Origin of the sequence: Nocardia sp. NPDC050710, assembly GCF_040654375.1 — a bacterium.
Taxonomy (GTDB): domain Bacteria; phylum Actinomycetota; class Actinomycetes; order Mycobacteriales; family Mycobacteriaceae; genus Nocardia.
Genome location: NZ_JBFAHV010000012.1, coordinates 1 through 56,898 on the forward strand (window position 1 = coordinate 1; position 56,898 = coordinate 56,898).

The window sequence follows — 56,898 nt, forward strand, 5'->3', positions numbered from 1 at the left end:
CCCGACATCACCTGAGCACCCACACATCCAGATGATGCAATAGCCAAACCCCGACCGATCGGTTCCACGTACCCCGCACAACCCTCACATCGGCAATCTGGTGCGTTTGGCCGACTCAGAGGAGTAGGGCCAGTTGATCTTCCATAGCCTAGTGCTGGCCGCTTCGGACCGCGCGGAATCGCCCAGCGGCTGACGCGAGTTCGGGGATTCGTGGCCGAAACCGCTGGCCTGCAACGAGCACGCCAGCGTGGCAGCTGGCGGGCTCGGTGAGGGGCAACGGGCCGTCTCCGTCGTGGACGCGGCGAACAATGTCGTCCACCGACCGGCTCGGCGGGATCCGGCGCGCCGCGACCACGCCACCTGCGTGAGAACTTCCCGCTCGGCCCACCTGCCACCGCTCACCGGCTCAGGCGAGCGTTTAAGGAGTGCGTAACCAATATGTCACCCCGGCCAGATGCGCGCACTACGTACTCCATGTCGCCTGAGCAGCGCGAAGAACAGCTCAGAATTCCTCTCTCAGTTCCACCACCAACCGGGTCGGCCGATTCAGTCAGCGCCCAGGAGGCATTTCGAGTGCCAGACAGGCTGTCCGAACGCGCGATAGGCGGTATGAGGGGACGGTTGGACGAGCCCGATTCGATCTAGAGTTGCGGTTCGTCAGCGGACGACGGAGATCTCTGGGTCGGCCGGTTGCTGGTCGATCGGAGTGCCGGGGCGGTTGCGCAGGAACTTGTCGAACATGGCCGCCACGTATTTACGTACCAGAGTCGTAGCGCGGTCGGCGGCGATGGGACCGATGTACCTCTTGGCGGCCGGTCGCGCGATGGTGGGTACCAGCGAGGGGAAGTCGGTGTAGTCGTAGTGCGCCGAATCCTTCATGGTCAGGTGACGTTTCCAACCGGTGCCGTGCTGCCAGAACGCGTCCAGCGACGGGTTGGCGTCACCGACCTCCTCGATCTGCTGGCTGGTCATCACCAGGACCGGGCGATTCACACCTTCGGTTGCCACTCGCCCGAACTCCTCGTCGACACCGATCTGGCCGTCGAGATCGACCGCCGCATCGATGCGGCGGTCGTCGTGCAGCGACTCGACCGCGGCGTACCCGCCGGACGAATGACCCACCATGCCAACGTGTTCGAGGTCAAGAGCACGGTCGAGCCCGGCCGGCAAGGACCGATGATCGGCGTCCGGGTTCACGCCATGCCCCAGTTGAGTAATCGCATCGAGGACGAATCGCGTGTCGGCCAACCGTGCGGAGACGTACTTCTTGCGGATCTCCGTGTCGAATCCATTGGGAGCCGGTGCGGGGGGAACGACCCTGCCACCGGGGAACTCCACGATGGACTCATAAGTGGGATCGACGGTGACCACCACGTAACCGCGGCTGGCCAGATCTTCGGCCAGACCGGTCCCGTACACGCGGGTGTCTCCCGCTGCGGGCGAGTAGAGGATCACCGGATAGGCCGTCCCGGCGAGTGCGGGTGCGTCGGTGTACGAATTCGTCAACAGGCCCGGTAGCGCGATGCCGAAACGCTTCTCCAGATCCGGGATCAGCGCGGTGGAGATGTAATGGGCTCGCGGGTGCTTGTCGACGTCGGTGGCCGGATAGAACACCGAAACCATCAGCTCCCGCTGCCGGTCGGTGTGGAACGGATCCTGTCTCGCCGTATCAACCAGATGCAGGACGGTTTCGCCCACCAGGTACTTCCCACCGGGCGGTGGAAGAACGGTCGCCCCGACAGGCGACGCATCGGCCACCACCGCGCTCCCCGCTACCAGCGCGAAAGCCGACAGACACACAACTGTCATCCGATTGATCAACGTCCCCCCAGGGCAACTCGGTCTCCAAGTGCAGACCAGCAGACGGTACCAAGCAAAAACTACTGCTGCACAAGCAATCTCAGGTCAGCCCGTCGCCCCTATCCCTCAGTTCTGCCGATAGCCCGGCAACGCTGCCATCGGCTACTCAAGACTGGTGTCAGATAACGGCCCTTGACAATTCGATTGGCCCCGCCCGTAGCCGATCCCGTAGCCCCGCCCCCGCTAACAACCGGACACTGCACAAAAAGCGACCTCATCGGCAATATGGTGCGTTTGGCCGACCCAGAGGAGTAGGGCCAGTTGATCTTCCATAGCCCAGCGCTGGCCGCTTTGGACCGCGCGGAACGCGGCATTGCGGTGCGTTCGTGACGTCGCTCTGCGGCCGCTCACAACGCCTTGTCTCATCGAGACCACTCAGGTTGCTGCGGGGGCTGCTGCACGGATAGATGACATCGTCGTCTCCCTCCCGCAAGCGGGCATTTGAGGAGTGTGTAACCGACATGTCACCCCGGCGAGTTCGGCGACTTCCTCCCTGCGCAGCCCGGGAGTGCGCCGCCGCCCCGGCTTCAGATCGGGCGGCAGCCCCACATCCCCCGGCCGCAGCCGCGCACGCTGAGCGCGCAGGAAAGCCGCCAGTTCGGCGCGACGGTTATCGCTCATCGAGTCCCCTCGTGGGTAGCGGTATCGGACCGCCACCCATCTCTAACGTCATATGCACCAGGTGATCCACGAGATTCACCCACCAGAGGGAGCATGACATGACGAACAACAATGGACCGGTCCTGATCATCGGCGCGACCGGCCAACAGGGCCGGGCAACGACGCGGCAGCTGCTCGAACACGGCTGGCGGGTCAACGCATTCGTACGCGATCCGCAGAACCCGGCCGCGGTCGCGCTCCGGGAAGCCGGGGCGAATCTGGTCGTCGGCGATCTCGATGACCCCGCGTCGGTGCGGGCGGCGATGGACGGCTCATACGGGGTCTTCCTGATGCTGCCCATGATGTCCGGGGTGCACATCACCGCGGAAGGCATTGCGGCCGAACAGCGCCGGGGCAAGGCGGTGGCGGATATCGCGAAGGAATCCGGCATCGAGCATCTGGTGTACAGCTCGCTGCGGGGCGCGGGCGAGAACTCCGGCGTCGACTATTACTCGGCCAAGGAGAACATCGAATCCCACATCGCGGCCCTCGAACTGCCCGCGACGATTCTGCGGCCGGTCTTCTTCATGGACAATTTCAACGCCTTCAACCGGCCGGTCATGGACGAGAACGGCACGCTGGTGGTGAATCTCGCGGTCCGCGCGGATATTCCGCTTTCGCTGATCTCGGTGCACGATATCGGCGTGTTCGCCGCCATCGCCTTCGACCGGCCCGACGACTACCGCGGACGCACCGTCCCCCTCTCGGGTGATCGCCTGACCCCACCCCAGATTGCCGAGACCTTCGGGAAGCTCGCCGATCTGCCCGCCCGCAGCTTCCAGGTCCCGATCGAACAGGTCAAGGCCTTCGACGAGCAGGTGGGAAAGATGTTCGCCTACTTCAACGAAGGCCCCGACGAGCCCATCGACACCGCACCGCTGCGGGCGCACCACCCGGAGCTGATGGACCTCGCCGCCTGGCTGCGGGTCACCAACTGGAAGCCGTGACCGATCGTTCGGACCTCAGCGCAGCAGCTCCAACAGCCGACCTGCGCTCGCCAGCGCGCCGTCGATGGAATCCGTGACGTACATCAGATCGATGAAGTAGTCGTCGAAACCGGTCTGCTCGGCGGTGCGCCGCACCGCGTCCGCGATCTGCTCGAGGGGCGTGCCCGCCTGCACATTGACGCGGACGATGGTCTCGATAGCGGAGGGATCCCGCCCGGCCCGCTCGGCGGCCTGATCGATGACCTCGCGCGACGCCACCAGCCGAGTGCCCCACGCCGGTGGTCCCGGTACCGGGACCACCGGCAGCCAGCCGTCCGCACGACGGCCGATGCGTTCCAGCATGGTCTGGGCGAAGCCACCGAGGTGGATCGGCGGCCGCGGCCGCTGGGCCGGTTTCAATTCGGTGCGGTGGCGCGGCACCGACACCAGGCTGCCGACGTATTCGGCCGGATCGGTGGTCCAGATCGCTTCCAGCGCATCGAGAGTCTGGTCCAGCCGCGCGCCACGCCGCGTGAAAGGCACCCCCACTGCCGCGTATTCCTCCGGCGACCAACCGATTCCGAAGCCGGGCACGAGTCTGCCGCGGCTCGCCACATCGAGTGTGGTGAGCGCGCGAGCCAGCACCACGGGCGGATACAGCGGCGCGATCAGCACATTGGTACCGAGGCGCACCCGCTCGGTCGCCGCCGCGGCCAGTCCCAAGGTCAGGAACGGATCGAGGATCGAATTGAACTCCGGTGGGATCGTATCGGTTCCGGCGTAGCCGACCTGGGGGTCGGTGGCGGCGATCAGCCGGTCGCCGACCCAGAGACTGTCCGCGCCGGCGTGTTCCAGCTCAGCGGCGAACTCCGGCACCCGTGCGCCCTCGCGCGCTTGCGGGCCTATCTGCGGTATCGAGAAGCCGACCTTCATCGTTCCGTCGTACCATCCGCGAACGGCCGGATATCACCCAGGGCGTCATCCGGCCGTCGGTCTCGACTCACCGACCGATCGGTCGACCCGCAGCGCCGCGGCCGTCGCCGCGGGAACCGCCGTCACCGGCGTATCGGCATCGGGAACCTCGGTGCCGCGCAAGGAGGTTCCCGCCGTCTCGCGCAGGAGGCACCGGGCGATCAGGCCGACCGGGGAGGCGATCGCCGAGTGGTCCCCGGACCATGCCGCCGAGCGGCCGCAGGACGAACGAGACCGCGAAACCGAGCATGGTGCCGAGGATGCCGAGTTCGCCGGGGAAGAAGGTGGTCACATCGACTCAGGAATTACGCCCACCCGGTAGGCACCTGGCCGTCGACACCGCGAACAGCGCCACCGAAATCCAGGCGAACCAGTCGCCGAACCGCGCGTAGATCGTGCGACCCGCCGACCCCGGAATGGCGGCGATGACCGCACGAGTCACCGTGACGTCGGTGCGCGCCGCGGCCAGCACCCGGCCACGGTCATCACTGGCCACCAGCTCCCCCAACTGGGGAGCCCGGGCAACCCCGACCCCCGATTCGACGCCGCGCAGCACCGCCATCCGGCTGTGCAGCCACGCGTCGTCGGTGAAATCCAGGGCGGGGACGAGCAGCAATTCCGCACCGCGCGCGACGTTCGCGCGGACCAGACCGGGGCGGTCGAGGTCGAAACAGACCGCCAGCGCCCACGGTTCGCCGGGCACCTGCCGCCATTCGGTACCGGGACGCAGCTCGTCCTCCAGTCCGGGGACCGGATAGTGCTTGGCGTACTCCACGCCGGACGGGTATTCGATCGCCGCGTTCACGCTGTCGCCGTCGCGGGTCAGAACCATACCCGCGACGACATGAATGCCGCGCCGCGCCGCCACCTCCGAGAGCGGACCGGACAGCAGCGGCAGCATCGATTCGTCAGCACGCCAAGCCTTTTCGGGTAGGACCACGACCTCGGCGCCTCGGTCGGCCAGCTGCTCGATCTCGACGACCGCCCGGCGGACCATATCGAGACCCTCCGGCGAGGAGACCGGGACGTAATCCGCGGGTTGCGCGACCGCGATCAGACCGACTCGCGTGGCCGTCCGATCCTGTGGAACGGCCAAACGCCAGAAGCCGAATGCGGCGACCGCGACGAACAGCGCCGCGACCCCGCCCCCGATGCGCAGCCGCTGCTCCCTGGTCACAGCGGGCGCCGCAAGCACCCCGATTGTCGTGGGCGCCAACAGAATGAGGAAGGTGATCGCCCACGGACCCGCCAGCGCCGCCGTCTGGATCAGCGGCAGCACCTCGACCTGGGTGTAGGCGATACTCCACCACGCGCCGAAGGGGCCGAACACCGCGAGCAGATATTCGAAGCCGACCCATCCCGCCGGAAGTACCATCAGCGCCGACACCATTCGCCCGCGGATCAGCAGCGACCGGACCAGTACCACCGCCCCGCCGAACGCGACCGCGGTACCACCGAGCAGCAGCACGGTCACCGGCACCGGCTGCTCGAGCGTACCGACGAAGTACGGCCACAGCTGCCCCGCACCGATCAGCCTCGACACCGTCCCGGCGAGGAACGCGCTACCCGCCGACACGCGCGGCGCGAGCACCAGCACCGGGATGGGCGCCAGCATCGCCAGCCCCGCCAATGGGCGCAGACCCGTGCCGAAATGCCACAGCACCGCGGCCGATATCGTTGCCGCCGCGACGGCCGCCCAACGCTTCACGAGTAGATCCCTCCGAGTCATCGATGTGAACTGGAACCGATGCTCGTCCCGCGATCGGCCGGGCACATCGCCGTCGAGAGTGGATTCGGCCTCACTCCTCCGGCGTGGGCCGCGGACGGCAGGCCGAAGCCCGCGGGTCCGCCGTGCTGTGCGTGGTCGCCTCGCGAGCCGATCCACCGGGGACGACCAGCCCCGCCTCGTAGGCGAATACCACCGCCTGCACCCGATCACGCAAACCCAGCTTCGAAAGCACCGAACTCACATGGGTTTTCACCGTGTGCTCGGTGACGACCAGGGCGGCCGCGAGTTCGGCATTGGACAGGCCGCGAGCGAGGTGGCGCAGGATGTCGCGCTCGCGTTCGGTCAGTTCCACCAGCTGCCGGGCCAGTTCGGGGCGTGGATGACCGCGCCGGGCCAAATCCGCGATCAGGCGGCGGGTCACCGTCGGCGCGAGCAACGCCTCACCGGCGGCCACGATGCGCACCGCGTCGACAAGTTCGTCGCGCCGCAGATCCTTGAGCAGGAATCCACTCGCACCCGCGCGCAGCGCCGCATAGACATACTCGTCGAGGTCGAACATGGTCATCACCAGGACCTTCGCCCGCGTCTGCGCGCAGATCCGGGCGGTGGCGGCGACCCCGTCCAGCCGTGGCATCCGTACATCCATCACCACCACATCCGGTGCCAGCTCGACGGCGAGATCGATGGCTTCGACGCCGTCGGCTGCCTCGCCCACCACGGTGATATCGGGCTGGGTCTCGAGAATGAGCCGGAATCCGGCACGGAACAGATCCTGGTCGTCGACCACCACTACGCGCATCGTCGAATATCCACTCGCAGCGGCAGTTCGACAGCGACGGCGAATCCGTCGCCCTCGGAGCCGTGCCGCAACGTGCCACCGCAGCCGAGTACCCGTTCCCGCATGCCGATGAGCCCATACCCGCCGCGACCGTGCCGATCCCCTCCGCCGATACCGTCATCGACCACCTGTATTGCGAGCAGCTCGTCACTCCACCGCAGCGACACCCGGACACTGGTAGCCCGCGCATGCTTCCTGGTGTTCGTCAACGCCTCCTGCACAACGCGATACGCGGTGACCGCGATATCACCGGGCACCGCGCGACGGGGTCCGCTCTCCTCGAAGGACGCGGCGAGCCCACCGCGCCGGGACAGTTCGACCAGATCCGGTATCGCCGCGAGACCGGGTTGATGCGGCGGATCGGCGGTGTCGCCGCGCAGCGCGGCGAGACTGTGGCGCAGCTGGTCGATCGCGACCCGTCCGGACTCCGCGATGCCGTCGAAGATCGCATCCGCGCGCACCGGGTCGGTGCGGGTGAACAATGAGCCGGTCTCGGCCTGCACGATCATCACGCCGACCGAGTGCGTGACGATATCGTGCATATCGCGGGCGATGCGCAACCGTTCCCGGTCGACGGCTGCGACCCGTTCCTCCTCCAGCCGCCGGGTCCGTTCCTCCAGCATCGCGATCCGCGCCCGTCGCGCCCGTACCCCGGTGCCGAGCGCCCACGCGGTGACGAAGGACATCGCGGCATACCCGTACGAATCCGGACTCTCCTTCGGCAGCACCAACGACACCAGCACGCCGACCACCACGGCAGCGAGCGCACCGCCCCGAAGTCGCGGCGGACTGTAGGCGGCGATCGCGTAGACGCAGACAATGGTCCCGTACGGCAGCGCGGGCATGGCGTGCGCGCAGGCCAGCGCCGTCATCGCCGGTCCGATCACACACAGCGCGAGAACCGGGGCACGACGTCGCCACCACACCGGCACCGAGGCCAGCGCCGAGAGCAGCACGATCCACCACGGCGCGCCCGCGACCAGCGCGGGCCCCACGCTCGCCACGGTCACCGCGATCGTCGTCACGACATCGACAGCCCCCGGCGGCCGACACCGCACCCACCCCATTGCCTCATCGAACCCGCGCGCCGCCGCCGCACCCGCCTCGCGTAAATCCACGGACACAGTCTCCCGCGGTGACTGCCCCGGCACCTCCCTCTCGAGGACGAGAGTCCGCTCCCCCGGTGGCCCGAGATCCGGAAATCACACTGTTCGCCGAGATCCCCGATCACGGTCGGTGGCGGCGTCGTCGCCGGACCGGTCGCTACCGGTGGTGCGGGATGGCTCGGGTCGCCAGGTCGGCGCCGCATTCGGGGCAGGACCGCAATTTGTGGAAGGCCGACTCCGGTGGTAGGCAGCGGTCGCAGAATCCCTTGCGGCACTTGGTGCAGACCAGGAAGTCGACCGCGAAATGCTCCGGGTCGGCCCGGGCGACCGGATTGCCGCCCGGGATCACCGAAACCGACAGCATTCGCTGGCAACCCGGACCCGCACAGTACAAAACCGCCATGATTGTTCCCCTCCCATGTGGTTGTAAATACCTCACAGGGGAGATCGCTTGTGCTACAGCGGAGTTACATACGCACCGGAGATGCCGCCGTCCACCAGGAATTGGGAGGCGGTGATGAACGAGGAGTCGTCGCTGGCGAGGAAGGCCACCGCGGCGGCGATCTCCTCGGGTTCGGCGAAGCGGCCGATCGGAATGTGCACCAGGCGTCGCGCCGCCCGCTCCGGATCCTTGGCGAACAGTTCCTGGAGCAGCGGGGTGTTCACCGGGCCGGGGCACAGTGCGTTGACCCGAATGCCTTGGCGGGCGAACTGGACACCCAATTCCCGGCTCATCGCGAGCACGCCGCCCTTGGAGGCGGTGTAGGAAATCTGCGAGGTCGCCGCACCCATTACCGCGACGAAGGAGGCGGTGTTGATGACCGAGCCCTTACCGCGCTCCAGCATGTGCTCTATGGCGTACTTGCTGCACAGATATACCGAGGTCAGGTTCACCTCCTGCACCCGCCGCCACGCGTCCAGGCCGGTGGTAAGGATCGAATCGTCCTCCGGCGGTGAGATTCCCGCGTTGTTGAAGGCGATATCCAATCCGCCGTAGGTGTCCACGGCCGCCTGGAACATGGCCCGCACCTGGGTCTCATCGGTGACGTCCACCTTGACGAAGGTGCCGTCCACCTCGGTGGCGGCGGCCGCGCCGGCGGTGACATCGATATCGGCGACGACGACCTTCGCGCCCTCGGCCGCGAACCGGCGCACGGTGGCGAGCCCGATGCCGCTACCGCCACCGGTGACGACGGCTACTCGATCCTGTAAGCGCTGCAACGCATCTCCTTCTCGAAGACTATTGGGTGGCGATGAAGACGTTCTTGGTTTCGGTGAAGGCGAGCGCGGCGTCGGGGCCGAGCTCGCGGCCGAGGCCGGACTGCTTGAATCCGCCGAACGGCGTCCAATACCGCACCGACGAATGCGAATTCACCGAGAGGTTCCCGGCCTCGACCCCGCGCGCGACGCGCAGTGCCCGGCCCACATCATTGGTCCAGATGGACCCGGACAGGCCGTATTCGGTGTCGTTGGCGATCCGGATCGCATCGGCCTCGTCGTCGAAGGGCAGCACCGCGACCACCGGACCGAACACCTCCTCGGTCAGCACCCGATCGGTCGGCCCGCCGGGCAGCACCACTGTCGGCGGATACCAGAACCCTGGACCGTCCGGTCGCGCACCGGTGAACGCGACCTCGGTCGACGGCTCGATGAAGGCCGCCACCCGTTCGCGGTGCGCGGCCGAGATCAACGGCCCCATCTCGGTGTCCTCGTCGCCCGGATCCCCCACCTTGACACCCTGTACGGCCGGTTCCAGCAGTTCCAGGAACCGATCGAAGACGCTGCGCTGCACAAGGATCCGCGAGCGCGCGCAGCAGTCCTGGCCCGCGTTGTCGAAGACGCCGTAGGGCGCGGTGGCGGCGGCGCGTTCGAGATCGGCGTCGGCGAACACGATATTGGCGCTCTTACCGCCGAGTTCCAGCGTCACCCGCTTCACCTGCGCGGCACATCCGGCCATGATCTGGGTGCCCACCTCGGTGGAGCCGGTGAAGACCACCTTGCGCACGGCGGGATGGGTGACGAACCGTTGACCCACCACCGAACCCTTACCCGGCACCACCTGGAAGACGCCCTCGGGCAATCCCGCCGCGAGGGCGAGTTCACCGAGCCGGATCGCGGTCAACGGGGTCAGCTCGGCGGGTTTGAGCACCACCGTATTGCCCGCCGCCAGGGCGGGACCGAACCCCCACGCCGCGATGGGCATCGGAAAGTTCCACGGCACGATCACCCCGACCACGCCGAGCGGTTCGTGGAAGGTGATGTCCACGCCACCCGCCACCGGAATCTGGTTGCCCAGCAGTCGTTCCGGGATGCCCGCGGCGTAGTGCAGCACATCCCGGACATTGCCCGCCTCCCACCGCGCATTGCCGATGGTGTGGCCCGCGTTGGTCACCTCCAACCGCGCGAGATGCTCGAGGTCCGTGTCCACGGCCTCCGCGAAGCGGCGCAGCAGCCGCGCCCGGTCACCGGGCGCGACGTCACGCCAGCCGGGCGCGGCCGCCTGCGCCCGCGCGATCGCGGCGTCGGTCGCCGCTACGTCGGCAAGCCCGATCCTGGCCACCACCTGTTCGGTCGCCGGATTGATCACCTGGGCCGTTGTCACGGAACTCGCTCCTCTCGCCGTGCGGCCGCGGCCGCGACCATGGCTCGTATCAGCCGGTCGTCGGCGGCGTTCGCCTCCGGATGCCATTGCACACCGACCAGGAACGGACCGGTGTCCGTCTCCGCTGCCTCGATGGTGCCGTCCGCCGCGTGCGCGGTTGCGATCAGATCGGGGGCGAGTCGATCGATGGCCTGATGATGGTGGCAGTGCGCCCGCACCCGCGGCCCCGCGATGGCGGCCACCCGGCTGCCGGGCGTGGTCACCACCGTGGTCACGGTGAAAGAGCCGGGCCCGCCCGAATGATCCTCGTGTCCGACCCGGTCGGGCAGATGCTGGATCAGCGTGCCGCCCAGCGCGACATTCACCAGTTGCAGTCCACGGCAGACCGCCAGCACCGGCAGCTCCGCCGCGCGGGCCAGCCGGAACAGCTCGAACTCGGAGTCGTCGCGATCCGCCCTGGTGTACCCGGGGGTCTGTTGCGGCGGTGCGCCGTAGCGGGCCGGATCCACATCGGCGCCGCCCGTCAACACCAGCCCGTCGAGCCGCGCGACCAGTTCGGGGCGCGCGGTTCCGGCGGGCGGCAACAGCACCGGGATGCCGCCCGCACGCTCCACCATGGCGACGTAGTTGTGCGGCAGCACCGCGCTGACGGTGTCCCAGGTGCCGAATACCGTGCGCTCGACGTAGGTCGGTAGCCCGATGACCGGACGTGCGACATCAGAGTCGTTCGAAGCCACGGGTTCGCTCCCAATCGGTGACGGCGGCATCGAATGCGTCCAGTTCGACGTGCGCTGCGTTTCGGTAGTGATCCACCACATCATCACCGAATGCGTGCCGCGCGACCGGGGAGTCACCGAAGAGTTGCGCGGCTTCCCGCAATGTCCGTGGCACCCTGGGCCGCTGCGAGCGGTAGGCATTGCCGTGGAACTCCGGTTCCAGTGGCAGCGCGTGCTCGATGCCGTGCAGTCCGGCCGCGATCGAGGCCGCGACCGCCAGGTACGGGTTCACATCACCGCCGGGAATCCGGTTCTCCATCCGCAGCGACGGCCCGCTGCCGACCACCCGCAGCGCGCAGGTCCGATTGTCCACACCCCAAGCCAGGGCGGTGGGCGCGAAACTGCCGGGCACGAATCGCTTGTAGGAGTTGATATTCGGCGCCAGCAGGTAGGTGAACTCGCGCAGGCAGTCCAGCTGTCCGGCCAGGAAGTGCCGCATCAGCGCCGAGGTGCCCGCCGGCCCGTCGCCCGCGAATACCGGTTCGTCGTCGAGGCTGCGGAGGCTGAGATGGATGTGGCACGAATTTCCTTCACGCTCATTGTATTTGGCCATGAAGGTGAGGCTGCGACCCGCCTGCGCCGCGATCTCCTTGGCGCCGGTCTTGTAGATGCTGTGGTTGTCGCAGGTGATCATCGCCTCGTCGTAGCGGAAGGCGATCTCGTGCTGACCCGGATTGCACTCCCCCTTCGCGGACTCGACATACATACCAGCGCCGGACATTTCGTTACGGATGCGCCGCAGCAGCGGCTCGATGCGCGCGGTGCCGAGCATCGAGTAGTCGACGTTGTATTGGTTGGCGGGGGTCAGCCCGCGATATCCGCTGTTCCACGCGGACTCGTAGCTGTCGTCGAAGACCAGGAACTCGAGTTCGGTGCCGACGTAGGCGCGTAACCCGTGCTCGGCCAGCCGATCCAGCTGCGCCCGCAGGATTTGCCGCGGCGAGACGGTGACCGGTGTCCCCGCGGGCCGCACCTGCTCGAGATCGCAGAGCACCAGCGCGGTGCCCGGCCACCACGGCACCAGCCGCAGCGTGCTCAGGTCGGGCCGCAGCACGAAATCGCCGTATCCGGTGTCCCAGGACGACATGCGATAGCCGTCGACGGTATTCATCTCCACGTCCACCGCGAGCAGATAGTCGCACGCCTCGGTGGCGTGGCCGAGCACCTCGTCCAGGAAAAACCGTGCCGCACAGCGCTTCCCCTGCAATCGCCCCTGCATATCGGTCATGGCGACCAGGACGGTGTCGAGTTCGCCCGACTCGATCCGTTCCCGCAACTCCGCCAGCCCCAGCATCCCCGATCGCATCCACGGCCCCTCTCGGCGTCACAACCGTGCTCACGCTAGAGGAAAAACAGACCGTACGGGCACCGGACGCGCAAACCCGTCCGCATCCGGAACAGCCCGCGATACCTGGCCGGTCTCCATCGCGGACGTCGAACAGCACGCCGACACCATCGGGTCCGCCTCGTCGGCACCGCGCCGGTCCGGCGACCTCGCCCCCGCGCCGAGCGCCGACGCCCGGCGTCGCGTTATGGGCTCGTTGTCCAGCCACCCGGGCGCATACCTACCGGCTCGAAGGGAGTCCGGAGCGCCCGCCGGAACCCGCTGCGCGGGCGAACACCAATTACCCGGAAATAGCTCGGCACCTATCGCGCCATTGCGATAGGTGCCGAGTTCGACGGCCGTAGCCGGGTACTACTTACAGGTAGGCCCCGCAGACCGGCCAGGCGCCCGCACCCTGGGTGGCGAGCACGTTCTCGGCGACGCGGATCTGCTCGTCCTTGCTGGCGTTGGAGGCCGAGCCCGAACCGCCGTTGGCGGCCCAGGTGCTATCCGTGAACTGCAGACCGCCGGAGAAGCCGTTGCCGGTGTCGATTCCCCAGTTGCCGCCGCTCTCGCACTGGGCGACGGCGTCCCAGTTGTGGCCCGATGCGGAGGCGGTGGCGGCGGAGATGCCGAGCGGCACGGCCACGAGGGCGCCCACAATCGAGACGAGGCCGATGGTACGGGTGCTGATCTTGCGGATATGCGACATTCGAAGTTTCCTGCCTGCGCCCTTCCGACCCGGCGCTACCTCAGCCGGGACCCTGCCCCCAGGAAAAGTCGGGGTTTCTCGAACCGTGGGACAGGATTACGGTGTTCGGCGGTTCGAGCTCGAGCCCATCTCGGTGATCCGGGCTGAGAACGACCGTAGCCAAGAGTTCGCGAAAGATCACGTCGCAATAACGTCCGAATTGGCTGAACCATTCAGTGAGACATTGCTTATTCACGCAGTTCGATACCGGAAAATTCCGAATTACATAACTGTTGTTATTTGCCCGTTATGTGTTGTAGATCACTGCGATATAGTGATCCGGATCGCGTAACGACCTCGGCTCGGTGCACGAACCCGCCCGAGCGGTACTCGCCCTTGCGCCCCGGGCCGCATCCTGGTGCCATTGCGCCAACTCTGCTTCGCACCCCCGGAGGCCCCGTGCTGTCGCTACAAGAGATCTCGGACCGGCTGGAGATCCAGGACCTGATGGTCCGCTACTCCCACGCGGTCGATACCAAGCAGTGGGACCTGCTCGACGACATCTTCACCGCCGACGCCCACATCGACTACTCGGCGATGGGCGGTGCGGCGGGCGACCTCGCCTCGACCAAGAAGTTCCTCGCCGACGTCATGCCGAACTTCCCCGCCTACCAACACCTGGTCAGCAACTCTTCGATCATCGTCGACGGCGACACCGCCACCGCCCGCACCATCTGCCACAACCCGATGCTGGTCCCGGGCGCGAACGGACAACAGACCCTGATGCTGTGCGGCCTCTGGTACCTCGACACCTTTGCCCAGGTCGACGGTTCCTGGCGGATCGCACAGCGTGTCGAGGAGAAGAGTTACATGTATGTGGCCAACGGTACGTCCGCCTGAGCGGCGCGACCGCACTCGGCGAGCGAGGGCGAAGTGCCTGCGGCCATATCGTCAGCGACGCGGCCGCAGGGTGATCGGGACGCCGTCCTTCGGGAAGGGGAGCGCGCTCATCTGCCACGGCATCTCGTACTCCGTGGGGAAGTCCCACTCGTAGGTGCGCAGCATCGCGTGCAGCATGGCCTTGACCTCCTGTATGGCGAAGTACATGCCGATGCATTTGTGTACACCCGCGCCGAATGGCATCCACGCGTAGCGATGCGACTTGTCCTCGCGCCGATCGGGGCCGAAGCGGTCGGGGTCGAATTTCCACGGATCGGTCCAGTATTCGGGCAGGAAGTGGTTGGCGATCGCACCCAGCAGCACATTCGCCCCCGCGGGCACGAAGTAGCCGTCGACCTCGGTGTCCTTCACCGCCTTGCGCATGATGAACGGCACCGGCGCGATGATCCGCATCGATTCCTTGATCACCAGATCGAGCGCGGTGAGCGAATCCAATGCGGCCGTATCCAGCGGACCGTCACCGAGCGCGAGCGACTCCGCGCGCGCCCTGCGCTGCCATTCCGGATGCTTGCCGAGGAAGTACGCCGACACCGTGGCGGTGATCGTCGAGGTGTCGTGTGCGGCCAGCAGCAGGAAGATCATGTGGTCGATGACCTTCCGATCACTGAAGCGCCTGCCGTCCTCGGTCTCGATATGACAGAAGACCGAGAAGAAATCGGTGCCGGTGCTGGCCCGCTTGTCGGGCAGCATATTCGCGAAGTATCGCTCGAGCTCATTGCGTCCCCGCAGCCCCGCCCGCCAGCGGCTGCCGGGCACCGGGAATCGGATGGGCGATTCGCTCGCCAGCAGCATGGCTTCGAAGGCGGCGGTCAAGCGGTCGGCTTCGGGGCCGAGCCGAACACCCATGAAGACGTCGGCGGCGATATCCATCGAGAGATTCTTGACGGCCGGATACAGCTTGACCGGCCGGCCCGTCGGCCACTGCCCGATCCGATCGTCGACGAGTTCGGCCACCCGGGTGAAGTAGGCACGCAGCCGGTCGGGCATGAATGCCTGCTGCATGATTCGCCGATCCAGCCGATGCTCCTCGAAGTCGAGCAGCAGCAGACCGCCATGGAAGAACGGGTCGATCAGATCCTTCTGGCCGGTCACGAACGCCCGGTCCCGATTGCTCAGCACCGAGTCGATGGCCTCCCCGCCCGCCGCGAAGACCATGTCGCGACCGAAACCCCTGGTCCACACCATCTTTCCGAAGCGGTCGACGAGGTCGAGCGCGTAGGCGGAGCCGTAGTGCAGGGCCTGCAACGTATCACCGAGGAACGGCAGCCCCGCCCGGCCCGGTATCGGCGCGAGCCCACTGCCGGGCGGCGGCTCCGCGAGCACGCCGCGGCGCTCGGGTATCAACCGAACGGCCCGGTCCACCAACCCGTTCGGCATCTGGACGAACTGCCCGTTCTCCGGGACGGGCGCCTGGCGGGAATGGATGGCCACCATGGCAGTCCTCCTCTATCGGTAGATCGGCGCGCTCCTCGTCGAGCATGCCGACATAATGCGAAAGTCGTTGCGGCGCAGTCATGTTCATTATTCGGCGCCTTCCCGGTGCACATCGGCCGCATGATCGAGCAGCAGTGGCACCAGATGGCGGCACGCGAAGGCGCGCGCCTCGGCCGGGTCGGCGAGTGCGATGCTGCGCGACGGAGTCAAAAGAAACGACAGCATGATTCGGACCGCGAGCTCGGCCACGACCTGCAATTCCGAACCCGGCCGGTCCTCGTGCGCGTCGCGCGACAACTGCACCGCGAGGAAGGCAGCGGCGGTATCGACCAGACTGCCGCCTTCGGTGGTGAGATACGGCAACAGCGAATCCGGTTCGATCTGCAGCAGTCTGCTCAGTAGTACGTTCTCGCGCAGGTAGGCCAGCGCGAAGACGAATCCCTCGGTGAGTTTGTCCTGGATGGTCTCGAATCCGGCCATCTCGGCCTCCATCGTGGTAAGGAACCGGCCCATCTCACGCAGGATGACGGCCTCCACGATGTCGTCCTTGCCGGGAAAATGGCGGTACACCGTGACCCGCGCCAGCCGCGCGCGCCGCGTGATGTCCTCCACGGTGGTGCGCCGGATGCCGACGATCTCGAACTGCTCGAGCGCCGCGTCGAGAATGCGTTCGGCGGTGCCGACCGGAGCGTCGAGACCGACCGAGGTCACCGCCTTGGCGAGCATGCCGCGCCTCATCGCATCCCACCCTTCGGCTCTCGAGATCCAACCAGCGGCTTCTATCCAGCGGCGTCTTCCACAAACAAGGGCTTCTACCAGGGGAATGAAACAAACATACGGCAGATGTACCTTCATTCTCAATAGCCGATCGCAGATTTCTGTGACATGCGGCACGGCGATTTGCATTGTGCACAATTTAATTGCTGGCTACCGTATTGGGTAACCAGATCGTTGCAGACAAGGAGTCGACAATGAAGATCCTGTACACCGCCGAAGCCCTAGCGACCGGCGACGGACGCAACGGCCTCGCCCGCACCACCGACGGCAAGGTCGATGTGAACCTGGCGACGCCGAAGGAGCTCGGCGGCAGCGGCGAGGGCACCAACCCCGAGCAGCTGTTCGCGGCGGGCTACGCGGCCTGCTTCCACTCGGCGCTGCGCCTGGTCGGCAAGGCCGCCAAGGCGAATATCGACGACTCCGCGGTCGGCGCGAAGGTGAGCATCGGCCCGAACGACGCGGGCGGCTTCCAGCTCGCCGTCACCCTGGAGATCTCGCTGCCGCACCTGCCCCGGGACGAGGCGCAGGCGCTGGCCGACAAGGCGCATGCGGTGTGCCCGTACTCCAACGCGACCCGTGGCAATATCGATGTCGACATCATCGTTACGGAGGACTGAGCATGCGCGCTGTAGTCATCGAAGGTTTCGGTGAGCCCAAGGACGTCCTCACCGTGGCCGAACGGCCGACACCCGAGCCCGCCGCGGGCGAAGTGTTGATCGAGCTGATCCTCGCACCCATCCACAACCACGACCTGGCCATCATCCGCGGGGTATACGGCTACCGGCCGCCGCTGCCCGCGATCCCGGGCACCGAGGCCGTGGGCCGCATCGTCGCACTGGGACCGGAGGTGACCGGTTTGGCCGTCGGGCAGCGCGTCAACGTCTCCGGGATCGCCGCCGCCTGGGCTGAGTTTTTCGTGGTCAGGGCCGCGCAGGTGGTGCCGCTGCCGGATTCGATTTCCGACGAGACCGCGGCACAATTGCTCGCAATGCCGCTCAGCGCCCTGATGCTGCTCGAAGACCTCCAGCTGCAGTCCGGCGATTGGATCGCCGTCAACGCCGCCAATGGCGCCGTGGGCAGGCAGCTGAATGTGCTCGCACGGCACCGCGGTGTGCGGGTGCTCAATCTCGTGCGCGGCCCCGCCTCGGTGCAGGCGCTCACGGCACTGGGCTTCGAGCCCGTCTTCGACACCGAATCGGATGGCTGGCTCGACCGCGCGACGGCGGCCACCGAAGGCGCCCCGATCGTCCGGGCCGTGGATCAGGTGGGCGGTCGCGCGGCCAACGACCTGCTGTCGCTGCTCGCGCCGAAGGGCGAGCTGATTTCCTTCGGCGCGCTCTCCGGGCAGCCGCTATCGATCGATCCGGGTCCGATGATCTTCAAAGAGGCTGTCGTCAAGGGCTTCTGGGTTTCCAAGCGCACCGCGGAGACCGGCAGAGACGAGATGCGCCGCCTGATCGGCGAACTGGTCGATCTGGCGGCCCGCGGCATCCTCACCCTGGATGTCGAGGCCACCTATCCGCTGACCTCCGTGGTCGACGCCGCGGCCGCCAGCGAAAGCCGCGGCCGCAGCGCCAAGATCGTCTTGTCACCCCGCTAGCCCTCTCGGCGTACCGGTGACGCTTCCCGGAGCGTCACCGGTACCCCGGCAACCGGTGCTCATACGCGTCGAAGTCGACGGTCTTGGTGGCACGCGCGTAGGCCAGGTGCGAACCCGGCCAGACGGCGGTCACCTTGCCTTCGGCGGTGTTGTACCAGCCGGGGCAGCCGGTGGTGAAAACGGTCGCATCGAGGCGGTCCCTGAGTTCCCTGGTGAATCGGTCCTGCTCCTCGGGCCGGATATCGAGCCAGCCGCCGAATTCGGCGATGCGCTCGATCGCGCGCCGGGCGTACCGCGCCTACTTCTCCAGCAGGTAGACGATCCCTCCGACTCACCGCCGAGGGCACCACCTTTCGGGAGCTGATCGACGAGGTCCGGGGAACCGTCGCCGATCAACTGCTCACCATCGACGGCCTCACCCTCGGGCGATATCGCGGGCCGCCTCGGCTATCACGACGCGCCCGCCTTCAGTCGCGCCTACCGCCGGTGGACCGGCAGCACACCGGGCCGTTCCCGCACCCCGACGTCGCGCTCGGATATCGCGAACTGGTAGGGGTCAGTCCACCGTCAGCACGACTTTGCCGGGGCCACGGCCGCTCTCCAGCTCCCGCTGCGCCGCCCCGGCCGCCTCGAGCGGGAAGATACGCGCTGCGCCCGGCAGCCGGAACTCGCCGCGGTGGATCCGCTCGGCGACCTGCTCCGCGAGCTGAATCGGGCGCGGCCCCGCGCCGGTGCTGGAGAAGGTGACGCCGAGGTCGGCGGCGGCGGGATCCGCGATGGTGACGATGCGGTCGGTGCCGCCGCGCAATGCGATCGCCTCGGGCAGCATGCCGTGGCCCGCCGCGTCGAAGACCGCGTCGACCGCGGCCGGCCCCAGCTCGCGGACCCGATCGGCCAGACCGGGTCCGTGCGTGGTGGGGATCGCGCCGAGGCCGCGCACCAGCTCCTGATTGGCCGCCGACGCGGTGCCGATCACCGTCAGCCCCTCCGCAACGGCCAGTTGCACCGCCATCGACCCCACCGCACCGGAGGCGCCGTTGACCAGCAAGGTCTCCCCCGACCGCACCTTCAGCTGATCCAGTACCGCCGCGGCGGTACTCACCGCGACGGGCAGCGCGACGGCGTCCACCCACGCCAGCCCGGCGGGCTTGTGGGCCAGCGCGCTGCTCAACGCGTACTCGGCGTAGCCGCCACGCCGCGCCCAGCCGAATACCTCGTCACCGACCGTCACCCCCGTGGCCTCCGGACCGACCGCGTCGACCACGCCCGCGATCTCACCACCGGGAAACTGGGGGAACTGCGGCTCGCCGAAAACCAGTGCACCGGAACGGATCTTCCAGTCCGCCGGGTTGACCCCGGCCGCTCGCACGGCGACCCGGACCTCCGCGCCGCTCGGTTCGGGCAGCGGCGCATCCTCGACCCGCAGCACCTCGGGTCCACCGAATTCATAGAACGCGATCGCGCGCATCCCGCCCGCCTTTCCGTAGTTTCGCCGGATCGATAGCTGACACGATAGGCCGAGCCGGCGGGCCGCGGCCGCGCCGACACGGGAATCCGCGGTCGTGCGATCTGCGTAGTATCCAATCACGTTGAGGCAGTGACCTTTACGTGCCGTGCGCAGGTAGTTCTACTCGTGTCGGGTGGCCTTCGGCCGACCTAATCTCGACGTATGCAAACACCTCGGAGACGGACAGAAACCCAACGCTGAGGCCCGAGAAACCAGCGGAAGACTCCGGCCGGTGAACCACGACTTCGAAACCTCCCGCCGCCTCGATCGGCCCGCCAACCAGACCAAGCATTTGCTTGGTTACACTGGATGGGCTATCACTAGGGGCCGGATATCGTCGGTATACGCGCACGGTCGCGGACCCCCGACGACCGTTCCCACCCGCGGCGGAGGTAGAGATGAACGATTTCGGTCACCGATCCGGCGTCGCGCTGGTGCTCGGCGCCAGCGGCGGCCTCGGCCGAGCCACCGCGCGCCTGCTGCTGGAACGTGGCAGCAATGTCGCGCTGACGTATTTCCGGTCCCCGATCCCACTCGACCCGCTCCTGGATAAGGCGCAGGCACTCGGCCGTACCGCACGGAGGTGGCAACTCGATCTATCCGATGCGGCACAGGCCGCGGATGTCGTCGAACTGGTGGCCGCGGACCTCGGCGGCATCCACACCCTGGTGTACGCGGCGGGCCCGCATGTGCCGATGGTGCACCTGAGCCGCGTCGCACCCGCGGACCTGCGACAACAGTTGGTCGCCGACGCCGCGGGCTTCTTCAACGCGGCGCACGCCGCGCTCCCCCACCTGCGCGCCAGTCGCGGCAATATCGTCGCCATCACCAGCGCGGCCACCGCCCGATTCCCGGTCCGCGACGGACTGTCGACCACCCCGAAGGCCGCGGTCGAAGCGCTCATCCGCGGCATCGCGGCGGAGGAGGGCCGGTTCGGCGTCCGCGCCAACTGCGTCGGCCCCGGTATGACCACCGACGGCATGGCCGAGCGGCTGATCTCATCCGGCGAACTCGACGACCACGCGCTCGAGGCCGCCCGCGCCAATATCCCGCTACGCACCTTCGGCGATGCCGAGGATATCGCCGAGGCGGTGTGCTTCCTCGCCTCCGACCGCGCCGACTTCATCAGCGGCCAGAAACTGGACGTCGACGGTGGCTACGGGGCGTAACCGCTTGGCCACCACGGCGCGCCCCCTCGGCTGACGAGCGGTTACCGGCGATAGTTGGGTGCGATGCCCACCGACGCGCACGAGAAGCCCTTCGCACCGACCTGCGCCTCCTCGGTATCGGTATCGCGGCCGACCCGCATCGCGCGAATCTCCAAGGGCCACACCATCAGACGCGCTAGTTCGCGCGGAATCACGGGTAAGCCTGCGACAGTTATGCGACAGCAATGATCCGGCAACGAAAGGAGACCGAACTGTGGAGGTCGTCGAGTCCCTGCGCGGTGAGGTGGATCCGATTGTCCACATCCACTCGCTCGTCGGGCAGCGCTTCCGAGTCCACGATCGCTACGAGGTAGGGCGGGAGAAGATCCGGGAGTACGCACGCGCGGTACAAGACTTCCATCCGGTGCACTGGGACGAGGACACCGCGGCGGCCTACGGCTACCCGAGCCTGGTCGCCCCACCGACCTTCACCGGTCTGCTCGTGGGTTCGGTCCTGACGGCCATGAGCAAAATCCTCGTCAGCATCAATCTGACCACCACCGTGCAGACCGATCAGGTACTGGACTTCCACCAGCCGCTGCTGGTCGGCGACGAGATCACCAGCAACATCTCGCTGTATTCGTACCGCCAGGCCTTCGGCGGCGACATCATCGTCATCGAGAACGCGATCACCAACCAGCGCGAAGAACTGGTGGTCACCGCCTATGCCACGGTGATGGCACGGTCGGAGACGACGACGGACAGCGATACATTCGCGACCACGGTAGAGAAGATCGTCCGCCAGGACCTGGCCGAGCCCGCGGAGGTCACACCGTGGCCGGTACCGCTGCGCGAACCACAGCCACCGACGCCCAGCGCTCGCGTCCGCGGGTTCGATTCGGTATCGGTCGGTATGGAGTTGCCGGGCCGGACCGTCGGACTCAGCCTCGGCGATCTCATCAACTACACCGGCGTCTCGGGGGATCCGAATCCGATTCACTGGCATACGGAGGCGGCCGAACTCGTCGGCCTGGAACGCGGTGTAGTCGCGCACGGGATGCTGACCATGGCACTCGGCGCGGGCTACATCACCTCCTGGGTGGACGACCCCGGTGCGCTGCGGCAGTACTGTGTGCGCCTGACCAGCCCGGTCTACGTGGGCGCGGACGGCCGCAGTGAGATCGAGTACCACGGCAAGGTGAAGTCGGTCGACCCCGAAACCCGCACCGCGACAATCGCGCTCACCGCGACGCACGCGGGGAAGAAGATCTTCGGCCGCGCCACCGCGACGGTGCAACTGTCCTGAACCGAGCGGTTGTGGCGGGCACCGGTCAGCGCACTTCGGCCGGGCCCGCACCGACCGCCCGCACTCGGAGCCCGATGGCCTCAGGCCAGGTTCACGGCGGCGATCGGCTGGGTGGTCGGTTGCGGTGAACCCCCGGCGGGTTCGACTGTCACCGCCAATGTGTCGTCGGCGCGATAGCTGGTCAGCAATTCCGGACCCCGCGGTGTCAGGGTGTCCAGCACTCCGGCCGAGCGCGGTGTCCCCTCGGATGGACCCAGGTGAGGATGTTCTTCGGGATCGCCGAATCGGTCTTCAGCCCTGCTACGGCGGTCGGACAGGCCTCGTGAACGGCGCGCCCGGCCGGATGGGCCGCGATCCGAGTCAGGCCGCGCGGTGTTCGCAACCCATGCCGAGCACCTGCTCGCGCAGGCTCTGGAGAGTCTTGGTGAGGATGCGCGAGATCTGCATCTGGGAGACGCCGAGGCGCTCGGCGATCTGGGACTGGGTCTTGGATTCGAAGAACCGCATGACCAGGACGCGGCGCTCGCGTTCGGGGAGTGCCGCGAGCAGCGGGCGCACCGCCATCGCGTCCTCCAGCAGCCGATAGGAGGGCTCCTCGACGCCGAGGGTGTCCAGGATCGACGGCCCCGGCTGCTCGTCGCCCTGCGTGCCGACGGCATCGAGCGAATGGGTCCGGTAGGCGTTGGCGGCCATGATCGCCTGGGTGACATCGCCGAGCTCGAGGCCGAGTTCGACGGCGATCTCCCGCGCGGTCGGCATCCGGCCCAGCCGTTGCGACAGCACCTCGATGGCCGGGCGCACCAGTGCCTGCACCTCCTTGGCGCGCCGCGGCACCCGCAGCGCCCACGTGCCGTCGCGGAAATGCCTGCGCACCGATCCCATGATCGTCGGCACCGCGAACGAGAGGAACGTGGATCCGCGTACGACCTCGTAGCGGTCCACCGCCTGCACCAGCCCGAGCCGTGCGACCTGCAGCAGATCATCGAAGTCCTCGCCGCGACCGGCGAATTTGCGTGCGATGTGCTCGGCCAGCGGCAGGCACCGCTGCACGATTTCCTCGCGCAGAGCCGGCCGGCGCGGATCGTCGGCATCCAGCGCGACCAGTTCCTCGAACCATTGTTCGATGTCGTCGTAGCTGTCCTCGCCGAATGCCGGGTGTGATCCTTCAGTTCGAACTGTCGTTCTACTCATCCGAGATCCTCGTTCCATATTGAGTTCAACCTTCATCGAGTACCCGCCCCGGCCGTTACCGAAACGTGACAATATCAGCTCCGCCGGATCCGGGCCGCGGTGTGCAATGAGCAGCATGAACAGCTCCGTGGCCACGCTGGGGGTGCTCATCCTCGCCGCGGTGACAGCGGTTGTCGCGCCCTCGGCGAGCGCGGCGCCGGTCTGTCCGGGAGCCGGTCAGCCGACGGTGCCGGTGGCCTCGGTCCCGGGCGCGCTGGAGGGTTTGACCGTCGATGTCCGCGGTCGCGCCTTCACCACCGACCTGTTGACCGGCCGGATATTCCGGATCGACGCACCCGGCGCGGCGCCGGTGCCGATCGCGACCGTACCGAGCGGCGGCGGCGGAGCGCTGGCGTGGACTCCGGACGACGAACTGCTCGTCGGATACGGGGCCGACGCACGGACGCTGGTCGGCGATACGCTGCGGCACGCGGGCATTGTGCGGATCGACCCCGATACCGGGGCCATGTTCCCGGTGGCGGCGGGACTCAGCGCCGCCAACGGCATGGACGTCGGCCGGGATGGAAGCATCTACGCCACCAACGACTTCGGCAATTCGATCGGCCGCGTCCACCCCGACCGGGAGGTCCAGGCCGACTGGGCGAGCCTACCGAGCGCCAACGGCGCGGTACTCGGCCACGACGACGAATTCCTCTACGTGGGGCGCACATTCGTCGATCCCGGGGTGAGCCGCATCCCCATCGCGAATCCGGCCGCACCGCAGTCGCTGCTCGATCTCGGTGGCGGCGACATCTTCGGCGCACCCGACGGACTGACACTGGACTCCTTCGACCGACCGGTCGTCCCGCTCGATACGGCGGGTCAGGTCATCCGCATCGACGCTCCCCAGCAGTTCTGCGTCCTGAGCAGCGGCAACCCACTGACCAGCGTCGTCACCTACGGCCGCGGTACCACGGGCTTCGCGGCCGGGCGCCTTTTCGGCGCCACCTTCACCGGATCCGTCTACGAAATCCCGGGCGGGTTCGACCGCGATGCCCGCACCGCGACACCCTGATCGGTCAGGACGGTGGTGCGATCTTGGTGATGGCAATGGCGCCGTCCCGGGCGGTGACCGTGACGAACTGGCGGTAGGTCCGCACCGGGGCGTCGGGGCGCATTTCGCTGATGACCACGTCGAAGCGGCCGTCGGCCAGCGGGGTGATCAGCACGCAGTGCTGGGTGCCCGCGGGAATCGAGGCGATGCCGGCGTCGATCACCTCGGCCGTCGGAACCGCGGCGTCCTGGGTTGTGAGCGCGCGGGCCCGCGTGCCCGAGCGGGCCACGTAGTAGGCGTGCTGGAAGGCGAGGATCGTCTCCGGACCGTTGGCCGACGAGCCGATGCCGTTGCCGCGCACCAATTGTTCGGTGCGGGTCGGCTCGCAGCCGGGTCCGCCGCCGAGCACGGGGTCGGCGGCGGTCGCCGCTTGCCGGGGATTGGTCACCGCCGCGGTATAGACCAGCACCACGGCGACCGCCGCCAGCGAGCCACCGATGGCCACCGACCCCACCAACCAGGGGCGCCTGCGCGGACGACGCGGGGGCCGTCGTTTGCGCAACGGGGGAAGTGTGCGTGGCGGCGGAATCGCCCCGGAGGCCGGAATCATCCCGGGCCACAGGGGGACCGCCGCCGACCCACCGCGACCGCGGGCCGCACCGGTTCGGAGCGCGCCGACGCTCCGCGTGGGTTCGGACGTGTTCGACGACATCATGACTTCGCCGCACCCCCTTTACCGGCGCCTTCTGGGCGACCTCGGGTTACCTCTCAATGCTGTTGAGCTTTAACAACATTGCACACCTCACGGGATTATGGCGGGCGAATGGCCGATGAGCCACCCGATCAGCGCCCGAAGACCCGTTGACGGTACGGAAAAGGCCCGGGAATCGGTGCTCGCCGCCCCACGGTCAGCTCGTGATCGCGGGCGGCAGGGTCGCGCGCTCATCCGGGCGGGGGTCGGACACCAGCGCCGAATGGGGGTCATCGAACGTCATCACCAGCTCGTTGTCCGCGTAGCGAGGCCAGCCGGGATCGCCGGTCGTGGCGAACTCGACCCAGGCCGAGTGCATTTCGTCGGCGATCCGCTGGGGCGGTTGCGGGCCGGTGAGATTCGGGCCCGCGCCGAGCGTGTCGAAGACGAAGGGAACCTCGAGGGCATGGATCGCGCCCAGATCCGGTCGGCGCCAACCGAACTCGTAGAGAAAGGCCGGGGTATCCACGGCGGCTTGGGATTCGACGAGTTGCCGTGCGGGACCGCGGAATACGGCATCGGTGACGATCGCGGCGAGCAGGTCGCCACCGGACGCATCCGGCCGGTTGGCGGCGTACGGCGCGATCGCCGCGGCATCGATGCCGAACCGGGCGAGCGCGAAGGGCAAGGTCTCCATGGTGATCGCGGCGCCGAGCCCGGTCGGGACGGTGAACAGTCGGAACTCCTCGGCGGTATAGCCCGCGAGCAGCGGTATTCCGCGCGCCGAACCCGCCGCGATCGCATCGGCGGGCGCCTCGGTGAGAACCTCGCCGTCCAGCGTCGGGAAGAAGCTCATCACGCCGATACCGGCGGCCAGCACGGATCGTCCCCAGCGGGCCGGGTCGGGGTTGCGGCTGTAGTCGGCGTGCACCGCCTCCTGCGCGGCCAGCAGCGCCGACGGCGCCACCGTCGCAAAGGCTTCCGCCGTCGCGGGCACACCCAACGCCTTGCCCAGTTCACCGCCGAGCAGGCGGGCATCGTCCAGGGTCGCGGCCACGCGCCCGCTGCCGCTCTGCATGATCGCCCGGCCGAACAGACCCCGCGCCGCGGGCGAGCCCAGCAGCGATGCGACGCTCATGCCGCCCGCCGATTCGCCGAAGATGGTGACCTTGTCCGGATCACCGCCGAAGGCACGGATGTTCTCCCGCACCCAGGTCAGCGCGAACAACTGATCCAGCAGACCACGGTTGGGCGGCGCACCGTCGAGCACCGCGAAACCCGAAGCGCCGAGCCGATAGTTGATCGCCACCAGCACCACGCCGTCACGGGCGAAAGCGGCACCGTCGTAGATCGGTACGGCATTGGCGCCGTGCACGAAAGCGCCGCCGTGGATCCACACCATGACCGGCAGACCCGCGCCACCCGGATCCGGTGTCCACACATTCACATTCAGGTAGTCCGAACCCGGCACCGTGTAGGTCCCGAGGATCCGCTCGAGGGCGGGCGGATACGGTGCCTGAATGCAGGTCGGCCCGAGCGCCCCGGCATCCCGCACCCCGTCCCAGCCCACGACCGGTTTCGGCGCTTGGAAGCGGGCGGCGCCCACCGGGGCGGCGGCGTACGGCACGCCGAGAAAGGCGCTGACCCCGTCGACGGTTCTTCCCCGGATCTTTCCCCCGGCGACCTCTACGATTGGTTCCACGATCTACTCCTGTCCTACCGGCCCAGGATCAGCGTCCCCACTGTCGCCGCGCCGCGCAGGAGAATCACCACATCGAAGGCGTCCCGCGGTCGATGACGGGTCCGGCGGCTAGGTGCCGCGACGCGCGCGGGCACGGCGTTTGCCTTCGTGCATGGCCTGCACGCGGGCGACCGGGATGGTGTGACCCTCCGCGACCAGGTCCGCGGGCAACGTCTGGGGGGCAGGCATTTCCGCGGACCACGGGTCGCGGTCACCGAGTTGCTTCGCCGCGGTGCGCACGGTGAAATCTCCCGGCGCGATATCGTCCAGCTCTGCCCAGGACACCGGGAACGAGACGGGTGTGCCCGGGCGGACCCGCGGACTGTAGGCCGCGACGACGGTCGCCCCGCCGGAGCGGGTGGAATCGAGAAAGACCTTGCCGCCCCGGTCTTCTCGAATGAACGCGGTGGTGGCCAGGTCCGGGTCGAGCCGCTCGGCGCGGGCGGCGACAGCGCGGGTGGCCGCGGCGACATCCTCGATGACAAGGCCCGGCACGACCGGGACGAAGACGTGCACCCCCTTGGCCCCACTGGTCTTCACCGCTCCGGCCAGTCCATCGTCGGCCAGCGCCTGCCGGATCAGCCGGGCGGCCCGCACAGCCTGCCGGAAGTGTTCGCCGGGCGGCGGATCGAGATCGAGCACCAGGTGGGTCGGCCCCTGTACGGGGTCGGCGAGCAAGAGTGTGGTGTGGTATTCGACCGCCCGCTGGTTGCCGAACCACAGCAGCGTCCGTAGGTCGTCACACAGCGCGTAGGACACCTCTCGCTTGGAGCTGTCGGCCCACATCGTCACCCGCCGCACCCACTCCGGGGTGTATTTGGGCAGGTTCTTCTGCATGAAAGGTTCCTGGCCCGGCCGGATCCGCAGCACCGACAGCGGCCGATCCCGCAGGTTGCCGACCAGCCGGTCGCCGACGACCTCGAGATAGTCGATCAGGTCCCGTTTGGTCGCCTCCGCGCCGTCGAACAGCGGCTGGTCGAGATTGGTCAGTTCGACACCCGCCCGAACCTCTGCGCTCGTCATGGCCTCACCCTGCCCCGTGCGGCCCTACCCTGCAACCATGACAGGAGATCTCGCCGCGTTCGTCAGAGGATTGCCCAAGGCCGAGCTGCATCTGCACCTGGAGGGCACACTCGAGCCGGAGCTCAAGTTCATGTTGGCCCAGCGCAATGGGGTCGAGCTGGCCGAGAAGACCGTCGCAGAGGTGAAAGCGACCTACCGGTTCCACGACCTCACCTCCTTCCTGCGTGTCTACTACCCCGCGATGCGGGTATTGCAGCAGCCGAGGGACTTTCACGATCTGGCGTTCGACTACCTGACACGGGCGCACGCAGACGGCGTGCGCCACGTCGAGATGTTCTTCGATCCCCAGGCGCATACCGGTCGCGGCGTGCCCTTCCACACCGTGATCAGCGGCTACCGGTCGGCGATCGTGGCGGCCCGGCGCGAATTCGGGATTTCGGCCGAGCTGATCCTGTGTTTCCTGCGTGATCACTCCGCCGAGTACGCGATGGCGACATTGCTGGAAGCGCTGCCGTACAAGGACTGGATCATCGGCGTCGGCCTGGATTCCGATGAGCGCGGGAACCCGCCGAGCAAATTCGCGGACGTCTTCGCGCGGGCACGACAGGAGGGCTTCCTGTTGACCATGCACTGCGATATCGACCAGACCGACTCGATCGAACATATCCGTCAAGCCATCGAGGACATCGGTGTCGATCGAATCGACCACGGCACCAACATCATCGAAGACGACCGGCTCGTCGAGCTGGCCAAATCCTCAGGGCTGGCGCTCACCTGCTGCCCGGTGTCCAATTCGTTCGTCACCAACCGGATGAAGGCCGACGAGATCACCGCTCTACTCGATCGCGGGCTGGTGGTCACCGTGAACAGCGACGATCCGTCCTACTTCGACGCCTACGCCGCGGACAACTATCTGGCCCTGGCCCGGCAGGCCGATCTCGGCGTCGAACATCTGGTTCGGCTGGCCGAGAACTCCTTCCGCGCTTCCTGGATTCCGGCCGCGAAACTCGAGCGATACCTGCACGACATTCGCGAATACGTCGCGGCATACTCCTGATCCGCCACGGAGGCGTCGCTGCGCCTCACGGGGGAAATCCGATTGTCCGGCCGCGGCGCCGGCCGTAGGGTGGCGGGCCGGGAGGGGTTCCGCGGCGCGGGATCTGGTGCGCACAGGTATGGAGTTCGGTAATGGCGTTGCGGCTCGCGTGGGGGCTGGCGGAGCGGGATCGGCGGGGTTGGTCGGTCGCGACCGGCGCGGCCATCGATCCGCGCGCCCGTGATCTCGGCGATGGCGCTCCCATTGTGCTGGGGCCCGTGGACGCCGGACCCGATCGGGTCGCGGCCGCCCGCGCCGAACTGTCCGCGCTGATGGCCGTAGGCGGCGTGGTGATCGCCGGTGCGGGTGTGGATCTCGGGGACGGCTTCCGGTCCGCGCGGCTGGCCGGGGCCACCGGTGATCGCCGCGACGCGGTGTGCGCGGCGCTGCGGGTACTCGGGTTGGCGGGCGCGGGTCGGCTCGGGGACCGGGCAGCGACGCTGGTGGCGCTGTTCGGCGTCGCGGCGACGAAACCGGTGGGGGCCGCGGCCGAATCCGCGATCGCGCAGAGCCGCTGGGCCGCATTGGAACTGGCTTCCGCGGCGGCGGATGTGCTGGGACCCGAACAGCTGGAACAAATACTCGCCCTGCGGATTTCCGACGGCACCGAACCTCTGCCCGCCGGTGCGCCCTCGGCGCTGGCCGAGAACCTGCGCCGCGTCCTCGAACCCTATCCGCGACGGCGGCGGCTGACTTTGCTGACCGACCTATGGCAGCAGGTCGACGCCCGGCACCGAGCGGCGCGAGACCGGGCTCGGCTGCTCGCGAGCCAGGACCTCGACATCGTCGAGGAGCTGAGCGAGCGCTACCGACGCTTCGACGAAGAAGCGGTCATCCAGCTGGCGCAGGACGGGGCCGAACCGTTGACGGTCGCCGCCGCCGTTCGTTTCGTGCCGACCTGGGACCACTTCTGGAAGCACCTGGTGGTTCGGCTGTTCCAGGATGCCGTGGCCGCCACCGTTCTGTTGCGGGCAGCCATCGCCGTGCACGAACATGGTGTGCAGGCGGGTATGGAGCGGGTACGTGATCAGATCGCCGCTGCCTCCGAGTTGTTCCTGAAGTCCGATATCCAGGCGGCCCGGAAGCGGGTGGGCGATCAGTCCCCGTTGGCAGCCAGGCCCATCTGCGCCGTCCGCGAACTGGATATGTGGCTGCGACGCGGACAAACAGACCACCGATCCTTCGAACATCTCGTGCGCAAGCGGCTCGCCACGGCGCTCGCCTACGGCACTGTCGTCAACACCGCATGTCACGATCTGTTGTGCCGCTCCCCCTGGAACATCTGGCCGGACAGCTGGGATCTGCCGGATCTTCGTACTTGGCGAGCCGCGGTCGGCTACACCGAGACCCGGCCGCCCGCCGACTGGAGCCAAAGGCCCCTCGTGTCGGATCGCGACCTGCGGCCCCTCGGCGCCCGCTTGGACGCGGACCCCGAAGCGACCGAGCTGGCCGCGGATATGGTGTGGTACGCCGATCTCGCCGACGCGCTGGTTCAGATTCGCGCGCCCGAATCGGCACGTATCGAGTACGGGTACGTCTTTCACTTCGATGCCGATCCGGCGCCGCTGCCCCCGGAACCGTTGACACCGCGGCTGGACTCGATCCCGTTGGCGGTGGCCGGCGCCGCGCAACTGCTGGCGCTGGGCGCGACCGCACCCGCCCGGTGCAAGACCTGGGCGCAACTGTGCGAAGGGCTGATGGCCAGCGGTGCCGTAACTCAGGCGTTGATCAGCGAATTCGAGGTTCCGGACGCGCTTCTCGCCGCGGACGGGAGCACGCTGCCGGGAACCGATGTCCGGATTCAGGTCGCTCGCACTGCGGGCCGGCTCGCCGAATGGTCCGACTATATGGGCAATTGCATCGCGGGCCCGTGGTACCAGGACGAAGCGCGCGACGGGCGCAGTGTGCTGATCGCGCTGCGCGATCCCGAGGACACCGTGCTCGTCAACGCCGAACTGCGCGCCGCGGGCGCGGGCTGGCACGTCAACGAGATCCGCGGTCGCTTCAACGATGACCCGGATCCCGCGTTGGACAGGGAATTCCGCCGCTGGGTGCGTGAACTCCGGGCGGCCGACCCCGAGGTCGACACCGAACTCGTGGTCCTGCCGGCCTCGCCGGGCCGCAGGCGATCCGCACCCGATGGCGTGCGTGAACTCGGGCCACACCTACTCCGGGCGATTCGGCGGTCCACCGTGGACACCGATGCCTGCCTCACCGTGCTGGCCGCACTCGTCGGACGGGATGATCCCCATCCGAAAACCCTGACCACACTGCGGCGGGCGGGCACCGATCGACTCGCCCGGATCTGCGTCGCCGCATTGGACGCCCGCACCGTATCCCTGCCCGAGCTGTGGTCGGTGACCGATACCCGGCCGTTGGCCGCCGCCGTGACGGCGATGGATCCGCAGTCGGTCGCGCGTTATCCGCGGCTGCGCCGACTGTCCGACGACGCGCCGCTACCCTCGAAAGCGCTGCGCGCCCTGATCGAAGAGCCCGAGATCGCGATCGCCCGCTCGATGGATATCGTCGCGATCCGGCTGCGCAGGGTGCTCGGCGGACTCGCTGTGGACGACCATCCTGCCATGGCGCCCGCGGTCGTCCGCGACCCGCGCGCCGAGGTGCTCTGCCCGCTGGTCGTGGCGATCACCTGCGCGGGCGGTTCGGCGGGCACCGTCTCGATCACCGAACCGCGCGCGGACACCGTCCCCGGATTTCCCGCCTCGACGCTGTCGGACCCCGACGGGCCATGGCAGCGAACCTGGCCCGCGGCCGCGGAACTCGGCGCGACCACCGAAAGGTTCTGGGCCCAGGTCGCCGAGACCGGCGTCCTGGTCCCGGCATCGTGGCTGATCGCCCGCGGCTGGCCGGGTCTGTGGAACCGCGCCGCCGCCCGGTCACGGTAGGCCCGCTGTCGCCGGTTCCGAACCGCACGGCGTGTCCACCGTTTTCGATTATGCCGGTGGGACCCGGCATCGACATACCGCGGAGCACCACGTATTTCGACGCGGACATTCGCGGCGCACAATAAAACAAACCGGACGGATTCTCATTTCTAATCCGCCATTTCATCCGCTGGGCCCTCTGGTCCGAATCAGAGAGGTAGGCACCTACTCCTCCGAAAAAGGATCCTCATGGTCACAGCCAAGACCGCACCACTTCGGCCCTTCCAAAGGCACACCGCCGCCCTGATAATCGCGGGTTCTCTTCCGCTGGCCGTCGTCTGCGCGGCCGCACCCGCCCTGGCCACGCCACCGGGCGCGGCGGCGGTGGTGGTCGACCCGCAGTATCAGCCCATGCCGAATCCGGTAGCGGCACCACTCGAGGTGCCGGACACGGTGTTTCGCGTCGGAGACGTCGAGACGGCCCGGCCCGATTGGGTGGACCCCGTGGTGGCTCGTCAGTTCAACGAAGGAGCCGCGGGCATGGAGTCCGGGCTGTCGGACGTATTGGACGCGGCCGGTGTCGAGCCCGCACGCTCCGATCGGATCGCCGACGACGTCTTCGGTGGCGCCGTGATCGGCGCGGCGGTCGGCGCGACCGTCGCCAGCCCGCTGGCCAGCACCGGTGCGATGGTCGGAGCGGTAGCCGGATTCATCGCCGGAATTCCGTTCCTGCCCGCCGGTCTGGTGGTGGTGCCGATCATCGGCGCCGTGCTGGGCTATGCCTTCGTCGCCGCCCCGGCCGCCGTGATCGGCGCAGCGGTCGGCGCGGCAGTCGGAGCGGTCGAAGGCGCTATCACGCCGCTCGACACCGCACCTGCCGAGGCCGCACCGGCCGTGTGAACACCGGGTCGGCCCGGCTCCACAGCGAGCCGGGCCGTCCGCGTCAACGGCGGGTGATCACGGTGGGCAAGCTCGCGAATCCGCGATTGTTGGAGGAGTGGATGCGACGCGCGTGCTCGGTGTCGACCTCGTAGTCGGCCACCGACGCGACGATCTCCTGCAATGCGACCCGCAGCTCCAGCAGACCCAGATTCGAGCCGAGACAGTGGTGGCGACCGCTGCCGAACACCAGGGAGGCGCCGGTATCGCGATCCAGGTCGAAGATATCGGGGTTCTCGAACACCGCGGGGTCCCGGTTGGCCGCCGCGGTCAGCAGCAGCATGCGAGCACCGGCAGGCACCGTCACGCCGTGCAAGTCGAATTGCTCGGTCGCGGTACGCAGTACCGTCTGCGTCGCGGGTTCGTAGCGCATCGACTCGGCGATCCAGTCGTCGATGCGGCCGTCGAAGGCCGCGCGCCGCTGGTCGGGATGGCGCGCCCCGGTGTGCCAGATATTGCCGAGCGTCAGCATGGTGGTCTCGATGCCCGCGCCCACCAGCAGGATCAGCACACCGACGATTTCCTCGGGCGTGAGGCGATCATCGCCGTCGGCCGCGTCGAGCAGTCCGGAGAGCAGATCGTCGCAGCGGCTCTTACCGCGTTCGATGGTCAGCTCGGTGTAATAACCGACGAGCGCGCCGATCGCCTGCACGGCCTCGGGGCGCAGATCGGTGGACTCCTCGTCGGTGTACATGATCTCCATGCCGAGCTTGCGGAGCATATCCCGGTCGGCTTCGGGGACACCGACCAGTTCGGAGATCACATCGGTCGGGAACGGCCCGGCGAATTCGGCGACCAGATCGAAGCTGCCGCGTTCGAGCAACGGTTCCAGCAGACCCTTGGCGATCGTGCGTAGTCGCGGTTCCAACGCCTGCACCCGATGCTGGGTGAAGGCCCGGACCACGAGCCCGCGCATCCGGGTGTGCTTGGGCGGGTCCATCGCCACGAAGGAGAAGAACTGTTCGGCCTGGGGACCCCAGAACGCCGGTTCCATTCGCAGGCCGTTCGCGCTGGAGAAGCGGTCCGAGTCGCGCAGGGCCGCAGCAACGTCCGCATACCTCGACAACGCCCAGAAATCGTCGGTGTCGTTGCGGTAGACGGGAGCCTGATCACGCAGCCTGGCATAGTACGGGTACGGATCGTGATGGACGTCGAAATCGTAGGGGCTGTACTGCAATTGCACGATACGGCCTTCCGGACGGAAAAGTCGGGCTGATACGACGACAGTAGTCGAGATGAATTGAGGGCGTAGTGAACTCGGAATCGGCGGACGCCAGGTTCGATGTGTCGAAGCCTCATCCGGCACGCCGATACGACTACTGGCTCGGCGGCAAGGACAACTATCCGGCCGATCGGGAATCGGCCGATGCGGTGGCCGAGGCATTCCCGACCGTCCGGCTGGCCGCGGTGGAGAACCGCAGTTTCCTCCGGCGAGCGGTGAATTACCTGTCGGCCGAGGCCGGGATCCGGCAGTACCTCGATATCGGCGCCGGCCTGCCCACCGCGGGCAATGTGCACGAGATCGCCCAGGACATCGCGCCCGAATCGCGCATCGTCTACGTGGATAACGACCCGATCGTGCTGCTGCATGCTCGCGATCTGCTGAACAGCTCCCCCGAGGGCGCCACCGCCTACCTCGACGCGGATCTGCGCGAGCCCGACCGGATCCTCACCCACCCGGACCTCACCCGGGTGCTCGACCTGAACCGGCCGGTTGCGCTGATGCTCGTCGCCGTACTGCACTTCATCACCGACGACGACGCGGCGTACCGGTTGGTGCGGCAGCTGTGCCAGGCGCTGCCCTCCGGTAGCTACCTCGTGATGTCGCACGCCACCAGCGATCACCTCACGGCCGAGGATCTGGCCGAGGCGAACGAGGCGAACCGCCGCAGCGGGGTGCCCTTCCGGCTGCGTTCCACCGCCGAGTTCACCGAATTCTTCACCGGATTCGAACTGGTGCCGCCGGGCATCGCCTCGGTGACCAATTGGCGTCCGGAATCGTGGCGGCCGCATCCGCGGGCCGAGGCCGTCTCCATGCTGGGGGCCGCGGCCAGAATTCCCTGATCGCTCAGCGGATTCCCGGTGTGGCCGGATCGGTTCCGAGGCAGCCGATGATGACGCAGCCGGGCGGCCAGCCCGCGATCGGCGGACCCAGCGGCTTGCCGAGGCAGGTCACCGGCCCGCAGCCCGGGTAGGCGTCGGGTCCGATGCCGAAGGCGCCGAGGGTGACGTCCGGGTTCGAGATCATCGGGTCCGTGACGCTCACATCGGGCCGCGGCAGATAGGGGCCCGGATCCGGCAGCCGCGGTTCACGAAAGGCCGCGCCGATGGCGCTCAGCACCTCGTGCGGGAAGCTGACCGAGCCACCCGGCACGGTGATGCCCGTCCAGCTGACCAGCAGACCGAGGCTCGGCACGATGAAGTTGTCCTGGCGCATCATCCCCGACATCTGCACCGCGTCCGCCGGTAGGCCGGGAAACAGGATCTCGCAACCGGGTCCGTTGACCACGAACAGGAATCCGTAGCAGGGATTGGCGGGCGAGGAGGTGGTCGCCGCGGCCAGATAGTCGGCGGAGATAACCTGCTGACCTTGCCAAGCACCGCGGTTGAGGACGAGTAGCCCGAGTTTGACGAAATCGTCCGGCGGCATGATCAAATGCGCGTATCCGTAAGTATTACCGCTGCGATCGCGCGCCCAGTGATAGTCGGTGCTCCGGATACCCAGCGGGGCGAACAACTTCCGCTGCGCGTAGGCCTGGAGATCCTCACCCGCGGCTTGCTGCACCACATAGGCGAGCAGATCGACCGCGCGCTGGCTGTACTGCCAGACCGTGCCCTGCGGATGTTCGATCGGCATGGCCAGCGCCTGCGCCACCACATTCGGGTCGAGCTGTACCAGCCCGGTGATTCCCTCCGACGCCACCGCGACCTGCATCCCCGACGACTCGGTGAGCAGACTCCGCACCGTGATCGCCCGGTGCGCCTCGTCGCCGAGCCCGGCGGGCAGATAGACGCCGATCGGGTCGTCGAGCCGCAGCTTCCCCTCGTCGATCGCGACTCCGGCGACCATCGCCACCACGCTCTTGGTCACACTCCACAGATTCCAGGCGACCCCACCGGTTTCGGCATTGCGCGGTCCACCCGCGATCAGGCAGTTGTTCCGGAGCACCTGTACATTCCGCCGCGTCGGATCGGCGGCGATCGCCATCGCCGCCGCCAGCGCGGTCGAGTCCAGCCCCACCTGCTCCGGCGTCGCCCGCTGCGGCGTTCGGGCATCGGTGACCGCGCACTGTGCGAGCTCCGTGGGCGCGGCATCGGCTACCGCCACCGCCACATAGCCCAGCAACAGTGCCACAACCAGCTGCACCGCAACATTTTTCAACGAACGAAACACAACGCCTCCACTCCCGGCCCGATCCACCTGCCACATCGGGCGGGACGAACCCGCGGTTACCGTCCGGACTGCCCCCACTTGCTGGGGCGATAACGCCGGGGGCAGTGACAATCAGGTGGTGGGGGCGGCGCGTTTGGAGTAGGAGGTGACCGGCGCGGATTCGAGGAGGTTGATGCCGGGCAGGCCTGCCAGCCGTTCGGTCAGATAGGTGTACAGGCCGGAGGTGTCGGGCAGGACGGCGATCGCGAGGAGATTGTGCGTTCCGGTGATGGCGCCGACGAAGGCGATGTCGGGATCGGCGGCGAGCGATTCGGAAACGGTGGTGAGATGGCTGGGCGCCACGGTGAGCCACAACACGCACTGCGAGGTGAAGCCGAACAGGGCCGGATTGGTTTCGACGTCGAAGTGCAGGATGTGGGCGCGACGGAGTTCGTCGAGGCGTCGGCGGATCGCGGATTCGGACCAGCCGAGGCGCCGAGCCAGATCCGGGAAGGCGGCCCGGCCGTCGACCGCGAGCGCCGGCAGCAGGCGGCGGTCCAGCTCGGTCAGATCGGTCAGCGCGCTCGGCGCGAGCTCCTCGAACCGCGGCGGTCGGAGGGCCTCGATCTGGGCGGCGGTGAGAGCCGAGGTGCGGGCCCGCCAGCGACGATTCATCAGGTAACGGAGCAGCCGGTATGCGGTGACCTCCGTGATCTGCGGATGGCGACTCAGCTCGGCCAGCGGCGCGGGACCGTCATCGGGGACACGGAAGATGCAGACGATTTCGCTACCGCTGGATACCGCGGTGACCCACGCGGTATCCGGACGGCGGGCGAGCGCGCGAGCCAGCCCCGCGGTGCCCTGTGGATCGACCCGCATCCGCACCACCCATTCGGCGGTGCCGGTGCGGAAGCTGTTGGTAATGCCGGTGACCCGGACGCCGCCGGTGGCGCGCAGCCGTCCGTAGCGGCGGGCGATGGTGCGGTCGGAGACCCCGAGCACCTCGGCGATCTTGCTGAACGGCGCGCGCCCGTCGATGTGCAGGGCGTGGAGTAGTTGCAGGTCGATCTCGTCGAGCATGTCCGAATCCACCCGTTCAGGGTAGGTGAGTGTCGGATTCCGGTGTCACTGCCGCCGGTGCGGGACCCGGTGGTATCCGCGCCGCCAGGATCGACGGTATGACCGATATACACGCCGTCCATCACCTCGGCATCCTGACCCGCGACCTCGACGGCCTGGAGCGCACATATCGCTCCTTCGGCTTCACACTGAGCCCGCGGTCCCGTCATCTGATGAGCGAGCGGCCGGGTGAACCACCGATACCGGGGTGCACCGCCAATCTGTGCGCGCTGTTCGGCGGCTCCTATATCGAATTGCTCGGCATCGTGGACGAATCGGCACCGGATCCGTGGCACACCAGGAGCATGCCCGACGGGTTGCAGATCCTGAACCTGGAGACCGGCGATGCCGCGGGCACCGATCGGCGTCTGGCCGCCGCCGGGCTGCGTACCTCGGGGGTGCTCGAGTTGGCACGCGATGTCGACACCGAGGACGGCACCCGCACGATGCGGGCCCGCGCCGTGCACCTCGATCCGCGTGCCACGCCGGAGGGTTTCATCGGGATCGCCCAGCATCTCACCCGCGAATATGTGCACCAGCCGCGGTATCTCGGCCATCCGAACGGCGCTCGCGGTATCGGCGCCGTCGTGATCGTGGCCGCCGAAGACCGGTTGGACACGATCACCGAACGGTACCGCCTGCTGCTGGACACCGAACCCGTCGACGAGGGACCGCGGCGGGTGCTGACGGGCAAGGACGTCCGGCTCGAGCTGATCAGGGCCGCCGACGTGGCGGACGTACTTCCCGGCGAGCCGGTCCCGGCGCCGTCCTATCTGGCCGCGATGACCATCCGGGTCGAGGAGATCGAACGGGCCCGCCGGATCGTCGCGGACAGTGGCACGGCCACCCGGTCGACGCCGGAGGGCTTCTTCGTCTCCGCCCGCGACGCCTACGGCGCGGGGCTGTTCTTCACGGCAGGATGAACTACATGCTCGAGATCATCTCCGTTCGGACCGCGGAACGGTCCGACCTACCGCGGCTGTCGCAGACATTGGCCGTCGCCTTCCAGCATGATCCGGTGACCTCCTGGATGCTGCCCGACGACCGGCGCCGCGCGGCGGGCCTGCCGCACTTCTACGCGACGATGGCGCGGTATCAATTCCTCGCCGGCGGCGGTTCGGCCGTCGCGGTCAACGGTGCCGGTGTAATGGGTGGTGCGGCACTGTGGGCGCCGCCGGGACACTCGCATACCTCGCAACTCGCCTGGGTGCGCATGATGCCGGGACTCATCCGCGCATTCGGTCGTCGCCTGATGGCGGCCAAACTGGTCGGCGACACCCTCGAGCGCCACCACCCCACCGAACCGCACTGGTATCTGTCGATGATCGGAACCACCCCGGACAGCCGCGGCGGCGGGTACGGCAGCGCCCTGATGCACGCGCGCCTCGAGGTGTGCGACGCCGAAAACACCCCCGCCTACCTGGAATCGAGCAGTCCGGACAACGTTCCGTACTACGAACACTTCGGGTTCGAGGTGACCGGTGAGATCGAGATTCCGGGCGGCCCTACCCTGTGGCCGATGTGGCGGCGGGCCCGGTCGAGCTGACCAGCGCGGCCAGGGCTTCGGGTGCGGATTCCTGGCCGCGGACCCCGGGGAACGCGTTGACGTCGACGATCAGCGGCTCGCCGTGTATCTCGAGCACGTCCACGCCGTAGATATCGAGCCCGAAAACGGCGCCGACGCGTCGAGCCAGGTCGGCATGCGGGGCATCGGCCATCGGCCGGTCCGCGGGCCGCGGACCCGGAACCAGTTCCGAACGGCGCAATGCGGCACAGACGGTGCCGCCGATCACCCAGATCTTGTGGTCCCAGCCGGAGTTCGGCGCGAGGTCCTGCACGACCACCGGCTCATCCGGCCAGGCCCGCACCACCGCGTCGAGTTCGGCGGTGTCCGTCACCCGGGCCACCAGATCGCCGCGGCGACTGTGCCTGCTCTTCACCACCAACGCCCGCTCGACGGTGACGGGCAGATGCCGCGGATTCGGCAGCGCCGTGGTGGCCGCGAACGGAAGCCCAGCCGCCGTGGCGAGCACGGCCATACGCACCCGATCCTGGCAGAACTCCGTGGCGACAGCAGAATTGAGCACTCGCGCACCGCACTGTTCCAGCCGCCGCGCCAATCCGATCGCGGCGGGAGTGCGGGCCTTGAGCAGATAGACGTCGGCCGGATCGTCGGGAAGTTCCGCTGTCGGCGACAGGATTTCGATCCGATGGCCGCGATCGATCAGCAGCCGGGAGGTCGCGACCAGCAGCGGATGTCCCGGGTCCGCGCTGAGCAATCCGATTCTCATTCGCGGCTGCCCGCGACGACAGGTTCGGGGCGCGGCTCCCGGATGACCTGCCAGGCGGTGTCCGATCTGGCGAGCTCGACGATGGTGCGCGCGACAGTGGCGACAGCCCGCGGCACCTGCCGGAAACTCGGAAAGTCGTTGATATCGACCACCATCGGGCCGTCTGGTCCGAGCACGAAATCCACGCCGTAGAGCTCGAGCCCGAAGATCTCGCCGACCCGAGCGGCGATCTCGGCCACCTCGGCACTCAACGGCACCGGGCGATCCGGCGCCTGTGTGCCGCGAGCCAGCGGTGAGGTCCGCTCGGTACCGTAGAGCCGCCCACCCGCGCAATAAACCTTGAGATCCACCCCCGTATTCGGCACGTACGGCTGCGCGATCAACAGCCCCTCCGCGGCGAGTTCGCCCTCGATGCCGATGAGTTGCTCGGGCCGTTCGACCAGGTGCACCGCGCGCCCGGAGCTGCCGTCCGCGGGCTTGACCACCAACGGGTAACGGGCAGCGGGGATTTGGGCCAGATCCGAGGTGCGGGCGGCGGCCCACGTCGCCGGGACCGGTAGGCCACAGCCCGCGGCCAGCACGCAGGCCCGCGCCTTGTCCCGTACGCCCCGGATCGATCGAGCGTCGTTGATGGTGGTCAGGCCCGCCGTGGCGGCGGCCTCCAGCAGGCCGAGTCCTGGTCCGCCGGAGGCGGTTTTGAGTACCCACGCGTCGTGGCGGCCGCGTTGGATCAACGCGCCGAGGTCGAGCAGCTCACCACCGGGCCGCAGCACATCGACCCGATGCCCCCAGGTTCGTAACTGCCGCACCACATCCAGCGGCATCCCATCGCTGCGGTAGCGCTCCTCCACCAGAAAACAGAATCTCATTCGCGCCGCCATCTCGCTCCCCGATCACACTGCAATCTCCAAGCGGCTCACATTATTTGCCGTTGTCCATGAAGATCATCTATACCGAAACGGAAAGCGCAACGCCGGTGCAGCGCGGGTCACAGTCGCGCCGCAGGAAATGTGGTGTCGACGGCCCCGGTGAAGTCCGAGCGGGAACCGGTCAGTCCCGGTGGGCCATGTCGTACCAACGGTGCGGGATCGACCAGTCCCACTGCGGGACCGCGGATTCCTCGCGTTCCGATTCCAGATAGCAGTACATGGAGCCGCCCACCGTGGCGCCGTACAGGAGCAGGCCGCGGCGAATATGGCGCCACAGCATACGACCCGAGATGTGTCGGCGCATCGGTCCTCCTCGAGCTCGTGCGGTCACGATACCGGCGCTTATTACAACTCGGACTGGTTTCGCGATGACCCGGGTCAAAACCCGTGGGGAGGCGATAAAGTCACGCCTACGATGCGCGCTTGTCGCCTGCTCTTCCAGGTGTCTTCCGCATTCGGCGATGTTGTGGGCGCATCACCCTCGCAAACGACGCAGGTCAGCGAGAAAGGGGTTGATGAGATGAGCAGCACGCATTCACGCAACTGGGCGGTCAGAGGTGCGATATTCGCCGGCATCGCGGCGGCCGGACTCACCGTCACAGCAACGGCACAGGCCGAACCACTCTGGCCCGGCGGACCCGATATCCCGGGCGTCCCGGCACTGATCCCACCGCCGCCGCCCGCGCCGGTGTACGCGCCGTGCTCCGCGGAAGCACGCTTCTGCCTGCGGCTCTCCACCAACGAGGGCTGGCTCATGGAGGACGGAAAGGTGACCTACGGTCCGACGCCGATCTCGCACGGGCGACCGGGGTTCGAGACACCGCCGGGAAAGTTCCGGGTCGCGTTCAAGAAGGCCGATCACTGGAGCACGATGCACAACGCGCCGATGAAATGGGCGGTCTTCTTCAATGGCGATATCGCCACCCATATCGGGCCGATCGAGGAGCAGTCGCACGGCTGCATCCGGATGACGCCCGAGGGCGCGGAGGCGACGTACAACCACCTGTCGCCCGGTGACGTGGTCGAAGTCGTGGAGTGATCCCGATCCGGCGACCGTCGAGGGCCGGATTCCCTTCGCCCCCAGGCCAGACCCGGATTATCCCGGACCCGGCCCGATGCGTTCCGCGGCGGAATTACCATGGAATCCAGCGATCGACGTGTTCGCCAGGAGGCAGCCATGGCCGCATCCGTTCGTCACCGCGACATCCGGCGCGGCCGCGGGCACCGGTTCATGGCGGTCGCCGGAATCGTCGCGATAACCCTCGCGGCCGCCTGCGGGACCTCGTCGGAGGAGGAAGTCGCCATCCCGACGCCGCCCGGCCCGGCCCCGATACCGGACCTCACCATCACGATCAACGACCTGAATTACAGCGCCATCCCGGCGATCACGCCGGGAGCGACCATCACCGTGGTCAATAACGACGCCATCCAGCACAGCGTCACCAGCCGACGACCGGGACTGTTCGACCACGAGGTCCAGCCAGGCCGGACCATCACCTTCACCGCCCCCACCGAAATCGGTTCCCACCCCTTCCACTGCCGATATCACGCCTTCATGGAGGGCTGGTTGAGCATCCGGCAATGACCTACCCGGTCGGATGCCTCGCGCGGTCGCGGCCCGGAGTTCGGGAAATGCGCTCGCAGGGAAGAGCGGGCGGTTCACAATAATCATCAGATGGCTTCACGTGGTCCCGTCGCTCGTGCCGATACGGCGGCTCCCACACCGATGGCCGGTTCGCGGTGGCGGGCGAGGCTAGGGAGGTCAGAGTGCGATGAGCAGCACACGTTATCTCCACTGGGTGACTCGATGCGCGATCGCGGGCGGGATCGCCGCGGCCGGACTGGCGTCGACCGCACCCGCGCAGGCGGACCCACTGTGGCCCGGTGGCCCGAATTTCCCGGGCGTGCCCGCGATCATTCCGACCATCGCGCCATGCGCCCCGAACGCACGACTGTGCTTGCGGCTCGGGACGAACGAGGCATGGCTGATCGACAATGGCACCGTGACCTACGGCGCCACCCCGATCTCACACGGGATGCCGGGGTACGAGACACCACCCGGCGTATTCCGGGTGGCGTTCAAGAAGGCGTATCACTGGAGCACCATGCATCACGCCCCGATGCATTTCGCGGTGTTCTTCAACGGCGATATCGCCACCCACATCGGACCGATCGAACACAAATCACACGGGTGTATCCGGATGACCCCGGAGGGCGCGGAGGCCACCTTCAACCACCTGTCACCGGGCGACGTGGTCGAAGTCGTGCCGTAGCCACCGCGGAGCGGGACACACCCGGCGAACGCTTCGTATGCCGGACTCGGCGCGCACGCCACCGCCCCACGACACCCCGTATCTGCTGGACCATCTCCCGACACAGTCGTCGAGTACGGCGGAAACCCCTCGAAAAAACGGTACCGCCGGTATCGACAATCTAGCAGGCGATACGCCTCCAGTTACCGGGAAACGGAAAGTGCGCTTCAAACCGCGGCCCCGATGCGGCGACCAGCCGCACCGGAATCGGGACTATCGTGGGTCTGTGGGCGTTATGGGCGAACTCTTCCCCGGTAAGAAGCTGAACGACGAGGACAGCCAGGACAGCAACGGCCAGGGACACCACCCACGGGTGGATCTCGATCTGGATGCCGGGGTGGTCCGGCTGTCCGGTCCCGGCACGGCCGCACCCGCGGACGAGCCGACCGACTGACTTCTCAGTTATCCGGCGGGAATTGTCCGTTCGCCTGGACCGACGTTCCGTTCAGGGTGAATGTCACCACGCTGGGCCCACCCTGCGGACAGCACAGCGGATCCTCGGGTTTCGGCCACCGGTACTGCACGGAGACCGTATTCCTCGTCTTGCCCAGGACTTCGGTATAGGCGTACGGCTGCGCCGTCGCGGTACCCAGATAGGCGCCGTCGGTGAAGAACAGGATATGGGTTCCGGGATGAATTCCCGGCCCCTCCACGGTCATCCATGACAGGACACCGGAACATCCCGCGTCGATCGGATCATTGCTCGCCTCCTGAATTTCCCATCCCGTCCCCGCCGGGGGCGATCCGAGCCGAGCGACCGCGGACGCGGCGAGTGCCGAATCGAGGTCGAAACACAGGCCGTGCCCGCTGCCGTTCGGCGCCGCTCGCACGGGGGAGGTCGAGGGTCCCGGTGTAGCAGCGGAATTCGGCGCCGCCGCGGGTTCGGACCGGTCAGCGGGCGTGCCGACCGGCGTGGACACGATGACGGAACTCGGCGGCAGCGCCAAGGGAACCGACGTTCCACCGGCGCCCGACTGCTCCGAGTCGCACCCCGCGGCGGCGATTCCCACACTCGCCGCGACCGCCACCCATGCCGACGATTTCCGGTGCACGATTCCCCCTCGATTCGGCGGCCGCGCGGAAAACCACACCACGGGTCCGCGTATTCATCGGATATGCGAAACCCATTGTCCCGCAATATTCCGCGGACGAATGTGAAATCGGATCACCAGTTCGGGGCCCACCTCGGCGAGTCCGGCGGTCGCGGTGATGTGCAGCCGGTCGACACCGTCGAGGTGGGCGTCCATCGTGTCGGGCGCGGTGTGGGTGCCCGGCACCAATTCCACTCCGGGCGGCAGTTTTCCGGCCGCCGCGGCCGGATTCCGGGTGAGCGCCCGCACCCGCTCTCCTCGGCGCACCAGTTCTGCGACGACATGGCGGCCGGTGTTCCCGGTTGCGCCCGTTACCAGTGTTGTCACGGTCGAGTTCCTTTCGTCGGAACCGACGCTAAGACCTCAACCATGATCGAGGTCAAGAAGGGACGTCCTCGACCTCGTTCACGCGCTGACGCCGTTCATTCCAAGGCAAGCACTTTCGCCTGGCCGGATACCACGATGTCGTTCTGATCGACCAGTGCGACCCGCACCTGCACGACAGCGCCCGCGGCCAACGGCGCCGCACCGTCGGCCGCCTTCAACGGAACAGCGGCGACATGTCGAGCGCCGTCACAGGTGACGGCGTTCTGGAGGCCGATGGCCGCCGGACGTTCCGCGGTGGGTTCCCCCACCATCGCCTGAATGCTTGTCACCCCGGCCGAGGCATCACAGCTGTAGTCGACGCTGACAGAGCTCGGCGCGGCGCCGGTGATATCGACGCCGTCGTCGGCGAGAGCGGGAGCCGCTGCCGACGCCAAGGCCGCGCCCATCGCGGCGAAGACGATCGGGGCGAGGACAGAGCGTTGCTGGTTGCGAATAGTCACCATGGATCTTCGTCCCTCCTTGTGTGGCGGAAAGAAATCGCTGAGCACAACGAGACGAGAACGCGGCCACGACGGCACCGCGCCCCTCCATCGTCCCCCTTTCGGCCGCCCCATGTGGGAGAACCGTCGCAACGCTCTCCTCTGTCGAGCCGTTCGGCCCGACCGCCCCGCTCCGCTATCGGTACGACAGACGGCTGAACACCACGCTCGCACCGGCGAATCCGGCGATCGCGAGCCCGATGCACCACAGGACAGCGAGCGTGGCGTGCTGTCCGGCGTCGGTGGCGTCGAGCAGCCTGCGCACCGTTTCCACGATGGGTGTGGCCGGTTGATTGTCGGCGAAACCACGTAACCACTCCGGCATGGTGGAGGTCTGAACGAACGCGCTGCTGATATACGGGATGAACATGATCGCGTAGGTGAGACCACCGGCCGCCTCGGGATTCTTGGCGACGAGCCCCAATGCCACGGCGATCCAGGAAATCGCCGTCACGAACAGGATGATCACCGCCGCCGCCGACAGCCATTCGACCGGACCGGCCTGCGGCCGGTAGCCCAGGACGATCGCCACGGCGACCGCGACCGCGATGGCAGCGACATTGCGGACGACACCCTCGGCGACATGTCCGGCCAGCACGGCCTGCCGGAACATCGGTAGCGTGCGGAACCTGTCGATACTGCCCCGCGTCATATCGGCCGAGACAGCCGTGGCCGTGATCGATGAGCCGAAACCCGTGCACAGCAGCATGATTCCCGGCACCACATAGTTCAGATAGGATCCGCCCACGTCGATGGCTCCACCGAACACGTAGGTGAACAGCATCATGACCAGAATCGGCATGAGTAAAGAGATGATCAGGGTGTCCCGGCTGCGCAGGGTATGCCGGACGCAGCGGCGGAACATGACGTAGGTGTCGTCGAGAATGTGCGTCCTCACCGGGCGGCGGCCTCGACGATGTCGGCGGCCAGGGCCGCGGCTCCCTCGGTCCGGAGAGTCTTCGCGAATACCTCGGCGCGGGAACGGCGTTCCGGCGTCAGCAAGGACGCCACGCCCTGTTCGAGTCGCGCCGCGCTCAGTTGCGTGAACTTCAGGTGCGCGCCCACCCCGAGACGTTCGACCTGCGCGCCCCACATGGGTTGTTCGAAGGACACCGAACACACCAGCGTCGGTAGTCCGGCGCGCAGACTCTCGAACAACGTCCCGATACCACCGTGGTGCACCGCGGCCGCACACCGTGGGAAGACCAGATCGTGCGCGAACGGACCGACCACCTTGATATCGGGGTCGACCCGCACGTTCGCGATGTCCAGATCGCTCCAACCCGCACTGACCAGCGCACGCACACCCAGCCGGGCCGACACCTCCGCCACCATCGCCAAGACCGCGCCCGCGTCGCGGATCGGCATACTGCCGAATCCGAAGAACACCGGCGGCGCCCCGGCGTCGATCCAGGACAGGATGTCCGCGTGATCGCCCGCGAGCTCGCCGACGGCTTCACGAGCGGCGTCATCGAGGGTCAGGAATCCGGTGAAGGGCCTGCGCTCATCCCATTGCTCGGGCAGCCCCGGAACCAGCGCCGGGTCGTAGATCTGTATTTCCGGGACATTCCCGGCGGCCAGCACCGAAGCGGTGCCCGCCCACGATTTCGGCAGCCCCAAGGTCGCTCGCAGGTCGTTGAGGTAGCGCATGAACACGACGCGGCGCAGATTCTCGGCGAACAGCCAGGTCGCCCGATTGACCGGCGCGGGCGGATTCCAGTGCGGCGGTAGCGCCCCGGGGAACGGATACGCACCGTTGGACCGGCAGGGAAAATAGTGCAGGCTGACCAACGGGACGCCCATCGCCTCGGCGACCGAACTCGCCCGGTCCTCGGTGACGGTGCTGGCCACTATCAGATCGGCGCCTCCACACACGTCGATGACCTCGCGGTTCATCTGCTCGGCGTAGTCGGCCATCTGTCGCGCCACCAACTGCATCAAGCGCAGGGTGTTGCCCGCCGCGAGGGCCTGCTGTCCGGCCTCCGAGCTGTAGAGCTGCTGCACGTCGGGGCCGCAGACCCGGGCGGCCAAACCCGCGGCGGTGACGAAATCGACCAGATTGGGCGGCGCACCCAACAGCACATCGTGACCGCGCCGCCGCAGTTCGAGTCCCAGTGCCACCACCGGCTGGACATCACCACGGGTTCCGGTGAGCGGAATCGCTATTTTCACGGCACTACTTTCGATGTTGTCGTACCCGTCGGCACGGCATGGCCACCGACGACTTCGGGTGCGGGCAACAGAATTATGGGCTCTCCCGCACGTGCCGGGCGTCGGTACAGTGCCCATTGTGCACATAGCGATGTTCATGGATTACCACCCGACCACGCTCGGCGGGATCCAGACCGCGGTCGCCTCGCTGTGCCGTGGACTCGAACGCGCAGGTCACCGTGTCACTCTCTTTGTCGCGCCGCTACCGGGCGCGGCGGCCGACGCGCCCGCGGATGTGGTGGCATTGCGCGCCGTCGGTGGTCTCGGCGTGAACGGCTACGCCGTTGTGCTGCCCACCAAGCGCAACGACGAGTTGGTCGATACCGTCTTCGCCGCACGCGGACCGATCGATCTGGTGCACACGCACACCACCTACGGGGTTGCCATCGCGGGGGCGCGGGCGGCACGCAGGCACCGGCTCCCCCTGATCCACACCGCCCAGAGCCGAGATGACGCGTTCATCGAAAACACTTCGCCCGCACCGTATCCGGCCGCACTCGCAATGCGCGCACTGCACGGCCGGTTCGTGCCGCACCGCCATCACATGCCCCGCCGCCCGGAAAGCCGGGCGGCGCGTCATGCCTGGTGGACGATCGTCGGCCAGGCCCAGACCGCGGATCAGGTCATCGCACCGACCCACCACTTCGCCGAACTGCTGCTCGCGCACGGCCTGACCCAGCCGATCCAGGTCGTATCCAATGGCGTCGACGACGAACTACTCGAAACCCGTGACGGCGCACCGGTCGCCGAACGGCAGGCGGGCACACCGCTGCGGCTGATCTGGAGTGGGCGGCTGTCCGCCGAGAAGCGGCTGCTCGAATCGATCGACGCCGTGCGACGCGTCGAGAACTGCACCCTCGACATCTACGGCGACGGCGACCTGCGCGCCGATGCGGCGGCGGCCATCGCCGAATTCCGGCTCGGGGATCGAATCCGCCTGCACGGTAGGGTCACCCAGGCCGAGTGCATGGCGGCCATGGCCGACGGCGACGCGCTGCTGTTCCCCTCCCTCGGTTTCGATACACAGGGCATGGTGCTGCTGGAGGCGGTGGCGGTGGGTCTGCCGATCATCTATTGCGATCCAGCCCTCGCCGAGTCGGTGCCCGCCGAGGGCGGTATTCGCACCGCGGATCCGTCGGCCGCGTCCCTCGCCGAGACCCTCACGGCGCTCACCGCCGATCGCGCCGCACTCACGCGGATGCGCGCGGCGCTCGGCCCGCACCGCGACTCGGTGCGGCAATCGCGTCAGCTGGAGACGGTGCTCGCGGTCTATGAGAAGGCCCGCGAGAACTCGGCGGGCAGTTCCGATTTGCCGATGCCGCAGTCGCTTTCGGAGATTCCGACGGCACCGGGACAGCTGCCGCTGGTCGGGCACAGCCTGCGGGCGCTGCGCGACGCCCCCGCATTCGTGACCTCGCTGTCGGAGCTCGGGCCGATCGTGCGCATCTTCTTCGGCCAGAAGACCGGATATCTGCTCACCACACCGGATCTGGTTCGCGAGGTCGGTCTGGGCGATGCCGAATTCAATCGGGAGGATCTGCGCGAGGCGATCAAGGATATCGCGGGCGGATCGGTCAACGTCCTGCGCGGCGACGAGCACAAGCTGCGGCGGCGCATGATCGCGCCCGCATTGCGCCAGAGCCGCCTGGCGGAATATACGAAATCGGCGGCCGACATCGCCGAAACCTGGTCGGCGGGACTGCCATCGGGCGGGCGCGTGAATCTCATGGACGAGGCCCACGGACTGGTACTCGACACCGTCTCCTCCACCCTGTTCACCGCCGAATTCAGCGATGACGCGAGACGCGAGATCCGGGACAATGTGCCGTGGCTGCTCAGTCAGGTCATCCTGCGCACCGCGCTACCGCCCCAACTGCGCAAGCTCCGGTTCGTCGCCAACCGGCGGTGGCGCACCAAGGCCCGCCACCTGCGGGGGGCCATCGGCGAGGTCGTCTCCGAATACCGGCGCCGCGATGAAGATTTCAACGATGTGGTCTCCGCCCTCATCCGCCACCGGGACAGCGAGACCGGTGCGATACTGTCCGACGAGCACATCATCGATGAAGCGATCCTCATGCTAGCGGGCGGCGTCGGTTCGATGGCATCGCTGACCGGATGGCTCTGGCACGAGGTCATGCGGCGGCCTCGGATCGCCGAGCAACTCTATGCCGAACTCGACGCTGTCGTCGGATCCGGTCCGGTGCGCGCCGAACATATCGGCGCACTGCCCTACCTGAAACAGGTTGTGGCGGAAACCCTTCGCTTCTGGGGGCCGTGGATCAGCGCCGGCACCGCCGACGGCGATATCACCGTCGGCGGGCTCACCATTCCGGATGGCACCGCCATCATGTTCAGTCCCTATATGGTCCAGCACGACAAGCGCTACTTCCCGAACCCGGAGTCGTTCGACCCGGCTCGCTGGTCACCCGAGCGCGCCGCCGATATCGACAAGAAGGCGAGCCTGTCATTCGGTGTCGGCCGCCGCCGCTGCCTGGGCGACCATTTCGCCCTGCTGGAGATCACCCTCGCGTCGGCGGCGCTGCTGGCCCGCTGGCGGCCGACGCCCGACCCGACCTACCCGGTCCGAGCCTCGAACCGGGATTTCGTCCTGTCCCCCTCGGCATTGCCCGTCACGCTCCATCCCCGCTAGGCCGTGTTTCCGCTGCTTGAAGTGGGTAGGCGCCCGGTCAGAAGGTCATTTCTCCAGATCTCTGGCGTACAGCTAGCAAATAGCTATTCTTGATCAAGAGTTCAGCGTATCCGTTTTCTACTGCCACACTCACCGGGTGTTGTTTGTCGGAGCAGCGGGACGACCATGACGATATTCAAAAATTCAGAAGCTCGTGACCCCAAGCGATATCTATGGGTTTTCGGTTTGATCGCTCCGGGTTGCGCACTGCTTCCCTCACAACTGGTGGCCCACACCGGGCAGGAATTGTTCTGGTGGATCGGCCCGATCATCGTGTTCGTGGCTATTCCATTGCTGGACTGGGCGGTGGGCGATGACGGAAGCAATCCTCGGGACGAGGACTACGAGGCGCTGTCCAACGACCGCTACTATCGTTGGTGCACTTTCCTTTTCCTGCCCATGCAATTCATCGGCCTGCTGATCGCGGGATACCTGTGGTCCAGAAACGAGCTGAGCCTTGCCGATAAGCTGGGACTCGCCGTGACACTGGGTGTCGTATCCGGTATCGGCATCAACGCGGCCCACGAGCTCGGTCACCGCTCCGAGCAGCTGGAACGATGGTTGGCGAAAATCGCTCTGGCACAGTCCGGATACGGGCACTTCTTCGTCGAGCACAACCGCGGCCACCACGTTCGCGTCGCCACCCCGGAGGATCCGGCCAGTGGCCGATTCGGCGAGTCGCTGTGGCAGTTCCTGCCGCGCAGCGTATTCGGCGGCTTCCGCTCGGCACTCGCCTTGGAACACGAACGCCTGTCCCGTAAAGGACGACGCTGGTTCAGCATCGACAACCATCTCCTACAAGCATGGTCGATGAGCGTCGCGCTATTCGGCATGATGATCGTGGTCTTCGGGCCCATGGTCATTCCATTCCTGGCGCTACAGGCAGTGATCGGCGCTGGATTGCTCGAGACGGTGAACTACGTCGAGCATTATGGATTGTTGCGCCCGCGCCGCGCCAACGGAAACTACGTACGGTGCACACCGCGCGACAGTTGGAACAGCGACCGTTTGATCACGAACCTATTCTTGTTCCACCTACAACGTCACAGCGACCACCATGCCAATCCCGGCCGCCGCTACCAGACCCTGCGCAGTTCCGAGCAGGCGCCACAGCTACCCGCTGGCTACGCCAGCATGGTCGTGCTGGCCGCCATACCCCCGCTGTGGCGGGCGGTCATGGATCACCGGGTGCTGGACCACTACGGCGGCGACATCACCCTCGTCAACACCAAACCCGGAGCCCGGCGTCGCATCGTCCGGCTCAACCGGGACCGGGATGCCGCGCGCTGATCGAGCTCGGAACGGGCCCCGGCGGGCGCCAGGGCAAGAGGCGCAGAGCTCTATGCGAGATCAATCCGGCCTGACCGTTCGAATGCCGCTGTGAACCGGTAGCACGCGGGGCGAGCTCGCGCAGGTCCACCGAGCCGAAGCAAACCTTTGACGACCTTCCCTCTAGCCTGTAACTTGTTAGCTAACAAGTAAGTTTTTTACCCGCAGTCGATCGGACCCCGCTGAACTGCGCAACAACCATCGATCGATCGGCGAACCACTTCGAACGGAGACCCTGATGGCGACCATGCGTGCACTCGTCGGCGGTGCCGGACCCGACTGGGAGGTCCGCGACCTCGACGTACCCACACCCGGTCCCGGCCAGATCCTGGTCCGCGTCCGTGCCGCGGGCGTCAACCGGGCCGACCTCTACATGCTGGACGGCAGCTATAGCCTGAACACCAAGACCAGCCACATCTATACCGCGGGCCTGGAAATGGCCGGCAAGGTCGAGGCCGTCGGCGACGGCGTGCACACCGTCGCCGTCGGCGACCGGGTCGGTGGCGCCGGGCTAGGCGCGTTCGCCGGATACGCGCTGCTCGACCACCGGCACGCTATCGCCATGCCCGCGCATCGGGCGTGGACGGACCTCGCGGCCTTGCCCGTCGGACTGGCTACCGAACACGACGCCCTCGTGACCCAGGGCGGATTCACCGCGGGCCAGAGCCTGCTCGTGCTCGGCGGCAGCTCGGCGATCGGCCTGCTCGGCATTCAGCTCGCCAAAGCGCTCGGAGCGAGCCTCGTCATCGCGACCACGACCTCGGGGGCGAAGACGGAAGCGCTCACCGCCGCCGGAGCCGACGTGATCGTCAATACCGAGACCGACACCCTCGCCGATGTCGTGGGCCGCGCCACCAACGGCGTGGGGGTCGACCTCGTCCTCGATCACCTGGGCGGGCAGGTGCTGGCCGACTCGCTGGCGGCCACCCGGCTCGGCGGTAGCATCATCAATATCGGCCGGCTCGCGGGCCACCAGGCAATGCTGGACCTCGATCAACTCGCATTCCGCCGGTTGCGGTTGCAGGGTACGACATTCAGCGTGCGCACTCCCCAGGAGTTGGGTCGGGTCTGCGCCGCGCTCGTTCCCGAGGTCCTGCCCGCGGTGGCGGCGGGCAGGATTCGTCCCGTCGTGGACCGCGTCTTCGGATTCGACGAGGCAAAGGCCGTGGCGGAATACATGCGCTCCTACCGGGCCATCGGCAAAGTCGTCATCGAAATGCCATGACCGCGGCGGTACTCGTCGGCGGCGGGACGCGTCACCGGACGCGCCCGCCATTCTCCGCTCTGGACACCCGCACCGAAAGAAGTCCTCTGCCATGAAGGTTCACCACCTCAACTGCGGCACGATGAACCTGCCGACCACCCGCCTGGTCTGCCACGTCCTACTCATCGAGACGAACAACGGCCTCGTGCTCGTCGACACCGGCTACGGCCTGCACGACATCGAGAATCCCGCGCGCCGTATCGGTCTCATGCGGCACTTCCTGCGCCCCGTGTTCGATCCGGAGGAGACCGCGGCCCGCCAGGTGGAGCGGCTCGGTTTCCGCCGCGACGACGTGCGCCACATCATCATCACCCACCTCGATCTGGACCATATCGGCGGTCTCGCCGACTTCCCACAGGCCAGCGTCCATATCACCGCCGCAGAGGTGCTCGGCGCGATGACCTCGCCGAGCTGGTCCGAAAATCGGCGGTTCCGCCCCGCCCAGTGGGCACACGGCCCGAAGATCGTCGAACACACCCCGCGCGGCGAGTCGTGGCGCGGGTTCGCCGCCGCTCGGGAACTCGACGAGATCGCTCCCGGCATCGTGCTCATCTCCCGGCCCGGGCATACGCGCGGGCACGCCTGCGTCGCCGTCGACGCCGGGCACCGCTGGATCCTGCACTGCGGGGACTGCTTCTACCACCCCGGCACGCTGGACCGCTCCGCACCGGTACCGGCCGTCCTCCAGGGCATGGAAGCCGCTGTCGCATTCGACCGGCAGCGGGTGCGGGAGAATCACGCCCGCCTCGGCGAGCTCTACCGGCGCGGCGAACCGGACCTGATGCTGATCTGCTCGCACGACCGGGGCATGTTCGAACACGCGAGAGCCACCGAATAGGACGTACGCCTGTGCGCCCGGATCGTCGTCGATCCGGGCGCACAGGCAGTCGGCTACCTCGGCACGGCCGACCGTCACCCTTCCCCGTCGGTGGTGACTTCGAAGGTGTTGAGGAAGTTGCACACCAGTTGGTAGAAGCCGACGGTGAGCACGAAATCGGCCAGCTGGGTGACGCTGAACAGTTCGAGTGCTTCCTTGCGGGCGGTATCGCTCAATGTGTGCTCGGCCAGCAACTGATCGGTCCACCGCAGCACGGCCGCCTCTTCGCGGCCGAGTCCCTCGCCCGCACCGGTCGCCGCGGCCGCGATCGCGTCCTCGCCCAGACCGACCGCGCGCGCGAACCTTTCGTGATGGTGCAGCTCATAGGGCGATTCGTAGACATGACCCACACGCAGGATCGCCAACTCCCGCAAGGGGAACGGCACCGAATTCGTCTGCAACATGGCATCGGCCATGGTCAGGAAGCTGAGTCCCATCCCGTGCGAGTGCGCGACCATCCGGTAGACGTTGGCCCGGTGCGTCGACAGCGCCTCCTGCAAGGCGGCGGGCAGGGTCGAGATCTCCGGGTATTCAACAGCGGTCATATCCGTATGTCCTCGTCCGCTCAGGCCAGCTTGTCGATTTCGCCGCGAATGGGGTCGCTGCCGTCCCAGGTGGCGGCGACCTCCCGGATGTATTGGAAGAATTGGCCCTTGGGGCCGCTGATATCGGAGATCTCGATGAAGTGCCCGAACGTCTTCTCGGTATCGAGGTATGCGAAGCGGCCCTGCTCGCCACCGATGGAGCCTTCGTGCCCGATCTCGTAGCCGAGACCCAATACCTTGTCGTAGAGCGCCTGGTAGTCGTCGGTCCAGTAGGCGATGTGCTGGAGTCCTTCCCGGCCCGAGTCGAGGAATTCCTTGTACAGCGACGGCGCGTCATTGCGGGGCTGGATGAGCTCGATCTGGACGTCGCCGGAATTGGCGAGGGCGACACTCATTTTCATGGGCGAAACGATTCCGCGATACGTGAAGAAATCCATCGGCACGTCGTGGACGTAGAACCAGGGTCCGATGCCCTGGTCGATCCAGCGCCGCATTTCGGCATTGATATCGCGTACGACGTAGCCCAACTGGGCGATCCGTCCGAAGATCCGACTCATGGCACAGCTTCTTTCTATCCGGGTGGTACTTCGCCGTCCGCCGTGGAGCAGAGGCGGGTGAGCAGTAGGTGTTCGATCTCGACGCGGCCCGCGTCGAGATCGAGGTCCGGGTCGAGCATTTTCTGGAGCGCGACGCCGCGCAGCATGGCGACGGTGACGGTCGCGAGGCCCGCCGAGTTGATATCGGGAGCGAATTCGCCTGCGGCCTGGCCCTGCACGATGCGGTTGGCCAGTTCTTCGCGGAATTCGCGGTCCGAGGCGGTGATGGCCGGACGTAGTTCCGATGGCGTGGCCACCGCGTCGGCCCACAGCACCAGGCGGGCCCGGTTCATCGGCGGCATATCGGAGACGACGGCGAAGTAGGCGCGTACGAATTCGAGCAATAAGTCCGCCCAGGAGGCCGACGCGGTCGCGTCGACGAGATCCTCCCGGAATCGCTCCCCCACGACGCCGACCAGACGCTCCATCATCGCGCCCTTCGAGCCGAAATGGTGGGTGACCAGCCCGCGGCTGTAACCCGCTCGGTCGCCGATGGCCGCCAGGGTGACCTTCGACGGGCCGATCTCACCGACCAGCTCCGCCGCCGACTCCAGCAACCTGCGCTCGGCCTCGGACCGCCGTTCCTCCTGCGAACGACGCGATGCGGCATCGGCTCGACTCATGACCATTCCTCCCGTGGGGTGACCTGTCGTCATGACGGTAGCCCGGGAGGCACGGCGGCCGACGCTCCCGGCCGGGCATCGTTCACACGGTCCCCTTCCGGCCGCCGCGATGGGTGATGTGCTCGTGCACGAACGTCGGGGCCGTCCCCGGGTTCGTCCATCGACGCGTCAGTTCACTGGAGGGGAAGAACTGCGGGAAGCGGCTGTCACGCTGCGACACATCGACGATCGAACGCTCCAGGATCAGCGAGTTGTATTGAGCGGCAATCGTTTCGACGGTATTGGCGTTCACCACCACACCCTGATCCCACTCCTGCGCCCACCGGCGCACGCCCAACAGCTTCGAATGCCGCGGGACAAGGCATTCCGCGGCGATGGCGTTCTCGCTGCTGGCCCAGATGCCGGTATCGGTATTCAGCACCAGCGTCTGATTTCCGGTGGTGTGTCCCGGCGTGGCGATCAGCGCGACGCCGGGACCGAGCAGCAGATCACCGTCGACCGGGGTGATCGCTTCCGGCCGCAGGTCCCGGTAGGTGTCGGGCTGGTACCACGGCCGTTGTTGCGGATGCAGGTGATCGAGCGCGTTCAGCTCCGAACGCTGCACCAGTAGACGGGCATTCGGGAAGATCGGCTCGAGCGGAGTCACCGCGCCCAGATCCGGCTGCGGTTCGGTGGTACCCAGCCAGCGCCGCACATCCTGGGTGTGCAGATGATCGAAGACGAGGTAGTCGATCTCGGCCGGGTCGATGCCCGCGGATCGCAGGTGCGCGAGCACATCCCGATGACGCCGCACGAACAACGTCTCCAGCGGCCCCGGCGTCCGTCTCGCCAGCGCGGCGAAATACGGTGTATTCGTGCCCAATTCGACATCACTGGGCTCGAACAGCAGCGTCCGCCGCCGCCCATCGGCCTCAGTCCAGCGCACGATCAGCATGCGATTGGTAATCGACAGAAACGGCGCCGGAGCCATCGATGCTCGCCACAACCCGAACCGGGTCGGATACGGCAGCGTGATCAGGTCATAGGTGTCGATCGAATCGGGAGTGCCGGTGAGCCGGAACTCCGCGCGGAAATCCGCGGCACAGGACGGAATCCTGGCCAGCACGGCACCGGGATCCAACGTCGGATCATGCAGGGGCGCCAAGTAGTCGATCCTCGAACCGACCACCGGCTCGGCGTTCAACGCGCTCACCACACCTCCTGAAAACTTCCTTGTTGACTAACAAGTTAATAGCGAAGGTGGCGCCCGTCAACCCCGGCCGAGCACGCCACCGACGGCTGCGGTCCGAATCGAGGACTAACCCCCGCTGCCGCCGGATGATTCACCCGGCACGGACACGCCGACCGTGAACGAGGCGCTCCGCCCGCGCGCCTCCAATCGGCCATCCCCCCAGCTCGCACTGCCATAGGCGTCGACCTCGATGGCGTACTCACCGACGGCCAGCGCCTCGGGCAACCGCATCGAAGTCCGGGGCCTCCCGTCGACGATGTCCAGATACATCCGGCGCGGTTCGTCGCCCAGCGCCACCAGGAATATCCGCGCGTACTCGAACTTCTTGTGCGGAGCCGACGGGGCGGCGGACGACCACCCGATATCGAGTGATCGACACGAGGCATCGGCGAACTCGACGGTGACCCGCAGGGCCGCCTCCCCTTCGAGCCCGGCCTTATCCCTCACGACATCCTCCTCGAGTGCCGAACCGGCGGCGTCTCAGCGTGCTTCCCTGGTGAAAACCAGGCTGGCACGGACAACCCGGCGAGGCAATGCGGATCAGGTCGTGCGTGGCGACCTGGTCGCCGGGCGCGATCGCGGGGCGGTTACACCCGCTCGGCCGGAATGCGCAGCGCGTTGACCCACAGTCGAGTCGCGGCCTCGACAAGATCATCGAGGGAGAGTTCGTCGTCGGTGGTGAAGTGGCCGAAGGCGAGTCGGCTGACCATTCCCGAGAGCGCTCGCGAGGCGAGCATCGC

The 56,898-nt window shown here is 67.4% G+C and carries 58 protein-coding genes and 2 pseudogenes (1 of these 60 only partly in view); 22 read left to right on the forward strand and 38 right to left on the reverse strand.

Annotated features, from left to right (window positions below):
• Positions 1-657 precede the first annotated feature (657 nt).
• A complete protein-coding gene (locus AB0H61_RS20865; protein WP_357306918.1) occupies positions 658-1,809 on the reverse strand; it encodes a hypothetical protein in 1,152 nt (383 codons plus the stop codon).
• A 513-nt stretch (positions 1,810-2,322) separates the two neighbouring features.
• Positions 2,323-2,481 (reverse strand): annotated as a pseudogene (locus AB0H61_RS20870) (XRE family transcriptional regulator); the annotation flags it as partial.
• Between the two features lie 98 nt (positions 2,482-2,579).
• Here AB0H61_RS20870 and AB0H61_RS20875 point away from each other — a divergent pair.
• The gene (locus tag AB0H61_RS20875) at positions 2,580-3,467 is read left to right on the forward strand and encodes an NmrA/HSCARG family protein (protein WP_357306920.1); all 888 of its coding nucleotides are present in this window, start codon (positions 2,580-2,582) and stop codon (positions 3,465-3,467) included.
• A gap of 15 nt (positions 3,468-3,482) precedes the next feature.
• Here the strand turns inward: AB0H61_RS20875 and AB0H61_RS20880 are convergent, their stop codons facing one another.
• The 11 genes and pseudogenes from AB0H61_RS20880 to AB0H61_RS20930 all read right to left on the reverse strand — a co-directional run bounded on the left by AB0H61_RS20880 (position 3,483) and on the right by AB0H61_RS20930 (position 13,505).
• Positions 3,483-4,379 carry a TIGR03619 family F420-dependent LLM class oxidoreductase gene (locus AB0H61_RS20880; RefSeq protein ID WP_357306922.1) on the reverse strand — a complete coding sequence of 299 codons (897 nt, stop codon included), beginning with the start codon at positions 4,377-4,379 and terminating at the stop codon, positions 3,483-3,485.
• A 159-nt stretch (positions 4,380-4,538) separates the two neighbouring features.
• Positions 4,539-4,701: pseudogene (locus tag AB0H61_RS20885) on the reverse strand (MFS transporter); the annotation flags it as partial.
• 15 nt (positions 4,702-4,716) lie between these two features.
• On the reverse strand, positions 4,717-6,126 hold the full coding sequence (locus AB0H61_RS20890; protein WP_357306924.1) for a hypothetical protein: 1,410 nt from the start codon (positions 6,124-6,126) through the stop codon (positions 4,717-4,719).
• Positions 6,127-6,217: 91 nt separating this feature from the next.
• Positions 6,218-6,946 carry a response regulator transcription factor gene (locus tag AB0H61_RS20895; protein WP_357306926.1) on the reverse strand — a complete coding sequence of 243 codons (729 nt, stop codon included), beginning with the start codon at positions 6,944-6,946 and terminating at the stop codon, positions 6,218-6,220.
• A complete protein-coding gene (locus AB0H61_RS20900; protein ID WP_357306928.1) occupies positions 6,937-8,103 on the reverse strand; it encodes a histidine kinase in 1,167 nt (388 codons plus the stop codon). Before AB0H61_RS20900 ends, AB0H61_RS20895 begins: the two co-directional genes overlap by 10 nt.
• 145 nt (positions 8,104-8,248) lie before the next feature.
• On the reverse strand, positions 8,249-8,494 hold the full coding sequence (locus tag AB0H61_RS20905) for a hypothetical protein (RefSeq protein WP_357306930.1): 246 nt from the start codon (positions 8,492-8,494) through the stop codon (positions 8,249-8,251).
• A gap of 53 nt (positions 8,495-8,547) precedes the next feature.
• Positions 8,548-9,312: a 3-oxoacyl-ACP reductase gene (locus AB0H61_RS20910; protein WP_357306932.1), complete on the reverse strand. Its 765-nt coding sequence runs from the start codon at positions 9,310-9,312 to the stop codon at positions 8,548-8,550.
• A gap of 19 nt (positions 9,313-9,331) precedes the next feature.
• Entirely contained in the window at positions 9,332-10,693 is a 1,362-nt protein-coding gene (locus AB0H61_RS20915) for an aldehyde dehydrogenase family protein (protein ID WP_357306934.1), read from the reverse strand.
• On the reverse strand, positions 10,690-11,430 hold the full coding sequence (locus tag AB0H61_RS20920; RefSeq protein WP_357306936.1) for a gamma-glutamyl-gamma-aminobutyrate hydrolase family protein: 741 nt from the start codon (positions 11,428-11,430) through the stop codon (positions 10,690-10,692). The genes AB0H61_RS20915 and AB0H61_RS20920 overlap by 4 nt, the downstream gene beginning before the upstream one ends.
• Entirely contained in the window at positions 11,411-12,775 is a 1,365-nt protein-coding gene (locus AB0H61_RS20925; protein WP_357306938.1) for a glutamine synthetase family protein, read from the reverse strand. The genes AB0H61_RS20920 and AB0H61_RS20925 overlap by 20 nt, the downstream gene beginning before the upstream one ends.
• Positions 12,776-13,169: 394 nt before the next feature.
• Positions 13,170-13,505 carry a transglycosylase family protein gene (locus AB0H61_RS20930; RefSeq protein ID WP_357306940.1) on the reverse strand — a complete coding sequence of 112 codons (336 nt, stop codon included), beginning with the start codon at positions 13,503-13,505 and terminating at the stop codon, positions 13,170-13,172.
• A 438-nt stretch (positions 13,506-13,943) separates the two neighbouring features.
• Here AB0H61_RS20930 and AB0H61_RS20935 point away from each other — a divergent pair, with 438 nt between their 5' ends.
• On the forward strand, positions 13,944-14,384 hold the full coding sequence (locus tag AB0H61_RS20935; protein WP_357306942.1) for a nuclear transport factor 2 family protein: 441 nt from the start codon (positions 13,944-13,946) through the stop codon (positions 14,382-14,384).
• A gap of 51 nt (positions 14,385-14,435) precedes the next feature.
• On the opposite strand, the gene AB0H61_RS20940 is transcribed toward AB0H61_RS20935, so the two are convergent.
• A complete protein-coding gene (locus AB0H61_RS20940; protein WP_357306944.1) occupies positions 14,436-15,878 on the reverse strand; it encodes a cytochrome P450 in 1,443 nt (480 codons plus the stop codon).
• 87 nt (positions 15,879-15,965) lie between these two features.
• A complete protein-coding gene (locus tag AB0H61_RS20945; protein WP_357306946.1) occupies positions 15,966-16,616 on the reverse strand; it encodes a TetR family transcriptional regulator in 651 nt (216 codons plus the stop codon).
• A gap of 233 nt (positions 16,617-16,849) precedes the next feature.
• Between AB0H61_RS20945 and AB0H61_RS20950 the strand changes: the two genes are divergently transcribed.
• The 3 genes from AB0H61_RS20950 to AB0H61_RS20960 all read left to right on the forward strand — a co-directional run bounded on the left by AB0H61_RS20950 (position 16,850) and on the right by AB0H61_RS20960 (position 18,808).
• The gene (locus AB0H61_RS20950; RefSeq protein ID WP_357306948.1) at positions 16,850-17,272 is read left to right on the forward strand and encodes an organic hydroperoxide resistance protein; all 423 of its coding nucleotides are present in this window, start codon (positions 16,850-16,852) and stop codon (positions 17,270-17,272) included.
• A 2-nt stretch (positions 17,273-17,274) separates the two neighbouring features.
• Positions 17,275-18,255, forward strand: a complete 981-nt coding sequence (locus AB0H61_RS20955; protein ID WP_357306950.1) for a zinc-binding dehydrogenase — start codon at positions 17,275-17,277, stop codon at positions 18,253-18,255.
• Between the two features lie 391 nt (positions 18,256-18,646).
• A complete protein-coding gene (locus AB0H61_RS20960; RefSeq protein WP_357307291.1) occupies positions 18,647-18,808 on the forward strand; it encodes a helix-turn-helix domain-containing protein in 162 nt (53 codons plus the stop codon).
• A gap of 3 nt (positions 18,809-18,811) precedes the next feature.
• On the opposite strand, the gene AB0H61_RS20965 is transcribed toward AB0H61_RS20960, so the two are convergent.
• Entirely contained in the window at positions 18,812-19,723 is a 912-nt protein-coding gene (locus AB0H61_RS20965; protein WP_357306951.1) for an NADP-dependent oxidoreductase, read from the reverse strand.
• 437 nt (positions 19,724-20,160) lie between these two features.
• Between AB0H61_RS20965 and AB0H61_RS20970 the strand changes: the two genes are divergently transcribed.
• The gene (locus AB0H61_RS20970; protein ID WP_357306953.1) at positions 20,161-20,931 is read left to right on the forward strand and encodes an SDR family oxidoreductase; all 771 of its coding nucleotides are present in this window, start codon (positions 20,161-20,163) and stop codon (positions 20,929-20,931) included.
• Positions 20,932-21,184: 253 nt separating this feature from the next.
• Complete coding sequence (locus AB0H61_RS20975; RefSeq protein WP_357306955.1) at positions 21,185-22,216, forward strand: fused (3R)-hydroxyacyl-ACP dehydratase subunits HadA/HadB; 1,032 nt, start codon at positions 21,185-21,187, stop codon at positions 22,214-22,216.
• 80 nt (positions 22,217-22,296) lie between these two features.
• Here AB0H61_RS20975 and AB0H61_RS20980 read toward each other — a convergent pair whose 3' ends face one another.
• Both AB0H61_RS20980 and AB0H61_RS20985 read right to left on the reverse strand, forming a co-directional pair.
• Entirely contained in the window at positions 22,297-22,533 is a 237-nt protein-coding gene (locus AB0H61_RS20980; RefSeq protein WP_357307293.1) for an anti-sigma factor, read from the reverse strand.
• Positions 22,534-22,576: 43 nt separating this feature from the next.
• Positions 22,577-23,407 carry an RNA polymerase sigma factor SigF gene (locus AB0H61_RS20985; RefSeq protein WP_357306957.1) on the reverse strand — a complete coding sequence of 277 codons (831 nt, stop codon included), beginning with the start codon at positions 23,405-23,407 and terminating at the stop codon, positions 22,577-22,579.
• A 106-nt stretch (positions 23,408-23,513) separates the two neighbouring features.
• Between AB0H61_RS20985 and AB0H61_RS20990 the strand changes: the two genes are divergently transcribed.
• Positions 23,514-24,461, forward strand: coding sequence for a hypothetical protein (locus AB0H61_RS20990; RefSeq protein ID WP_357306959.1), 948 nt, complete (start codon positions 23,514-23,516; stop codon positions 24,459-24,461).
• A gap of 4 nt (positions 24,462-24,465) precedes the next feature.
• Here the strand turns inward: AB0H61_RS20990 and AB0H61_RS20995 are convergent, their stop codons facing one another.
• From AB0H61_RS20995 to ligD, 3 genes are all read right to left on the reverse strand, one after another.
• Positions 24,466-25,002, reverse strand: coding sequence for a hypothetical protein (locus AB0H61_RS20995; protein WP_357306961.1), 537 nt, complete (start codon positions 25,000-25,002; stop codon positions 24,466-24,468).
• Positions 25,003-25,348: 346 nt separating this feature from the next.
• Positions 25,349-26,833, reverse strand: coding sequence for a carboxylesterase family protein (locus AB0H61_RS21000; RefSeq protein ID WP_357306963.1), 1,485 nt, complete (start codon positions 26,831-26,833; stop codon positions 25,349-25,351).
• 108 nt (positions 26,834-26,941) lie between these two features.
• Positions 26,942-27,895, reverse strand: a complete 954-nt coding sequence (gene ligD, locus AB0H61_RS21005) for a non-homologous end-joining DNA ligase (RefSeq protein ID WP_357306965.1) — start codon at positions 27,893-27,895, stop codon at positions 26,942-26,944.
• Positions 27,896-27,932: 37 nt separating this feature from the next.
• On the opposite strand from ligD, the gene add reads away from it, so the two are divergent.
• From add to AB0H61_RS21020, 3 genes are all read left to right on the forward strand, one after another.
• On the forward strand, positions 27,933-28,952 hold the full coding sequence (add, locus tag AB0H61_RS21010) for an adenosine deaminase (RefSeq protein ID WP_357306967.1): 1,020 nt from the start codon (positions 27,933-27,935) through the stop codon (positions 28,950-28,952).
• 131 nt (positions 28,953-29,083) lie between these two features.
• On the forward strand, positions 29,084-31,894 hold the full coding sequence (locus AB0H61_RS21015; protein ID WP_357306968.1) for a hypothetical protein: 2,811 nt from the start codon (positions 29,084-29,086) through the stop codon (positions 31,892-31,894).
• Between the two features lie 228 nt (positions 31,895-32,122).
• Complete coding sequence (locus tag AB0H61_RS21020) at positions 32,123-32,773, forward strand: hypothetical protein (protein WP_357306970.1); 651 nt, start codon at positions 32,123-32,125, stop codon at positions 32,771-32,773.
• 43 nt (positions 32,774-32,816) lie between these two features.
• On the opposite strand, the gene AB0H61_RS21025 is transcribed toward AB0H61_RS21020, so the two are convergent.
• The gene (locus AB0H61_RS21025) at positions 32,817-33,995 is read right to left on the reverse strand and encodes a cytochrome P450 (RefSeq protein WP_357306972.1); all 1,179 of its coding nucleotides are present in this window, start codon (positions 33,993-33,995) and stop codon (positions 32,817-32,819) included.
• A 68-nt stretch (positions 33,996-34,063) separates the two neighbouring features.
• Here AB0H61_RS21025 and AB0H61_RS21030 point away from each other — a divergent pair, with 68 nt between their 5' ends.
• Positions 34,064-34,876 carry an SAM-dependent methyltransferase gene (locus tag AB0H61_RS21030; RefSeq protein WP_357306974.1) on the forward strand — a complete coding sequence of 271 codons (813 nt, stop codon included), beginning with the start codon at positions 34,064-34,066 and terminating at the stop codon, positions 34,874-34,876.
• A 4-nt stretch (positions 34,877-34,880) separates the two neighbouring features.
• On the opposite strand, the gene AB0H61_RS21035 is transcribed toward AB0H61_RS21030, so the two are convergent.
• On the reverse strand, positions 34,881-36,179 hold the full coding sequence (locus tag AB0H61_RS21035) for a serine hydrolase (RefSeq protein WP_357306976.1): 1,299 nt from the start codon (positions 36,177-36,179) through the stop codon (positions 34,881-34,883).
• A 138-nt stretch (positions 36,180-36,317) separates the two neighbouring features.
• Positions 36,318-37,277, reverse strand: a complete 960-nt coding sequence (locus tag AB0H61_RS21040) for an AsnC family transcriptional regulator (RefSeq protein ID WP_357306978.1) — start codon at positions 37,275-37,277, stop codon at positions 36,318-36,320.
• A gap of 86 nt (positions 37,278-37,363) precedes the next feature.
• Between AB0H61_RS21040 and AB0H61_RS21045 the strand changes: the two genes are divergently transcribed.
• Positions 37,364-38,227, forward strand: a complete 864-nt coding sequence (locus tag AB0H61_RS21045; RefSeq protein WP_357306980.1) for a VOC family protein — start codon at positions 37,364-37,366, stop codon at positions 38,225-38,227.
• A gap of 5 nt (positions 38,228-38,232) precedes the next feature.
• On the forward strand, positions 38,233-38,850 hold the full coding sequence (locus AB0H61_RS21050) for a GNAT family N-acetyltransferase (RefSeq protein WP_357306982.1): 618 nt from the start codon (positions 38,233-38,235) through the stop codon (positions 38,848-38,850).
• Here the strand turns inward: AB0H61_RS21050 and AB0H61_RS21055 are convergent.
• From AB0H61_RS21055 to AB0H61_RS21065, 3 genes are all read right to left on the reverse strand, one after another.
• The gene (locus tag AB0H61_RS21055; RefSeq protein WP_357306983.1) at positions 38,810-39,595 is read right to left on the reverse strand and encodes a hypothetical protein; all 786 of its coding nucleotides are present in this window, start codon (positions 39,593-39,595) and stop codon (positions 38,810-38,812) included. The genes AB0H61_RS21050 and AB0H61_RS21055 overlap by 41 nt on opposite strands.
• A complete protein-coding gene (locus AB0H61_RS21060) occupies positions 39,592-40,464 on the reverse strand; it encodes an ATP-grasp domain-containing protein (protein WP_357306985.1) in 873 nt (290 codons plus the stop codon). Before AB0H61_RS21060 ends, AB0H61_RS21055 begins: the two co-directional genes overlap by 4 nt.
• A gap of 181 nt (positions 40,465-40,645) precedes the next feature.
• Positions 40,646-40,828: a hypothetical protein gene (locus tag AB0H61_RS21065; RefSeq protein WP_357306987.1), complete on the reverse strand. Its 183-nt coding sequence runs from the start codon at positions 40,826-40,828 to the stop codon at positions 40,646-40,648.
• Positions 40,829-41,044: 216 nt separating this feature from the next.
• Between AB0H61_RS21065 and AB0H61_RS21070 the strand changes: the two genes are divergently transcribed.
• The 4 genes from AB0H61_RS21070 to AB0H61_RS21085 all read left to right on the forward strand — a co-directional run bounded on the left by AB0H61_RS21070 (position 41,045) and on the right by AB0H61_RS21085 (position 43,230).
• A complete protein-coding gene (locus AB0H61_RS21070; RefSeq protein ID WP_357306989.1) occupies positions 41,045-41,563 on the forward strand; it encodes a L,D-transpeptidase in 519 nt (172 codons plus the stop codon).
• A gap of 138 nt (positions 41,564-41,701) precedes the next feature.
• Positions 41,702-42,109 (forward strand): cupredoxin domain-containing protein, encoded by a 408-nt coding sequence (locus AB0H61_RS21075; RefSeq protein ID WP_357306991.1) that lies wholly within the window; start codon positions 41,702-41,704, stop codon positions 42,107-42,109.
• A 187-nt stretch (positions 42,110-42,296) separates the two neighbouring features.
• On the forward strand, positions 42,297-42,797 hold the full coding sequence (locus AB0H61_RS21080) for a L,D-transpeptidase (RefSeq protein ID WP_357306993.1): 501 nt from the start codon (positions 42,297-42,299) through the stop codon (positions 42,795-42,797).
• A 265-nt stretch (positions 42,798-43,062) separates the two neighbouring features.
• Positions 43,063-43,230 carry a hypothetical protein gene (locus tag AB0H61_RS21085; RefSeq protein ID WP_357307305.1) on the forward strand — a complete coding sequence of 56 codons (168 nt, stop codon included), beginning with the start codon at positions 43,063-43,065 and terminating at the stop codon, positions 43,228-43,230.
• A gap of 4 nt (positions 43,231-43,234) precedes the next feature.
• Here AB0H61_RS21085 and AB0H61_RS21090 read toward each other — a convergent pair whose 3' ends face one another.
• From AB0H61_RS21090 to AB0H61_RS21110, 5 genes are all read right to left on the reverse strand, one after another.
• Positions 43,235-43,888, reverse strand: coding sequence for an LppP/LprE family lipoprotein (locus AB0H61_RS21090; RefSeq protein ID WP_357306995.1), 654 nt, complete (start codon positions 43,886-43,888; stop codon positions 43,235-43,237).
• 54 nt (positions 43,889-43,942) lie between these two features.
• Positions 43,943-44,254 (reverse strand): NAD(P)H-binding protein, encoded by a 312-nt coding sequence (locus AB0H61_RS21095; protein WP_357306997.1) that lies wholly within the window; start codon positions 44,252-44,254, stop codon positions 43,943-43,945.
• A gap of 95 nt (positions 44,255-44,349) precedes the next feature.
• Complete coding sequence (locus AB0H61_RS21100; protein ID WP_357306999.1) at positions 44,350-44,757, reverse strand: hypothetical protein; 408 nt, start codon at positions 44,755-44,757, stop codon at positions 44,350-44,352.
• Positions 44,758-44,929: 172 nt separating this feature from the next.
• Positions 44,930-45,691, reverse strand: coding sequence for an ABC transporter permease (locus AB0H61_RS21105; protein WP_357307000.1), 762 nt, complete (start codon positions 45,689-45,691; stop codon positions 44,930-44,932).
• Positions 45,688-46,965, reverse strand: coding sequence for a glycosyltransferase (locus tag AB0H61_RS21110; protein WP_357307001.1), 1,278 nt, complete (start codon positions 46,963-46,965; stop codon positions 45,688-45,690). The genes AB0H61_RS21105 and AB0H61_RS21110 overlap by 4 nt, the downstream gene beginning before the upstream one ends.
• Positions 46,966-47,083: 118 nt before the next feature.
• Between AB0H61_RS21110 and AB0H61_RS21115 the strand changes: the two genes are divergently transcribed.
• The 4 genes from AB0H61_RS21115 to AB0H61_RS21130 all read left to right on the forward strand — a co-directional run bounded on the left by AB0H61_RS21115 (position 47,084) and on the right by AB0H61_RS21130 (position 53,124).
• Positions 47,084-49,654 (forward strand): cytochrome P450, encoded by a 2,571-nt coding sequence (locus tag AB0H61_RS21115; protein WP_357307003.1) that lies wholly within the window; start codon positions 47,084-47,086, stop codon positions 49,652-49,654.
• A gap of 165 nt (positions 49,655-49,819) precedes the next feature.
• Positions 49,820-50,983: an alkane 1-monooxygenase gene (locus tag AB0H61_RS21120; RefSeq protein WP_357307005.1), complete on the forward strand. Its 1,164-nt coding sequence runs from the start codon at positions 49,820-49,822 to the stop codon at positions 50,981-50,983.
• 277 nt (positions 50,984-51,260) lie between these two features.
• Positions 51,261-52,247, forward strand: coding sequence for a zinc-binding dehydrogenase (locus AB0H61_RS21125; protein WP_357307007.1), 987 nt, complete (start codon positions 51,261-51,263; stop codon positions 52,245-52,247).
• Positions 52,248-52,338: 91 nt separating this feature from the next.
• Positions 52,339-53,124 (forward strand): MBL fold metallo-hydrolase, encoded by a 786-nt coding sequence (locus AB0H61_RS21130; RefSeq protein ID WP_357307009.1) that lies wholly within the window; start codon positions 52,339-52,341, stop codon positions 53,122-53,124.
• 74 nt (positions 53,125-53,198) lie between these two features.
• On the opposite strand, the gene AB0H61_RS21135 is transcribed toward AB0H61_RS21130, so the two are convergent.
• The 6 genes from AB0H61_RS21135 to AB0H61_RS21160 form a co-directional block, all read right to left on the reverse strand.
• Positions 53,199-53,708, reverse strand: coding sequence for a carboxymuconolactone decarboxylase family protein (locus tag AB0H61_RS21135; RefSeq protein ID WP_357307011.1), 510 nt, complete (start codon positions 53,706-53,708; stop codon positions 53,199-53,201).
• Positions 53,709-53,728: 20 nt separating this feature from the next.
• Positions 53,729-54,265: a VOC family protein gene (locus tag AB0H61_RS21140; RefSeq protein ID WP_357307013.1), complete on the reverse strand. Its 537-nt coding sequence runs from the start codon at positions 54,263-54,265 to the stop codon at positions 53,729-53,731.
• A gap of 14 nt (positions 54,266-54,279) precedes the next feature.
• Entirely contained in the window at positions 54,280-54,927 is a 648-nt protein-coding gene (locus tag AB0H61_RS21145; protein ID WP_357307015.1) for a TetR/AcrR family transcriptional regulator, read from the reverse strand.
• Between the two features lie 82 nt (positions 54,928-55,009).
• A complete protein-coding gene (locus AB0H61_RS21150) occupies positions 55,010-56,119 on the reverse strand; it encodes a hypothetical protein (protein ID WP_357307017.1) in 1,110 nt (369 codons plus the stop codon).
• A 105-nt stretch (positions 56,120-56,224) separates the two neighbouring features.
• Complete coding sequence (locus tag AB0H61_RS21155) at positions 56,225-56,605, reverse strand: hypothetical protein (RefSeq protein WP_357307019.1); 381 nt, start codon at positions 56,603-56,605, stop codon at positions 56,225-56,227.
• A gap of 140 nt (positions 56,606-56,745) precedes the next feature.
• On the reverse strand, positions 56,746-56,898 hold the final stretch of the coding sequence (locus AB0H61_RS21160; RefSeq protein ID WP_357307021.1) for a TetR/AcrR family transcriptional regulator. Its footprint extends 525 nt past the window's final position; 153 of the gene's 678 nt are visible here — the last part of the coding sequence; its start codon lies beyond the right edge, outside the window; its stop codon occupies positions 56,746-56,748.

Excerpts from the sequence above, each read along its gene's own strand:
- AB0H61_RS20865 (WP_357306918.1), bottom strand. The coding sequence starts at position 1,809 with ATGACAGTTGTGTGTCTGTCGGCTTTCGCGCTGGTAGCGGGGAGCGCG.
- AB0H61_RS20875 (WP_357306920.1), top strand. The coding sequence starts at position 2,580 with ATGACGAACAACAATGGACCGGTCCTGATCATCGGCGCGACCGGCCAA.
- AB0H61_RS20880 (WP_357306922.1), bottom strand. The coding sequence starts at position 4,379 with ATGAAGGTCGGCTTCTCGATACCGCAGATAGGCCCGCAAGCGCGCGAG.
- AB0H61_RS20895 (WP_357306926.1), bottom strand. The coding sequence starts at position 6,946 with ATGCGCGTAGTGGTGGTCGACGACCAGGATCTGTTCCGTGCCGGATTC.
- AB0H61_RS20905 (WP_357306930.1), bottom strand. The coding sequence starts at position 8,494 with ATGGCGGTTTTGTACTGTGCGGGTCCGGGTTGCCAGCGAATGCTGTCG.
- AB0H61_RS20925 (WP_357306938.1), bottom strand. The coding sequence starts at position 12,775 with ATGCGATCGGGGATGCTGGGGCTGGCGGAGTTGCGGGAACGGATCGAG.
- AB0H61_RS20930 (WP_357306940.1), bottom strand. The coding sequence starts at position 13,505 with ATGTCGCATATCCGCAAGATCAGCACCCGTACCATCGGCCTCGTCTCG.
- AB0H61_RS20940 (WP_357306944.1), bottom strand. The coding sequence starts at position 15,878 with ATGGTGGCCATCCATTCCCGCCAGGCGCCCGTCCCGGAGAACGGGCAG.
- AB0H61_RS20945 (WP_357306946.1), bottom strand. The coding sequence starts at position 16,616 with ATGAGGCGCGGCATGCTCGCCAAGGCGGTGACCTCGGTCGGTCTCGAC.
- AB0H61_RS20950 (WP_357306948.1), top strand. The coding sequence starts at position 16,850 with ATGAAGATCCTGTACACCGCCGAAGCCCTAGCGACCGGCGACGGACGC.
- AB0H61_RS20955 (WP_357306950.1), top strand. The coding sequence starts at position 17,275 with ATGCGCGCTGTAGTCATCGAAGGTTTCGGTGAGCCCAAGGACGTCCTC.
- AB0H61_RS20965 (WP_357306951.1), bottom strand. The coding sequence starts at position 19,723 with ATGCGCGCGATCGCGTTCTATGAATTCGGTGGACCCGAGGTGCTGCGG.
- AB0H61_RS20970 (WP_357306953.1), top strand. The coding sequence starts at position 20,161 with ATGAACGATTTCGGTCACCGATCCGGCGTCGCGCTGGTGCTCGGCGCC.
- AB0H61_RS20985 (WP_357306957.1), bottom strand. The coding sequence starts at position 23,407 with ATGAGTAGAACGACAGTTCGAACTGAAGGATCACACCCGGCATTCGGC.
- AB0H61_RS20990 (WP_357306959.1), top strand. The coding sequence starts at position 23,514 with ATGAGCAGCATGAACAGCTCCGTGGCCACGCTGGGGGTGCTCATCCTC.
- ligD (WP_357306965.1), bottom strand. The coding sequence starts at position 27,895 with ATGACGAGCGCAGAGGTTCGGGCGGGTGTCGAACTGACCAATCTCGAC.
- add (WP_357306967.1), top strand. The coding sequence starts at position 27,933 with ATGACAGGAGATCTCGCCGCGTTCGTCAGAGGATTGCCCAAGGCCGAG.
- AB0H61_RS21015 (WP_357306968.1), top strand. The coding sequence starts at position 29,084 with ATGGCGTTGCGGCTCGCGTGGGGGCTGGCGGAGCGGGATCGGCGGGGT.
- AB0H61_RS21020 (WP_357306970.1), top strand. The coding sequence starts at position 32,123 with ATGGTCACAGCCAAGACCGCACCACTTCGGCCCTTCCAAAGGCACACC.
- AB0H61_RS21045 (WP_357306980.1), top strand. The coding sequence starts at position 37,364 with ATGACCGATATACACGCCGTCCATCACCTCGGCATCCTGACCCGCGAC.
- AB0H61_RS21050 (WP_357306982.1), top strand. The coding sequence starts at position 38,233 with ATGCTCGAGATCATCTCCGTTCGGACCGCGGAACGGTCCGACCTACCG.
- AB0H61_RS21055 (WP_357306983.1), bottom strand. The coding sequence starts at position 39,595 with ATGAGAATCGGATTGCTCAGCGCGGACCCGGGACATCCGCTGCTGGTC.
- AB0H61_RS21060 (WP_357306985.1), bottom strand. The coding sequence starts at position 40,464 with ATGAGATTCTGTTTTCTGGTGGAGGAGCGCTACCGCAGCGATGGGATG.
- AB0H61_RS21065 (WP_357306987.1), bottom strand. The coding sequence starts at position 40,828 with ATGCGCCGACACATCTCGGGTCGTATGCTGTGGCGCCATATTCGCCGC.
- AB0H61_RS21070 (WP_357306989.1), top strand. The coding sequence starts at position 41,045 with ATGAGCAGCACGCATTCACGCAACTGGGCGGTCAGAGGTGCGATATTC.
- AB0H61_RS21075 (WP_357306991.1), top strand. The coding sequence starts at position 41,702 with ATGGCCGCATCCGTTCGTCACCGCGACATCCGGCGCGGCCGCGGGCAC.
- AB0H61_RS21080 (WP_357306993.1), top strand. The coding sequence starts at position 42,297 with ATGAGCAGCACACGTTATCTCCACTGGGTGACTCGATGCGCGATCGCG.
- AB0H61_RS21100 (WP_357306999.1), bottom strand. The coding sequence starts at position 44,757 with ATGGTGACTATTCGCAACCAGCAACGCTCTGTCCTCGCCCCGATCGTC.
- AB0H61_RS21120 (WP_357307005.1), top strand. The coding sequence starts at position 49,820 with ATGACGATATTCAAAAATTCAGAAGCTCGTGACCCCAAGCGATATCTA.
- AB0H61_RS21125 (WP_357307007.1), top strand. The coding sequence starts at position 51,261 with ATGGCGACCATGCGTGCACTCGTCGGCGGTGCCGGACCCGACTGGGAG.
- AB0H61_RS21130 (WP_357307009.1), top strand. The coding sequence starts at position 52,339 with ATGAAGGTTCACCACCTCAACTGCGGCACGATGAACCTGCCGACCACC.
- AB0H61_RS21135 (WP_357307011.1), bottom strand. The coding sequence starts at position 53,708 with ATGACCGCTGTTGAATACCCGGAGATCTCGACCCTGCCCGCCGCCTTG.
- AB0H61_RS21140 (WP_357307013.1), bottom strand. The coding sequence starts at position 54,265 with ATGAGTCGGATCTTCGGACGGATCGCCCAGTTGGGCTACGTCGTACGC.
- AB0H61_RS21145 (WP_357307015.1), bottom strand. The coding sequence starts at position 54,927 with ATGAGTCGAGCCGATGCCGCATCGCGTCGTTCGCAGGAGGAACGGCGG.